This window comes from Crossiella sp. CA198, assembly GCF_052078295.1.
Taxonomy (GTDB): domain Bacteria; phylum Actinomycetota; class Actinomycetes; order Mycobacteriales; family Pseudonocardiaceae; genus Crossiella.
Genome location: NZ_JBQJIM010000006.1, coordinates 336,943 through 394,613, shown reverse-complemented (window position 1 = coordinate 394,613; position 57,671 = coordinate 336,943). Strand labels below are relative to the sequence as shown.

Sequence of the window (57,671 nt, the reverse complement as noted above, 5' to 3'; positions counted from 1 at the left end):
TCCATCGGCACCGGGAACCAGGGGGCGGAGGAACTGAGCATGAAACCGGGCACGTCCGCGCGTTGCTCGGCGAAGAGCACCGCGACGTCGTCCTTGGTGCAGGGCCGGAGCACGACCTTCTCGCCACGCAGCATTCGCCGAGGCTAACTCCGCAGGGGCGGACCGGCCTCCTATTTTCCGCCGCCCGGCACCTGGTGGAGCTTGCCCCTGGCCACCACCAGGATCCGGCCCTCGGTCAGGTCCGGTTTGGCCACCGCGTGCCAGCCGCCCCGTGCCTCGGGCACCCGCAGCGTGGTCAGCAGGTCCGGTCGCCCGATGCCGACCGCGCCGCCGCCGACGATCCGGCCGTCCCGGTCGGCCACCAGCACGCAGTCCGCGCGCCGCCCCTGGACCACCGCCCAGCCACTGATCACGGTGTCCCCGCGGATCGGCGTCTCCACGTTGCCTGCCGAACCACCGGCGCCCGGCGGGCCGGGCAGCACCGGGATCGTGGCCAGATCGACCGTGCTGCCCAGCTCGACCGGCAGGCCGCAGCCCAGGGTGAAGTCCGGGCTGAACGGGTAGGTGCCCAGCGCGGTCAGCCGGGGCAGCACCGCGCGCGGCACCGACTGGCTGGACTCGTAGGTCTGCACCGCGCCCACCCGCATCGCCACCGCCAGCACCGCCTGCTCGGTGTAGGAATCGCGGATCTGGGTGGCCTTGCCCGGTGCGACCGCGTAGGTCACCAGCGCCACGGTCAGGCACACCGCGGTCAGCGCGCCCGGCAGCAACCGGGGCAGCAGCACCGCGAGCAGCACGCAGATGGCCAGCGCGGAGATCCCGGCGTACCGCGGTGACAACCCGATCGTGTTACCCGCGCTGGTCCGGGTGTAGGCGATCATCACCGCGACCAGCAGGGTGAACAGGGCCAGCGCGGGCAGCGCCGGATCGGCGCCGGGTTCCCGGCGGGTGCGGATCGCGGTGACCAGCACCAGCACCAGCCCGGCCGCGGTGAGCGCGCCGGTGAGGTAGGCCAGCCCGTCCACGTGCGGGGACCAGAGCTGGCCGAGCAGGCTGGCGAACACCCCGACGTAGCTGTCAGGGCCGATCCGCGACGCGGCCGGCGGACTGGCGTCGGATTCGGCGGTGACCAGCCAGAACACCACCACCGCAACGCCGATGACCAGCGGCAGCACGGTGCGCCACCGGCGGTCCCCGCGCAGCCAGGCCACCAGCGCCAGCGCTGGCCAGAGCGCGAACGCGGTGCCGTGGCACAGGCAGGCCAGCAGGCCCAGCGCCAGCGCCACCCAGGTCCGTCCGGCCCGTGCGGCGACCAGCGCGAGCACTCCGGCCAGCAGCGCGGGCAGCCAGCTCACCCCGCTCATCCCGATGCCGTACAGGTCGAGCATGCTCGGCGCGAAGAACAGGAACGAGAACGCGGCCAGCAGCGCGGCCCGGCGGACCCGGCTCAGCCCGGCTGGCAGCAGCCGGTGCAGCACCAGCACGGTGATCGCCGAGAGCAGCACGGTGAGCAGGCCGAAGACCTGGTTGGAGCCGCCGAGGTACTTCGCGTCCAGCCAGAACAGCAGCCGAGGAATGATCATCGGGTGCCCGTTGTGGTAGGCGAGCAGCCCGCCGAGGTCCAGCGAGCCGTCCGGCTTGGCCGCCTGCACCAGGAAGGTCCAGTAGTCCAGGAAGTGCATCCGGGGCGCACGGGCCACCTCGATGAGCATTCCGATCAGCGGCAGCACCGCGAGCAGCCGCAACGCCCTGGCCTGCCACAGCTCCCGCTGCGTGTCCTCCGCCACCGGCCACTCCGCTTTCGTCCGTTCGGCCGACAGGCCGCGTGGCGGAGGCTACCGTGAGCGGGTGACCGCCCAGGGCCACCCACCGCATCGCACCCGGCTGCCCGCCGTGCACGAGTCGCTGCTCCCCCGGGAGCACGCCCTGCACCGGCCCCGGCACGGCAGCAAGCAGCTCGGCGCGCTGATCGCCGCCTGCGTCTTCTTCGTGACCCCGGTGCTGTCCTGGACGCTGGGCGCGCGGGTGGAGTCCTTCGAGAACCGGCCGCTGGCCGAGTTCCCCAGCCTCAGCCAGGGCTGGGGGTTCTTCACCGGGTTCTCCCAGTGGGCCACCGATCACCTGGTGTTCCGGCAGGACGCGGTGCGCGCGGCGGACGGGATCAGCAAGGGGCTCTTCGGCGAACCCGCCCCGCTGGACCGCGGTCAGCAGCAAGGCCCGGTCGGCGGCGTGCAGACCAGTACCCCGGATGTGCCCAAGCAGCAGGTGCCGGTGGACCAGCAGCAGGCGCTGCCCGGGTTCACCAGGGTGGTCGCGGGCAAGGACGACTGGCTGTTCTTCGGACTGGACTTCCAGGCCAAGTGCAAGCCGGACAAGACCATCGACGACACGCTCAGCCGCATCCGCAGGCTCAAGCAGGTGGTCGAGGCATCCGGCCGGGGCTTCCTGCTGCTGGTGCCGCCGGACAAGAGCACCGTGGAACCCGGCCAGCTCCCGGCGAGCTACGGCGGCAAGGAGTGCGCCGCCCCGGCGGCCACCGAGTTCTGGAACAAGTTCTCCGTCGAGCCCGGCGTGGTCGACGTGCGGCCGATTCTCGCCGAGACCAAGAAGCGGCTCGGCAAACCCGTCTACCACAAGCAGGACACGCACTGGGGCGACGAGGGCGCGGTGGCCGCCGTGCGCGAGCTGGCCGAACGCCTGCAGCCAGGGGTGACCGCGCCCTGGTCGGTCTCGCTCGGGGAGTCCTACAGCAGCCCGGCCGACCTGGCGGGCATGATCGGCCAGTCCGGGCAGAACGCCGGTTTCCACTACGAGGTCAAGCCCAACGGCACGGAGAACCGGGCCAAGGGCATGAACGCCACCTTCAGCACGCCGATCCCGGTGACCACCAGCCAGCTGCCGGGCATGCTGCCGGGCCAGGTGGTGGTCTTCGGCGACTCGTTCCTGGTGTCCATCAGCCGCTACCTGCCCGCGGCCATGTCCGGGTTCACCGTGCAGCACTACGGCTACGCGGTGGCCGATCCGGTGGCCTCCGGCAAGACCGCGGCCAACAACGACGTGGTTGTCTTCGAGGCCGTCGAGCGCAACCTCACCAGCGGCACCGCGGGCTTCCTCAGCAACGAGTTCATCGAGGCATTCGGCAAGGAACTGGCGGCGAAACCCCGGCCCAGGTAGGGGAAAGTCCCCACTTGGTTCGGGGGTCCAGACCTGGTGTGCGGGTTCGCGGGTCCCGGCAGGCTGGGCGCATGAAGATCACTGGGGTGAAGGCGGTCGCCGCGGTCAGCGCGGCGGTCGTGCTGGCCGGGCTGCCGGTTGTGGCGCAGGCAACGGAATCGGGGCGGGGCACGCTGTTGTCGGCGACCTCGGTCGGTGCGGTCGAGGCGGCGGAGATGCCGGGGTATCTCGCCAGGTTCAACCTGTCCTCGCCACTGGCCACGCGGGCGGTGGACGGGTTCCGGATCGAGTACAAAACCATTGACGCGCACGGGAAACCCACCACGGCGACCGGGCTGGTGGCGGTGCCGAGGGCGGCGGAGCGGGAGCTGAGCGCGGTCACCTGGTTGCACGGCACCCAGGTCTACCGGGGCGATCAGGCCTCGGTGCGGGCGGAGAGCGGGGACCGGGCGACCAGCTATCTCTTTGCCTCAGCGGGGAAACTGGTGGTCGCGCCGGACTATCTCGGGCTGGGGCAGGGGGCCGGTTTCCACCCGTACATGCACCACGACTCGCTGGTGACCGCCTCGGCGGACGCGGTGCGGGCGGCGCGGACCTTCGTCGCGCGGCAGGGGATCCGGGTGCAGCGGCGGTTGCTGGTGGCCGGGTTCTCCCAGGGCGGGTCCGGGGCGATGGCGCTGGGCAAGGCCCTGCAACAGGGGCGGGAACCGGGGCTGGGGGTGCGGGCGGTCTCGGCGATCAGCGCGCCGTACGACTTCTCCTCGGCGGTGGCGGACGCGGTGGCGGGCAAGGCCGGGAACGCGGTGCCCTACCTCGGGTTCATGGTGACCTCCTGGCAGCGGGTGCACCACCTCTACGACGATCCGGCCAAGGTGTTCCAGCGGCCGGAACTGGCGCCGCTCTTCGACGGGTTCACCCCCAACCAGGAGCTGTTCCCCCGGCTGCCGAAGCACCCGGCGGAGTTCTTCACGCCGGAGTTCCTGGACCGGCTGGCCAACCCGGACCCGGCGCTGCGGGCCGCGCTGAACCGGGAGAGCCAGAGCTGCGCGTGGCGGCCACTGGTGCCGGTGAAGTTGTTCGCGGCCACCGGGGACAAGGACATCGCGATCCGGCACAGCCAGGGCTGCGCCGAGCGGATCGGGGCGCCGTTGACCGACCTCGGCGCGGTCGACCACAACACCTCGGCGCGGCTGGCCGCGGTTCAGACCGTGGCGGACTTCGCCCGGTTCAGCCGGTAACCGCCGACTCCCCGGCAGATCAGGTAGATCAGGAAGCTCAGCGCGGTGATGAACGCGCTGACCGGGACGCCGGGGGCCAGTGACAACAGGATGCCGCCGATGGCCGCGACCTCGGCGAAGATCACCGAGAGCAGGATCGCCAGGCCGGGCCGGGCGGTGATCCGGGCGGCGGCCGCGCCGGGGGTGACCATCAGGGCCAGTACCAGCAACGCGCCCACGGTCTGCACGCCCAGCGCGGTCGCCACGCCGACGAGCACCGCGAACAGCGGGGTCAGCAGTCGCACCGGGACACCCCTGGCGGCCGCGACCTGCTCGTCGGCGCTGGCGAACAGCAGTGGCCGGTAGATCAGCGCGAAGACCAGCAGCACCACCGCGGCGGTGAGCGCGAACAGGGTGAGTTCGCCAGGGTCCACGGTCACGATCTGCCCGATCAGCAGGCTGAATTTGTTGTTCGTCCTGGTCGGATTCACCGCCAGCAGCAGCACCCCGAGGCCCAGTCCGAAGGACAGCACCGCGCCGATCACCGAATCCCGCTCGGTGTCCTTCTGTCCGAGCAGGCCCAGCATCAGCGCGGCCACCACCGAGCCGAGCAGCGCCCCGGTGCCCACGCTCAGGCCCAGCAGCAGGGCCGCGGCCGCGCCGGTGAAGGCCAGCTCGGCGGTGCCGTGCACGGCGAAGGACATCTTCCGCGCCACCACCATCGGCGCCAGCACCCCGGACACCAGACCCAGCACCAGGCCGGTGAGCAGCGCGTTCTGGACGAAGTCCTCGTTGAGCAGGTTCAGGGTGAGCTGGAGGTCGAACAGCTTGGCGAAGAAGGACTCCAGGCTCATCGCAGTTCCTCCGCGGGCTCGCGCACGTGCCTGCAGTCCTCGGCGGCGGTCTCGGCGTCCGCGCCGACCACCACGATCCGGTCCCGCAGCCGGAGCACCTCGACCCGGGTCCGGTACAGCTCGCTGAGCGTCTCGCTGGTCATCACCTCGGCAGGCGGACCGATCCGGAACCGGCCCTCCACCAGGTACAACACCCGGTCGACCTGGTCCAGCACCGGGTTGATCTCGTGCGTCACGAACAGCACCGCGGCCCCGCTCTGCCGGGCCCGCTCGCCGATCAGCGCGCTGACCACCCGCTGATGCGCCAGGTCCAGGGACAGCAGCGGTTCGTCGCAGAGCAGCACCGCGGGCTCGCCGACCAGGGCCTGGGCCACCCGCAGCCGCTGCTGCTCGCCACCGGAGAGCAGTCCGACCGGGGCCTTGGCGTACCCGGCCGCGCCCACCGAGGTCAGCGCGGCGTCGATCCGGTCCCGGCGGGCGGCCCGCCCGCGCAGCCCGAACGGGCCCCAGCGGTGGCCGTCCAGGCCGAGTCCGACCAGGTCCCGGCCGCGCAGGGCGAGCGAGGTGTCCACGGCACGCTGCTGCGGGATGTAGCCGATCTTGGTGCTGCCCCTGCGGACCGGCTCGCCACCCACCTCGGCGGTGCCGCCGGAGAGCGGGTGCATGCCCAGCAGCACCCGCAGCAGGCTGGTCTTGCCGGAGCCGTTGGGGCCGAGCACGGCCAGGAACTCACCCGGCGCCACGTCCAGGTCCAGCCCGTCCCACAGCACCCGGTCGCCGTAGGCGAGCCGGGCCTGCCGGAGGCGGACCGCGGCGGTCACTTCTTCAGCGCCGCGGCCAGTGCGTCGATCTGCGCGCCCATCCACTGGGTGTAGTCCTTGCCCTCCGGGAGCGTCTCGGTGAGTTCGACCACCGCGACGTTCGCCTTGACCGCGTTCTCCTTGACCTGCTTGGTGACCGGTGACTCGGTCTGCGGGTTGTACACCAGCACCCGGGCCGTCCGCTCGGTCACCAGCTTCTGGATCTCCGCGATGGCGGCTGCCGGCGGGTCATTCTCCTCCTCGACCGCCTTGCTGAACTGGGCCGGGGTGACATCGGCGAGTCCGGCCTCATCGAGCAGGTAGTGCGCGATCGGCTCGGTGGCGGTGACCTTCACACCGGTGTGCGCGGCCTTGATCGCGTCCACCTTCTGCTCCAGCGCGTCGATCTTGGCGGTGAACGCCTGCGCGTTGGCGGTGAACCTGTCCTTGGCGTCGGCCTTCAGCTCGCCCAGCTTGGCGGCGATGGCCTTGGCCACGTCCTCGACCACGTCCAGGTCGTACCAGAGGTGCTCGTTGGCGTGCTCGTGCCCGGCCTCGGCGGTCTCCGGCTTGGCGTGCTCGTCCTGGCTTGCGACCTTCATCGCCTCCACCACGGGCTTGCCGGTCTCGCCCTTGATGATCTGCGGCATGAAGTCGTCGTAGTGGCCGCCGTTGAACACCACCAGCGCGGCGCCGCGCACGGTGGCCGCGTCGGCCGCGGTGGATTCGTAGGAGTGCGGGTCCCCGGTCGCGCCCACGACGGCCTTGACCGACACCGCGTCCCCGCCGACCGCGCGGGCCACATCGGCCCAGACGTTGGTGGAGGCCACCACGGCCAGCTTGCCGTCCGGGGCAGGAGTGCCGCCGCTGCTCGCGGGCGTGCCGCCACAGGCGGTCAGGGTGAGCGCGGCCGCGGCGAGGGCGGCGACCGCAGCCGTCTGCCGGGTGTTACGCGGAGTCATCGGATCCTCCTCCGAACGGGGTGGCTGCACTCATAAGAATGGAAACCGTTGTCGAGTTCAGCGTAACCCGCCGGAGCAAGTGCCGGTGAGGTGGTGTGGCTCATAAGCGGAACGGCGTGGTCACGAATAGATCGCGACCACGCCGCTCGGCGGTAGAAGACCAGATCAGACGGTGGTCGCCGTGAGGCGGTCGCCGCTCTCCGGGTGGAACAGGTGGATCTCGCCCTGGTCGCGCAGGCCGACCTTCACGGTCTGGCCCAGCGCCGGGGGAGTACGGCCGTCGACACGCACGGTGAACCGCTCCGGGCGGTCGCCGATGCGCACGCTGCCGTAGAGGATCGCGTCCGCGCCCAGCTCCTCGACCAGCTCGACCACCATGGTCATGCCCTCGTCCTCGGACGGGACCAGCTTGAGCGACTCCGGCCGGACCCCGAAGGTGACCTCGGTCAGGCCTGCCGAGCCGACCTTGTCCAGCACGGTCCGCGGCAGCGGCACCTCGAAGCCGTCGATCTGGGCTCCACCGCTGGTCAGCGGCACCGTCTTGAGGTTCATCGCGGGCGAGCCGATGAAGCCGGCGACGAAGGCGTTGGCCGGGGTCTCATACAGCGCGCGCGGGGTGTCGCACTGCTGCAGCAGACCGTCCTTGAGCACCGCGACCCGGTGGCCCATGGTCATCGCCTCGACCTGGTCGTGGGTCACGTAAATAGTGGTGGTGCCCAGCCGCTGCTGGAGAGTGGCGATGTTCGCCCTGGTCTCCACCCGCAGCTTGGCGTCCAGGTTGGACAGCGGCTCGTCCATCAGGAAGACGCTGGGCTCGCGCACGATCGCCCGGCCCATCGCGACCCGCTGGCGCTGACCACCGGAAAGCGCTTTCGGCTTACGTTCGAGGTACTTCTCGAGGTCGAGCATCTTGGCCGCCTCAAGCACCTTCTCCTTGATCTGCGGCTTCGGCACGCCGCGGAGCTTGAGCGCGAAGCCCATGTTCTCCCCGACGGTCATGTGCGGGTAGAGCGCGTAGGACTGGAACACCATGGCGATGTCGCGGCCCTTCGGCGGCACGTTGGTGACGTCCTTGCCGCCGATCTGGATCGCGCCCTCATCGACGTCCTCCAGTCCGGCGAGCATGCGCAGCGCGGTGGACTTGCCGGAGCCGGAGGGGCCCACGAGCACGAGGAACTCGCCATCGGCAATGTCCAGCTGGAGCTGGTCCACAGCTCGCACCGGGGGAGTGCCCGCGTAGACCCGCGAGGCGTTGACGTAGGCGACCTCGGCCATGTGTGGTCCCTTTCGATGTGATGCAGGTGACGCCAAACTAGCTGGTGAGCGGTCTCACGTCAGCCCCCTGGGCGACACTAATTGGTAAAGACCACAGACAGTTGCAGGATGCGCTGCCCGTTTCACCCCTTTACCGCGCCCGCGGAGAGCCCGGTTACCAGGAACCGCTGCACGAGGTAGAACACGATCACCGCGGGGATCGCGACCAGGATCGATGCAGCGGCCAGATGGCCCCACTCGGTGCGGTTCTGCTGCACGAACACCTGCAGGCCGACCGCCAGCGTCTTGCTCTGATCGGCCGCGGAGAGGAACGCGGAGGCGAAGGCGACCTCGCCCCAGGCGGTGAGGAAGGCGTAGAAGGCGGTCACCGCCAGGCCCGGCCGGGCAAGCGGCATGACCAGTCGCCAGAACACGCCGAAGTGCGAAAGTCCGTCGATCCGCCCGGCCTCGTCGATATCGGCCGGGATGGTGTCGAAGTAGCTCTTGAGCATGTAGGCGCAGAACGGGATCGCGGTGGTGCAGTAGATCAGCACCAGGCCGAAGCTGCTGCCCTGCAGGCCCAGGCTGAGCATGATGTTGTAGAGCGGCACGATCAGCACCGCGAACGGGAACATCTGGATGAGCAGGAAGCTCAGCATGGTGGCCCGGTAGCCGGGGAAGCGGAACCGGCTGACCGCGTACCCGGTGGTCGCGGAGAGGAACACCGCGATCACCGTGGTCAGCGCGGCGATCAGCACCGAGTTGCCGAACCAGGACAGGAAGTCGCCCTTGGCCCCGGTGAGCACGTCGGTGTAGTTGCCGGTGGTGAACTCGTTGATCAGCTTCGGGGTGGGCTCCACCGCGCGCGAGTCCGGTTTGAACGAGGTGACCAGCACCCAGAACACCGGGAACACCGCGATCACCGAGGCGAGCACCAGGGTGGCGTGCAGTCCGAAACTGGCCAGGGGGGAGCGCGTTCCGCGCTTCAGTTTTGTCGACATCACCAGACCTCGCCTTGCTTGCGCAGCGCCCTGCGGTACGCCGAGGCGAACACCAGCAGCAGCGAGAGGATCAGCACGCCGTAGGTCGAGGCGATCGCGTAGTCCCGGGAGGCGCCCGAGAAGAACCGCTCGAAGGCGTAGATGACCAGGATGCGGGTGTTCGGGTTGATCCCGCCGGTGACCAGGTAGATCACCGCGAACATGTTGAAGGTCCAGATGGTGCCCAGCAGCACCACCGTGCTGGACACCGAGCGCAGGCCGGGCAAGGTGATGTTGCGGAAGCGCTGCCAGGCGGTGGCGCCGTCGATCTCGGCCGCCTCGTACAGCTCGCCGGGGATGGACTGCAACCCGCCGAGCAGGGCCACCATCATGAACGGCACACCCAGCCAGATGTTCACGATGATCACCGCGACCAGCGCCAGATCGGACTGGCCCAGCCACACCGGCTGCGGCAGCCCGACCGCGCCGAGCAGCTGGTTGATGATCCCGTACTGCGCGTTGAACATGTACTTCCAGGCGAACGCGCTGATGAAGGCGGGCACCGCCCAGGGCAGGATCAGCAGCACCCGGTACAGCCCGCGCCCGGCGATGCGCCGGTTGAGCAGCACCGCCAGGCCGAGGCCGATCACGTAATGGAAGAACACGCTGGCGAAGGTCCAGATCAGCGTGCGCACCAGCACGGCCCAGAAGTCCCCGTAGGAGGGGTCCCCGGAGAGCACGTTGAGGTAGTTGGTCAGCCCGACCCATTCATAGCTGGCGGGCCGGTCCAGGATCGGGTTGGCGATCGTGGCTTCGTTGATGTTGGTGAAGCTGTAGTAGACGCCCTGCACCAAGGGCAGCAGGACGAGCACCCCGATCACCACCACGACCGGCAGCACCATCGCGTAGGCGTACCAGTGCCTGGCGAAGAAGTTCCGCACGACTAACTCATCTCTCCGGGGACAGGGGGTGGTCGGGTCGGGGCCTGCGCCAGGTCTCGACCCGACCACCCGACTCAGGAGTAGTCCTTGACGACCTGGTCCTTATAGACCTTGGCGACCTCGTCCAGCGCCGCCTTGGCCGTCTTCTTGCCGGAGAGCACGTCCGCGTAGGCCACCTTGAGCGGGTCGAACAGCTCGCCGCCCTGCGGGATCCACGGCCGGGGGTGCGCCTTCTGCACCACCGGGGTGAAGCCCGCGATCACCGGCTGCGCCTTGACCTCGGCGGATTCGTAGGCCGACTTGCGGGTGGGCAGCAGGCCCAGCTCCTTGGCCACGGTCACCTGGGAGGCGGTGCTGGACATGCACTGCACCAGCTTGATCGCGTTGTCCTTGGCCTTGCTGCCCTGGCGCACCACGTAGTCGTGCCCGCCCACCGGGGAGCTGCTGCCTGCCGGACCGCCGGGGACCGGCGCGATGCCCAGGTTGGCCGCGTCCTTGAACGCATCGCCCTTGAGCAGGTCCACCGCGGCCCACGGGCCGTCGATGACCATGGCCACCCCGCCGGTGGAGAAGGCGGCCTTCATGTTGGTGTTGGAGTTGGTCGGGTCCAGCGCGGTCTGCGCGGCCTTGGCGTCGAGCAGGCCCTTGGCCGTTTCCAGGCCCCGCACCGACTCCGGCGAGTTGACCAGGATCTTCTTGCTCGCGGTGTCCACCAGGTCACCGCCCTGGCCGTAGATGAACGGCAGCGCGTAGTAGCCGTCGTTGTTGATGAACAACGCCTTCTCGCCGAGCTTGGCGCCCGCGGCCTTGACCTGATCCCAGGTGGTCGGCACCGCGACTCCGGCGTCGGCCAGCGCCTTCTTGTTGTAGTAGAGCGCCAGCGCGTCGGTGACCTGCGGGACGCCGTAGGTCTTGCCGTTGAACTTGGTCGAGCCCAGCGGCACTTCAAGGAAGTCCGCGGTGTCCTTGCCGAGCGCGGTGTCGGTCAGGTCGACCACCAGGCTGTTGCTGGCCAGCTCCGGCACCCAGGCCACCTCGGCCCGGAACACGTCGGCGCCCTGGCCGCCCTGCGCGCTGGTCTTGAAGTTGTTGCGGGCCTGGTCGAAGGCCACCGTCTCCACCGCGACCTGGTAGCCGTCCTTGCTGGCACAGCCCTCCGCGATCTTCTTGAACACGGGGGACTCGTTGGGACCGCTGGTGTCCCAGTAGACGACCTTGTTGGGATCGCCAGCCGCGCCGCCGCCACCGCAGGCGGTGAGGGCCAGCGCGCCGGCCAGGCCAAGGGTGGCGACCTGGACGAGCTTCGAAACCTGTCCTCGGGAAGTGCGTCGCATCGTTGCTGTCGTTCCCTCCGGTACCCGCTGCATCTTTGCAAGCTTTTGCGTTGAGGCTGACGCGGATTTCATACCCAATGCCCGGGTTTGGTCAAGGTCTGGCGCGTAACCAAGCCGTAACGGGGGTGTCTGACGGCTCCAGTTGGCCCAGTGATTGCAAAAACTTGCTGTACGGGGCAGGCTGTCGGCTCGTGACGGGACTTGCCGATATCGCGCGTGCGGCCGGGGTCAGCATCTCCACGGTCAGCCGGGTCCTGAACCGGCGGGCCGGGGTCAACGAGGCCACCAGGCAACGGGTGCTCGGCGTGCTCGCGGACCTGCCCTACACCCCGCGCGGACTCGGCGCGCTGCAACGCACCGGCGTCATCGGCCTGCTCGTGCCCGAGCTGTCCAACCCGGTCTTCCCCGCCTTCGCCGAGGCCCTCGAAACCAGGGCGGCGCGGGCCGGCTACGGCTCGCTGCTGTGCAACACCCGCTTGGCCAGCCTGCGCGCCGACGGCGCCGACCACAACGGCGAGAGCCGGGAGCTGGTCGAGGAGGAATATGTCCGGATGCTGCTCGCCCGCGGCGTCGAGGGCATGGTCTTCGTCTCCCCTGAGATCACCAACGCCGAGGACGGCGGCGCGGGCTACTACGGGAAACTGCTGGCCGACGGCGTGCAGATGGTCTTCGTCAACGGCGGCGCGCCCGCGCTGGACGTGCCCGATGTGACCGTGGACGAACAGGTCGCCGGCTACCTGGCCACCCGGCACCTGGTCGAACTCGGGCACCGGCGGATCGGCTTCGTCTGCGGCCCGGCCCGCTCGCTGCCCTCCCGGCTCAAGCGGGCGGGCTGGTCCGCGGCGCTGGAAGAGGCCGGGCTGCCCGCCGACCCCGGCCTGATCGCACACGCCCCCTACGGCGCGGCGGGCGGCGCCACCGCGATGAGCGCCCTGCTGGCCGGCCCTCGGCCGAGCGCGGTGATCTGCTCCTCCGACCACATGGCCCTGGGCGCCATGCGTGAGGCGCACCGGCGCGGACTCAGCGTGCCGGCGGAGCTGTCCATCGTCGGCTTCGACGACATCCCCCTGGCCGCCTACTGCTCACCCGCGCTGACCACGCTCGCCCAGCCGATCGAGGAGATGGCCAGGGCCGCGGTGGACGAATTGGTCCAGCGGCTCAATCCGGCCGCCCGGCGCGGCGGCGGCAGTTACAGCCGGGTGTTCCGGCCGAAGCTGGTGGTCAGGGAGTCGACCGCGCCGCCGTCCTGACCTCTGAGATGGTCTAAACCAATCTGATCAGGGGTCACTCGAATGAGCTGGTCTTTCCTGGCTCTGAACACAGCTTGGTCACCCAGGCTTCACTAGGTGGTTCTGAACCGTTACGGTCACTTCATGGCGCGGTCTTTGAACGCGCGGCGCCCCGCGACACTGGCGTCGCTGGCAGCAGAACTCGGGGTCTCCCGCACAACGGTCTCCAACGCCTACAACCGGCCGGACCAGCTCTCGCCGGAACTGCGGCGCAGAGTCCTGGAAACAGCCCGCAGGCTGGGCTATCCGGGGCCGGACCCGGTGGCGCGCTCACTGCGCACCCGCAAGGCGGGCGCGGTCGGGCTGCTGCTCACCGAGAACCTCTCCTACGCCTTCCGCGACCCAGCGGCCATCGCCTTCCTGGAAGGACTGGCGCTGGCCTGCGAGGACGCCGGGACCGGCCTGATGCTGGTGCCGGCCAGCCCCGAACGCGAGGACGTGGCCGCGGTGCACCGGGCCGGGGTGGACGGTTTTGTCGTCTACTCGGTGCCCGATGACGACCCGCACCTGGCCGCGGTGCTGGAGCGTCCGGTGCCCACCGTGGTCTGCGATCAGCCGGAGATCGGCACCGTGGACCGGGTCGGCATCGACGACCGCGGCGCGATGGGCCGGATGGCCCGGCACCTGATCGAACTGGGCCACCGCCGGATCGGCGTGATCTGCATGCGGCTGGCCAGGGACCGCAACGACAGCTTCGTGCCGGTGCACCGCCAGCACGAGGCGCACTTCCACGTGCAGCGGGCCCGGCTGGAGGCGCTGGCCACCGAGTTCACCTCGGCGGGCGTGGACTGGACCGGCGTGCCGGTGGTGGAGCGTTTCGACCACACCATCGCCTCCGGCTCCACCGCGGCGGCCCAGCTGCTCGACCGCGATCCGGAGATCACCGCGATCATCTGCACCTCCGACATCCTGGGCCTTGGCGCGATGGCCGAGGCCCAGCGGCGCGGGCTGCGGGTGCCGCAGGATCTGACCGTGACCGGTTTCGACGGCATCCCGGAGGCCGAGCGCCTCGGGCTGACCACGGTCCGCCAGCCGGTGCTGGAGAAGGGCCGGGCCGCGGGCCGGTTGCTGCTGGACACCGCGGACCCCGGCAGGCCGCGCACGGTCACCCTGGACACCGAACTGATCGTGGGCACCAGCTCGGGCGCGCCTAAGCCAGCCGCTCAGCAGTGGTACGGCCCCTGACCTCGAGCACCTTGCCTTTGCGGTCCAGCACCGCGCGCCAGCCCCTGGGCAGCCGAAGCCGGTCCTCGGGGTTGGTCAGCTCGACGTTCTGCATGCCCAGCACCTCGCCGATGTCGGCCAGGTCCAGGTTCAGCGTCTCGATGGTCGATTCGTCGAACAGGGCGGCGCGTTTGAACACCGCGCTTTCCAGGTTGACGTATTTGAACGCCTTGATGAAGCTGAAGATCGCGTCATCATGGAATTCCGTTTCCGCGGCCTGGACCTCGCCGTGGAACTCCGAAGTGCTGAAACTCGCCTTTCCGTAGAACAGGCTGCCGGTCAGCTCGACGGTGCCGGTGAAGGTGACCGCGTCCAGGGTGAATCCGGCGTACATCTCCGCGTCGGTGGCACTGAAGGTCTCCACCCGGCAGGTGGTCAGCGCGAAGTTCTCCAGCACCGCGCCGGTGAGGTCCAGGCTGCACACCACCTCGTCCGGGGCGTTGCGCAGGATCTCCGCGATCAGCCGCTGCGCGGCCAGCCGGACCTGGCGTTCCCGGTCATCCGCCCTGGTCTGCTCGTCCTCGGCGCCGGGCAGTTTCTTGGGCTCCTTGAGCGGCTGGATGTCATCGCCGGCGAGCTGGTCCCGCAGGGCCGCGTAGCGCTTGTGCTGGAACGGGCGGCGCAGATAGGAGCACAGCACGTCCACCACGGTCTGGGTGCGCTGCGGATGCGCCCGCGCCAGGCCCACCAGCGCGTGCAGCGCGCCCACCCGAACCTGGTCCGCCTCGTGCCCGAGCAGCTCCACCGAGCGGGCGAACCGCTCGTCGGCCACCCGCTCCCGGTCGTGCAAGGCGCGCACGCCTTCCAGTTCCTGGCGGGCGACCTCCACGGTCTGCCGGTCGCGCTCGATCTCCCGCCGTTCCTCCTCGGTCCGCCGCCGCCGGTCGTTGAGCCACAACGCGTACAGCGCGATCAGCGCACCCGAGGCCACCCCGCCGGTCTTGAGCGCCTCGGCCCGGCCCGCGCCGGGATCGGAGCCCAGCAGCCAGCCGACGGCCAGCCCGAGCACGCCGATCGCACCGGCGATGGTGGCGCCGAGCATGACGCTCTGCTTGTCCTTGTCCGCTCGCCGGGCGCGCACGATCAGCAGCACGACCGCGGTCACCAGACCCGCCGCGCCACCGCCGATCCACAGCCAGGGCTCCATGTCCAGATTGTCTCTCCGGATCTGCCGTTCCTCCTGGTGAAGGATGTTTTTCCACCCGGACGGCCGAGAGAATGAACTCACAATTCGGCCACGCTGTCGAATTGTCAACGTGCGCCTTCGTAAATCCCGCCGGTTATCCTTGCCACTATGACTCAGGCGCCGCGCACACGGGGCAGGCTGAACCGGTCGCTGGTGCTGACCAAGGCGATCGAGCTGATGGACGCCGAGGGTCTGGACGGGCTCACCATCCGCGCCCTGGCCACCGCGCTGGGCGCCAAGCCGATGGCGATCTACACCTACTTCGCCGGCAAGGACGAGCTGCTCACCGCGGCCTATGCCGAGCTGGTCGCGGCCATCCCGCTGCCGGTGATCGAGGACGGGATCGCCGGGCTCAAGCAGAACCTGCGGGCGCACCGGGCGGTCATGCTGGCCCACCCCTGTGTGCTGCCGCTGGTGGTGCGGCTGGACCGGCCGACCGAGTACAACCTGCGGCTGAACGAGGCCGCCTTCGGCGTGCTGCTGCACCTCGGGCTGGCTCCACGCGAGGCGTTGCTGCGTGCCTCGGCGGCGAGCTGGCTGACCCTGGGCAGTGTCACCAACAGCACCGCCAAGGCGGCCACCAACCCGGTGGTGCTGCCCAGCGCGGCGGAGTTCTCACCGGAGACGCATCCGGCCCTGCACGCGGTGCTGTCGGTGCTGCCCGGCCTCGACGACGAGGAGCTGTTCGAGGCCGGGCTGGACCTGGTGCTCGGCCCTACTTCCGACAGGTGAGGTCCTTGGCGGGCAGGGTGCCGCCGAGCAGGTAGCCGGTCACCGCGCTGTCCACGCAGGCGTTGCCGTAGCGGGCGTAGAGGCCGTGCATGCGGGCATCGGTCAGGGTCACCAGCCGGGTCTGCTCGCCGAGCATCCGGCGCATGCTGACCGCCCCGGTGTACGGGGTGGCCGAGTCCCCGGTGGCCCCGACCACCAGCGCGCTGTGCTGCGCGGCCTTGATCCGGGTGGCCGGCTCCAGCGGCCGGTGCGGCCAGTACGCGCACGGTCCGATCCCGGCCGCCGCCGCGCCGAAGAACGGGTACCGCTTGGCGTCCAGGGCCGACTCCGCGGCGTACCGGGCCGGGTTCCGGTCCCAGTCCGCGTCGGTGCACTGCACGGCGAGGAAGACCGAGACGAAGTTGTCCGCGGGGAAGGTGGCCAGCACCGCGTCCAGGAAACCGCGCACCGCCGGATCACTCAGCTGCCCGTCGGCCAGATCGGCGACCAGCCCGGCGAGCACCGGATCGCTGCGGTCGTTGTACAGCACCAGCCTGCTGACCTCGCGCAAGGTGTTGCCGTCCAGCCGCAGTTGCCCGTACTGGACCGGCCGCTTGTCCAGGGCCAGCCCCAGCTTCGCGTAGTGCGCGCGCACCGCCGCCGCGGTCGCGCCGAAGTGGTAGGTGGCGTCCTGGCCCGCCGCCCAGTCCACCCAGTCGCCGAACGCGGTCTCCGCGGCCGGACCCCAGCCCCGGTTCATCCCGTGCCAGACCTTGGCCGGGTCGATCGCCCCGTCCAGCACCATCCGGTCCACCCGGTCCGGGAACAGCTGGCCGTAGACCGCGCCGAGGTAGGTGCCGTAGGACCCGCCGTAGAAGCTGATCCGCCGCTCGCCGAGCCCGGCCCTGATGACGTCCAGGTCCCGGGCGGCGTTGCGGGTGGAGGCGAAGGGCAACAGGTCCCCGGCCGCGCGCTCGCACTGCCGCGCGACCTTCCTGGCCTCCCGCGCCTCGGCCGCGAACCCGCCCGGTCCCGGCAGCCGCGGCCACAGCGCGTCGAACACGGTCCCGGTGAACCCGCAGGACAACGGACTGCTCTTGCCGACGAACCGAGGGTCGAACCCGATCAGGTCGAACCGGTCGAGCACGTCCTTGGGGAAGGTCTGCGCCACCCCCAGCGGCATGTCCAGGCCACTGCCGCCCGGCCCACCCGGGTTGACCAGCAGCACCCCGTGCCGCTTGGCCGGATCCGCGGCCTTGATCCGGGAGATCGCCAGTTCCACGGTCTGCCCGCCCGGCGCCCGGTAGTCCAGCGGGGCACGCAGGGTGGCGCAGTCCAGCGGGGTGGCGGGGTTCCCGTCGCAGTCCGTCCACTGTGGACTCTGTGGCGCCGCGGTCAGCGGCGGGGACAGGGAAAGCGCCAGGAGCGCCGTCAGGGATGCCACGAACGCGGCACGGCTGGTACGCATGTGCCAGAAACTACGGGCCGTCGCGCACTTCGCGCGACGGCCCGTTCGTTGGTGCTTTCCGGCTCAGGCGTCGAGCAGCTGGGCGCAGCGGATCAGGCCCAGGTGCGAGTACGCCTGCGGGTGGTTGCCCAGCGAGCGCTCGGCCACCGGGTCGTACTCCTCCGGCAGCAGACCGGTCGGCCCGGCACAGTCCACCATCTGCTGGAACAGCTCCTCGGCCTCCGTCCGGCGGCCGGTGAGCAGGTAGGCCTCGATCATCCAGGCGGCGCACAGGTGCCAGCCGCCCTCGGTGCCGGGCAGGCCGTCGTCGCGGTGGTAGCGGTAGACGGTGACGCCGGAGCGCAGTTCGGCCTCGGTCGCGGTGACCGTGGCCTGGAAGCGCTCATCCGTCGGGTCGATCAGGCCGGACAACCCGATGTGCAGGGTGGCCGCGTCCAGGTCGGTGCCGTCGTAGGCCGTGGTGAAGGACTGGACCTCGTCGTTCCAGCCGTGTTCGAGCACGTCCGCGGCGATGGTCTCGCGCAGGGTGGCCCATTCCGGGTCGACCTCGCGGCCGAAGCTCTCGCCGAGGGCGAGCGCCCGGTCCAGGGTGACCCAGCACATGACCTTGGAGTAGACGCGGTGCCGTGGTGCGGCCCGCTCCTCCCAGATGCCGTGGTCGGGCTCGTGCCAGCGGCGGGTGACCGCCTCGGCCATCGCCCCCACCATGCGCCAGTCCTCGTCGGTGAGCTTGCCCCTGGCCTCGGTCAGCTTCTTGACCAGGTCGACCACCGGTCCGAACACGTCGAGCTGGACCTGCTGGTTGGCCAGGTTGCCCACCCGCACCGGGCGCGAGCCCGCGTAGCCGGGCAGGGTGTCCAGCACGGCTTCCGGGCCGAGGGTGGTGCCGTGCAGGGTGTAGAGCGGGTGCAGCCGTTCCGGGCTGGCCAGCGTGCCCAGCACGGTGTGCAGCCAGCCCAGGTAGGCCTCGGCCTCGGCCAGCGAGCCCACCGACACCAGCGCCTGCGCGGACAGCGCCGCGTCGCGCACCCAGCAGTAGCGGTAGTCCCAGTTGCGCACCCCGCCGATCTCCTCCGGCAGCGAGGAGGTGGCCGCGGCCAGGAACGCGCCGGTCTCGCCGTGCTGCAGACCGCGCAGCGTCAGGGCGGAGCGGGCGACCAGGTCGCGCTGGGTGCCGGGCAGGTCCAGTCCGGCCAGCCACTCGGTCCAGTAGGCGTCCGCGCGGCCGCGCCGCTCGGCCTCCGGGGTCGTCGCGGCCTCGAGGTCGTCGGTGCCGCAGCGGAGTTCGAGCACCACCGGCGAGCCGGGGTGCACCGCGACGATGGCCTGCGCGGTGTCGTGCTGGCCGTCGCTGGTGATCTGCCAGTGCACGCCGGGGGAACGCAGCACGATCGGGTCTGAGGTGCCCAGCACCCGCAGCCCGTCGTCCTCGGCCACCAGCGACACCGGGACCTGGCCGAACTCCGGCCGCGGCGCGAAGGTGACCAGCGCGGTGGTGTTGCCCGAGATCACCCGCACCAGGTCGGTGCGCTGGGCAGGCGCGTAGTGGTCCAGGTAGTCGGTGACCAGCAGCTTGGACCAGCGGGTTTCCACGGTCATGGTGCCGGGCACGTAACGCTGGCCCAGCGGCAGGCCGTTGCGCTCGGGCTTGATCGAGAAGTGGCCGGCGGACGGGCCGCCGAGCAGGTCGGCGAAGACCGCGGAGGAGTCCGGCTCGGGGTGGCACAGCCAGGTCAGCCGGGCGTCCGGGGTGACCAGGGCGACCGAGCGTTCGTTGGCCAGCATGGTCAGCCGCTCGATCGGCACCGCCTGCTCGCCGTAGAGCCAGTGCCTGCGCTCCTCCAGCAGGAAGGCCAGCACCAGGGCGACCTCGGCGGTGTCCGGGATCCGGTACTGAGCGGCGGTCTCCCCCTCACCCACCTTGATGCCCAGGTCGGGGCCGGTGAGCCGGACGAAGGCCTTCTCGTCGGTGACGTCGTCGCCGATGAAGAACGCGGCCGAGGCGGCGACCTGGTGCCGCAGCACGTCCAGGGCGTGGCCCTTGTCGGTCTGGATCACCGCCAGCTCGATCACCGCCTTGCCCTCGGTGACCTGGATGTCCGCCCAGGTGCACGGGCCCTGGCGGACCGCGGCGAACACGCGCTCGCCAACCTCGGGCTCGGCGCGCCGGGAGTGCACCGCCACCGAGGCGGGCTTGAACTCCAGGTGCACGCCGGGGGCGTCGGTGACGATCTCCTCGATCGCGCGGCGGACCCGGGTGAGCCGGTCCTTGGCCGCGGCGTCGAGTTCGTGCACGAAGCCGACGTCGAACTCGGAGCCGTGCGAGCCCACCAGGTGGACCTCGGCAGGCAGTCTGGACAGGGTGGCAAGGTCGCGCAGCGCGCGTCCGGAGATGACCGCGATCGTGGTGGCGGGCAGGGCGGCCAGCGATCGCAGCGCGTTCACCGATTCCGGCAACGGCCGGGCACGTTCGGGATCGGCGACGATCGGGGCCAGGGTCCCGTCGTAGTCGCAGGCGACCAGCAGCCTCGGAGTCCGAGCCAGCTGAATGATCGCGCGCCGCAACTCGATGGGGAGGGTCTCGGCGGTCAACGCCTTCCTCCTACGTGGCGTTCGGGGCGGTTGAGAACTATGTGGGCGCGCCCCGGGAGATGGGCGCCACCTATGTTGCGTTGCTCTGCGTGCCCAGGGCTTCCAGGAACGATCGAGCCCAGCGGTCGACGTCGTGGGTGAGGACCTGGCGGCGCAGCGCGCGCATCCTACGGCGGCCCTCGGCCGGATCAACGGTGAGGGCAGCCTGCAAAGCGTTCTTCACGCCGTCCAGATCGTGCGGATTGACGAGAAAAGCGCTTGTGAGTTCGGCGGCGGCTCCGGCGAACTCACTCAGGACAAGTGTTCCACCGAGGTCGTGTCGGCAGGCCACATACTCCTTGCAGACGAGGTTCATACCATCTCGAACCGGTGTCACCACCATCACATCAGCGGCACAGAAGAAGGCGGCCAGCTCCTTCCGGTCCACCGACTGGTGCAAATAGTGCACGGCCGGGTGACCCACCCTGGCGAACTCGCCGTTGATCCGCCCGACACCGCGTTCGATGTCCTCACGCATCTGCTGGTAGTGCTCGACCCGCTCCCGGCTGGGGGTGGCCAGCTGGATCATGGTCACGTCCTGTGAGTTGATCCGTTCCTCGGCCAGCAGCTCGTGCAGCGCGCGCAACCGGACGTCGATGCCCTTGGTGTAGTCCAGCCGGTCGACGCCGAGCAGGATCTTCTGCGGATTGCCCAGCTCACGGCGGATCTCCGCGGCCCGCGCCTGCACCTCTCTGGTGCGTGCGAGGGTGTCCAGCCCGGCGGAGTCGATGGAGATCGGGAACGCGCCCACCCGCACCAGCCGGTCACCCACCGGCACCAGGCCGGGCCGGGTGCGCACCCCCACCGCGCCCCTGGTCGGCTCCAGTCCGAGCAGCCTGCGGGCCAGCCAGAGGAAGTTCTGCGCGCCACCCGGTCGGTGGAATCCGACCAGGTCCGCGCCGAGCAGCCCGCGGATGATCTCCCCGCGCCAGGGCAGCTGCATGAACAGTTCCACCGGCGGGAACGGGATGTGCAGGAAGAACCCGATCCGGAGGTCGGGCCGCTGCTCCCGCAGCATCGCGGGCACCAGCTGCAGCTGGTAGTCCTGCACCCACACGGTCGCGCCCTCGGCGGCGATCTTCGCGGTGGCGTCGGCGAAACGCTGGTTGACCTTGACGTAGGCGTCCCACCACTTGCGGTGGTAGGCGGGCGGGGCGACCACATCGTGGTAGAGCGGCCACAACGTCCCGTTGGAGAAGCCCTCGTAGTAGTCGCGCACCTCCTGCGCGCTCAACTGCACCGGATGCAACTGCACCCCGGTCTCCTCGAACGGCTCGACCTGGGCGTCGGCCACCCCGGGCCAGCCGACCCAGGCGCCGCTGCGCGAGCGCAGGAAGGGTTCCAGGGAGGACACCAGTCCACCGGGACTGCGTTTCCAGCGCTCGGTACCGTCCTCCAGCCGCTCCAGGTCAACGGGTAGGCGGTTGGCGATCACGATGAAGTCAGCCGTCGAGTCCATCGTGGTACCCACCGGGTCCGCCTCCTCAAGTCGACAGGGATCCGTGACCCGAGGTTATCCACAACCTCCGAGAGCTACCTGTTGGCGTAACGGCTGTCACAGTGCGCAATCGGGCGGTTGTTATGCGGTTCACGCATCGCCGCTTACGATGTTCTCCGGCGCTCCGCAGAGCGCCACGCCGGTGTAGCTCAATTGGCAGAGCACCCGCCTTGTAAGCGGAAGGTTACGGGTTCAAGTCCCGTCACCGGCTCCCCGTTCTTCAGAACCCCAGCCAGGCCGTCAGCGCTCCCAATGGCGTGAGCAGGGCAGCGCCCGCGGTGGCCAGCGCGCCCGCGCGTTGCAGCAGCGTGGTCAGTCGGTTGGTCTGGGTGGCGATGCGGCTGCGATCCGGTTGCGGGGACTGGAGTTCCTGGGCCACCTCATCCAGCGCGCGGTCGGCCTCGCGGCGTTCGGCGCCGGTCAGCCGGAGGTCGTCCAGGGCCCGGCGCAGGGACTGGATCTCGGTCAGGAGTTCGTGACTGGGGCCGATGTGCTGGTCACGGCCTGCCACGTACTGCTGGCCGGGGCCGATGTTGACGTTGGTGCCGTGCACACCCCTGATGTCGTAGCTGTCGCGCATGGTCCCTCCGGATCAGTAGCGGTTGCGGCGGCGTTCGGCGCGATCCCGGCGGCGGCGGGCGGATTTGGCCATGGCGCCGCCGATGGAGGCGATGATGCCGCCGGCTGCGAAGGCGCCGAAGCCCAGCGGGACCGCGGGCAGGCCGTAGAACTTCATCCCGAACGGGTCGATCGGCCGCCCGCCGGAGATCCCGGACATGCCGGAGAAGATCGTCCAGGCGAACAGCGCGAAGCCGGCCAGCGCGATCAGCAGGCCCACCGCCATGATCAGCCTGCCCACGCCCGCGCCCTCGGTGAGCGCGGTCATCGGGTCGGTGTCGATGTTGATGTGCGCTTCCTCGTACCGGCGCTGGTCGTAGCGCCGGTGGTCGTAGGAGCGGTTGTCGTACTGGTCCCGCCCGGCCACGTGCTGCTCGCCGGGCCCGATGTTGATCGCCCCGCCGCGTACGTCCTGCACCCGGTAGCTGTCTTGTGGGTAGTACTGACTGGGGCCGCTGGGCGCGGAGTACCGCAGCTCCAGCCCGCCAAGGCGGAGCAGGTCGCCGTCGCGCAGCGGGCGCGGGCCGTGCAGCCGCTGGCCGTTGAGCCAGGTGCCGTTGGTGGAGCCGAGATCGCTGACGAACACCTCGTCCCCGGAGCGGTCCAGGCTGGCGTGCCTGCGGCTGATCGCGTCACTGGGCAGCGCGATGTCCCCGGTCCGGCCCACCGCGGACCGCCCTGGCGGCACCACGAAGACGAATCGGTGCATCGTGCCCCGGGAGACCACGGTGAACCGGGGTTCATGGGTGGCTGGATCGACCATGTGTCCTCCCCGAACAAGAGGTGCACACAGGGTCCGGATCCGGCTGACCAGGTGCTACCGCCATCCAGGTGCGCCGACTGCCCGAAGGGGACGAGCCGGGCCGTGGCCGGTGCGCGAATTGTCCAGACCAATAGGGGCCGCGGAATTGTTTTGCGCTGAACAACATTCCCGGCAGTGCTGCTCGCAAATATCGGTGCGGCGGCAATAGGTCAGGTTAGGCTGACCTGTTTCGATCCGGGGTCTCATTGGTCTGACAGTCGACCAATGGCGGTCCTGAGCTGCCGGAACTTCGTTCGGTGAAAGTTCCGGTTCGGAGTGTGAGCTAAATCGGCTTTGGTTGCCCCGTGGCGGTTTGGTGATCGATCCAGAGATGGGGGACTATCTGGATGAGCCGGTGGGCAGGCGTTCCGAGACTCCAGGGTTCCCCTCAAGCGGGAGTCCGGAACAGACCGGGCCACGACCATCAGGAGAAACCGCCCGATGGACAACTTCAAACGAGGAGCCTGGCGTCGTCTCGGCAGCTTCCTTGCCGAACTCGGGGACCGCATTCGGGTCCACCTGTTCGGCGAGGGCCGATCGGCGATCAGCGGCGATCTCGGGTGCCGAGCATGTGAGAAGCGCCTGAGCCGCTGGTTGGCGATCCAGACGCTTCTCACCGTGCTCCGGATCGGGCTGTGGCTGGTCGCTCTGCAAGCGGACCACAGTCACTGATCCATTCCCGTGCGGAGTCGGCCGGTGTTGCACCACTGGCCGGCTCCGCACACCTTTGTGACCGGAACAATTACCGTCACCGTTTGTGACCTGCAACACCCCAGTTGTAGGTGACACCAGTGTCTCTGATTTTCCGCGATGTAGTCAACCTGACGGGCGAGGGCTTCGACCTGTGCGGTCACTGTTTGTGTCCGGGCGCCGCCCGTTTACCTCGGAAGACTGGTGCGAGGCATTCACTGTAAGCAGTTGGACGTCCTGAAGTTTTAAGGTCTTATTGAGATAGGCAGCCCTGGATGGCCGGGAGCGGCCACCCGATTGACGGTGGCTGAGCTGCACTGACGGTGCCGACCCGGCAGTAGCTTGTGCTCCATCTGTGTCTCAAATGCGACCTCGCGGCCAGCTCAGGTTACCCACTGTGAGCATGCGGTCGGTAATCTCTGAGTGTGTCGTTACTCTCCGTCGAGTGCACCTGTGGTGCGTCTCCAGTCCACCTGCGGATTGGTATGCGTTGACCCTTGGTAATTTTCCGGTAAGTCAATGGCAGGGTGCCAGGTCGTTATGGAAAAAATTGGAGACGGGTCACTAAAGAGCGCCCGGACGGGCAGGTCCTCCGGTTCGGTCCGGGCCCGCCCGCACCCGAGGGGCTGCTCCGGATGGCTGAGCATGGTTTAGTTTGGCGTCCAACCTATCTCTGCGCGGGCCGTCGACCGCGTGGCAGCGACGCACACCACCGGGAGCAGCGTGTCCTACCTGGCCGACTCCGCGCGTTACGACCAGATCAGCTACCGGCGCTCCGGGCGCAGTGGCCTCCAGCTGCCCGCGGTCTCGCTGGGGCTGTGGCAGAACTTCGGCGGTGACCGCCCGTACGAGAGCGGGCGGGCCATCGTGCGCCGGGCCTTCGACCTCGGCGTGACCCACTTCGACCTGGCCAACAACTACGGCCCGCCCTACGGCGCGGCCGAGGAGAACTTCGGGCGGATGCTCGCCGACGACCTGCACCCCTACCGGGACGAGCTGGTCATCTCCACCAAGGCCGGGTACGACATGTGGCCGGGGCCCTACGGCAACTGGGGCTCGCGCAAGTACCTGCTCGCCTCGCTGGATCAGTCGCTGGACCGGATGGGCCTGGACTACGTCGACATCTTCTACTCCCACCGCGTCGACCCGGAGACCCCGCTGGAAGAGACCATGGGCGCGCTGGCGGCCGCGGTGAACAGCGGCCGGGCGCTCTACGCCGGCATCTCCTCCTACTCGGCCGAGCGCACCCGCGCCGCCGCCGCGCTGCTGCGTGAGATGGGGGTGCCGTTGCTGATCCACCAGCCCTCCTACTCGATGCTCAACCGGTGGATCGAGCCGGAACTGCTCGACGTGCTGGAAGAGGTCGGCGCGGGTTGCATCGCGTTCTCGCCGCTGGGGCAGGGCATGCTGACCGACCGGTACCTCGGCGGCGTGCCCGAGGGATCCAGGGCCAGCCGGGCAGGTTCGCTGTCCACCGACCTGCTCACCGAGGAGAACCTCGGCCGGGTGCGCTCGCTCAACGAGATCGCGCGGCGGCGCGGGCAGTCCCTGGCCCAGCTGGCGATCTCCTGGACGTTGCGGGACAGCCGGGTCACCTCGGCGCTGATCGGGGCCAGCTCGGTCCCGCAGCTGGAGCAGAACCTGGCCGCCACCCGGAACCTGGACTTCAGCGCGGACGAGCTGGTGGAGATCGACAAGTATGCGGTGGACTCCGGGATCAACCTGTGGGCCGGATCCTCCGACAGCTGACCATTGATCACGCCGGGGACATGATCGCCGACCATCGGCGGTCATTCTCCGGCGCGATCTCGCTCTGACGGCGGATTCTCCTGGCCGCCCGGCCCACTAGGTTCGGCCAAAAGCCGATCTGGGGTCGGGGGGAAAACGACATGGTGGTCACGCTTCCCGGAGTACAGGAATGGTCGGCGGGCGGTGACGCCTACAGCTTCCGGTCCGGTAGCCGGATCGTGGTGGATGCCGCGCACGCCGATCGCCTGCTGGCCGACGCGCGCACCCTCGCCGCTGATCTGACCGCGGCGCTGCTGGTGCCCGAGATCGGGGTGCACCAAGGGCCACCGCAGAACGCGGTGCCCGGCGACCTGCTGCTCACCCTGGGCGGCGGCGATCCCCGGCTGGGCGCGGAGGGCTACGAACTCACCGTCGGCGCGGTGCTGCGGATCAGCGCGCCGCAACCGGCCGGGGTGTACTGGGGCGGGCGGACCGCCGTGCAGCTGTTACGCGGATCCGCCAACCTGCCCGGTGGGCGGGTGCGGGACTGGCCGCGGTACCCGATGCGCGCGATGCTGATCAACAATGCCACCAAGCATTTCGGGTTGTCCTGGTGGGAGAACCAGATCCGCGATCTGTCCTACCAGAAGTTCAACGAGCTGCTGATCTACGTCGACGGCGTCGGCACCACCCGCGACGAGCTGATCAAGATCAATGAGCTGGGGCAGCGGTACCACGTCACGATCGTGCCGCAGCTCAACATGCCGGGGCACATGGACCAGGTGCTGCCCGCCCGCCCGGAGTTCCAGCTGCGCGAGCAGAACGGCAACCGGCGGCCCAACGCCCTCGACCTCAGCAACGACGCGGCCCGCGCCTGGGCGCTCGGCCTGATCGAGGACCACATCGGACTCTTCGACGGCCCGTGGTGGCACCTGGGCGCGGACGAATACCCGCACTGGGGCCCGATCGACGACTACCCGCAGCTGGCCGAGTACGGCCGCCGCAGGCACGGCCCGCAGGCCAACGGCTGGGACACCTTCACCGGGTTCGTCATGGACGCCTATGAGGTGATTCGTCGGCACGGCAAGAAGATGCGGGTCTGGAACGACATGCAGCGCACCTTCCCCAAGGTGGTCAAGCTGGACCCGGAGATCGTGGTGGAGCACTGGAACTCCACCCACACCGCCTCGGTCACGGTCAGCCAGTTCGCCGCGCGAGGGCACGGCCTGGTCAACTGCCACGACGACTTCCTGTACCACGTCGGCGGCCGCAACCCCGATGGCACGCAGCGGCCCAAGTCCGATGCCCGGCGGATCTACGAAACCCTGCGAGTGGGCGATTTCCAGGGCGCCGAGGACCTGCCGGATGACCACCCCAAGCTGCTCGGCATCCGGCTTTCCCAGTTCAACGACCCGCCCATCGAGCTGCACGAGAGCAACGAGGCCACCGCGGCCGGATTGTTCGAGACCTACCGCGCCGTGGGCCAGCTGGCCTGGGGCTCGCCAAGGCCGCAGGCGCGCTGGACCGATCTGCGCGGCGCCGTCTACGGCCTGGGCCGGGCGCCCGGCTACCGGCACGTGCCCGCCCTGCCCACCGGTCCCGGACCGGGCGTGGCCAGGGACGGCTACGAGAAGATGACCTTCTTCGCCACCAGGGTGGACGGGAAGATCGAGCACGGCTGGCAGTACACCCCCGGCAACGGGCCGTGGCGGCGGGACACCGTCGGCGGGGTCAAGGGCGGCGGGGTGGTCGGCAACCCGATCACCGTCCGGGACATCAACGGGCGGCTGCGCTACCTGGCCCGCACCCGCAACGGCACCCTGGAACACGGCCGCCAGTACAGCCCCGGCACCGGACCGTGGGAGTACGACGAACTCGGCAGCGGGCTCACCGGCTCGCCCGGCATGGTGCTGGACGCGGCCGGGCGGCTCTGCTTCCTGGCCCGGCGCAGCAACGGCGGCCTGCTCTTCGGCCGCGAACGCCTCGCGGGCTCCGGCGGGCCGTTCGAGCTGAGCGAGGTGGGCAACGCGGCGGTGGCCGGGGATGCCGCGCTCACCCTGGACGTGCAGGGCAGGCTGGTCTTCTTCGCCAGGCGCAGCAACGGAAAACTGCTGCACGGCTGGCGGACCGCGGCCCTGGTCGGCGGGTCCTGGGACTTCGCCGAGATGGGCAATGACGTGGCTGGCGATCCCGGCATCGCCTTGGACACCAGCGGAAAGCTCTGTTTCCTGGCCCGCCGCGCGGACGGTCAGCTGCTGCACGGCTGGCAGCGCACCCCTGGCAACGGACCGTGGGAGTTCACCCAGCTCGGCTCGGCGGTCGCGGGCGATCCGGCGGTGCTGCTGGACGTGGCGGGCAGGCTCACCTACTTCGTCCGCCGGGACAACGGCACGCTGCTGCACGGCTGGCAGACCCGGCCCGGCCTCGGCCCGTGGGACCAGGCCGAGCTGAGCGGGGACCTCACCGGCGATCCGGGTGTGCACCTGGACCACGTGGGCCGGTCGGTGTTCTTCGTGCGGGCCGACAACGGGCGCATCCGGCATGGCTGGCAGGGTTCACCCGGTCAGGGGCCGTGGGGTTACACCGAACTGGGCAACGACATTCTCGATCTATAACGATCAGATTTCCGAGGCAACTTTTTCCCGAGTTGTGGTTTCCCATTCATCAGTGGTGGTTAACCACAATGGTCCTGTAGTCTGGCCTGGACTTTCTTTGGGGGAAAGCTGTGTCCAGCCATACGGTCGAGCGACCGCTCGACGACCAGACCGTCACGCTCGAAAGCGCTCCGGTGACACCCAGTAATCGCACCACTTCCAGGTGGATAGCGCCGCTACTGGAGATTGTCGTCGCCTTTGTCGCGCTGACGATTTTCCTGGCCTGGAGCGGCACCATCGACGTCGATCCGCTGGATCGGCTCGGCCAGGTCAGCGGCCTGGCCGGACTCCAGTTCCGGTTCGTGCTGCTCGGCCTGGTGCTCATCGCCGTGGTGCTGCTGGCCGCGCGGATCCGCCAGGGCGCCGGGGTGGCCCTGGCCGGGCGGCTGGCCACGGCCGCCATCTCCGGCCTGGCCGGTGGACTGGTCGCGGGCGGGGTGCTGGTCGCGCTGCGCGGCACCTCCTGGGCCCTGCACGCCAACCACGGCGACTCCGGGGTGCTGATCCGCTGGGCCGAGGGCCTGCTTCGCGGCGAGTCGATGCCCAGCAACTACCCGCCGCTGTCGGTCTACGCCCTGGCCGCCTGGACCTGGCTGACCGGCGAGCCCGCCGGATTCGCGTTGCAGGACGTGCAGATCATCGGCGTCGCGCTGTTCGCGCCGCTGGCCTACCTGGCCTGGCGGCTGGTGCTGCGACCCGGCTGGGCACTGGGCATCGGCGTGGTCTCCACGCTGCCGCTGATCGACCCGCACAAGCCCTACGCCAACCTGGCGCTGGTCGTGTTCATCCCGGTGCTGGTCCGCTTCCTGCAGACGGTCCGCCGGGCCGACCGGGCGAACTACCGGACCCTGCTGCTCGGCGGCGCGGCCTTCGGCGTCGGATTCGGGCTGCTGTTCCTGCTCTACTCCGGCTGGTACGTCTGGTCCGCGCCGGGCGCGGTGCTCGCGCTGCTGCTGGTCTTTCCATGGAAGGCCGCCCCGCGCAAGGGCGTGGCCCTGGTCGCGGTCACCACCGCGGTGTTCGCGCTGGTCAGCATCAGGCACCTGTACGGGCTGCTGCGCGGCGCGGGCAGCACCAAGGACCAGTACTTCTACTTCGACGTCTTCACCGACCCGGCCTACTTCTCCATGTGGCGCACCGACCTGCCGGGCCCGGTCGGGGTCTGGCCGCCGCTTGGCGAACTCGGCGGCGTCGGCCTGTTCACCATCGTGCTGGTCATCGGCCTCGCGGTGGCGCTGGGCCTCGGGCTGCGCCGGACCGTGGTGATCGCGGTGGTGGCCTGCCTGGCAGGCACCTGGTTGCTGCGCTTCTACTTCGCCAGCCGGATGTACGCCGAGAACGCCGTCCAGCTCTACCCGCGCACGGTGGCCGAGATCCTGTACTGCCTGCTGGTGCTCACCGGATACGCGGTCTTCCTGGCCGTGGAGCGCTTCGGTGTGCCCCGGCCGCGGTTCGCCCTCTCCGGCAAGGTCGGCCTACCCGCCCGGATCGGCCTGCTGGCCGCGATGCTGCTGCTGCTCGGCTCGGCCGGATCGGCCATCGCGGACCGGCACATGCCGCGCAACGACGAATCGGTCGGCTTCCTGGCCTGGGTGGCCCAGGTCAACCGGATGCCGGACGGCCGCTGCTCGCCCTACGTGCCAGCCGATGCCTGCGTGACCCAGTACGACAAGCTGCGCGAGGTCAAGGTGCCGCCGCGGAAGAGGTGACTCACTCCGGTAAGAGGTAGTGCTCCTCGTCGAAGGGCAGCCCGGCACAGGAGGCGGCCAGATCGCGGCCGGTCTGCTCGATCACGTCGGACAGCTCCAGCATGCCCAGCCACTCCCTGGGCAGCACCGCGGTGCCGTGCAGCGCGCCCAGGATGTTGCCGGTGATCGCCGCGGTGGAATCGCTGTCGCCGGAGTGGTTGGCGGCCAGCCGCAGCGCGTCCGGGAACTGCTCGGCGCGGCGGTGGGTCAGCGCGGCGTAGACCGCGATGGCCAGCGCCTCCGGCCCCACCCAGCCCGCGCCCAGGCTCTCCACCGAGTTCGCCGACGGACCACCGGCGGGCACCGGCCTGCCGAAGGCGCGGGCCTCGCGCACCCGGCGGGCGGCGGAGGAGTCGGCGGCGGCCAGCGCGGCCGCGGCGGCCAGTGCCAGGCCGGTCTCCTGGTCATCGCGCAGCGCCCGGCCGGTGGCCTGATCCACCGCGTCCCCCAATGGGCGTTGACGCACCGCCACCAGGTGCACGATCAGGGCCAGCGCACCCGCGGGCGCCCAGCCCGAGGGGTGACCGTGGGTGAGCGCGGCGAACTCGCAGCCCAGCTGGTAGGCGGTCTGCGGGGTGGGCGCGAACCCGGCGGGCGCGGCCCGGGCCACGCCGCCGCAGCCGCGGGAGTCGCTGGTGGTGTTGGGCAGGGTGGCCGACTGCAGCACCCGCAGGCAGGTCACCCCCGGCGCCCGGCTGGCGTACATCCGCTTGTCCGCGAGCAGGCCGCGGGCCAGCGGGGCAGGACCGTCCAGCTGCTGGGTGGTCAGCCAGCGGCGATAGCTCTGCCACACCGTCTCGGTCGGCCCCCACACACCGCGGTGCTTGCCGCGCACCCAAGCGTGCAGGTAGCCCTCGGCGGTGAACAGGGTCAACTGGGTGTCGTCGGTGATCAGGGCCGGTCGCGGCGGGTCGGTGATGCCGGTGGGGCCGAACTCGCGGCGGATCTCCGGCCGGGCCAGGAACTCCACCGGAGCGCCGAGGGCGTCGCCGACCGCGCCGCCGAGCAGGCAGCCAGCACCCCGGTCCAGGAGCGCCGTCGGATCTGCGGGCACTTCGCCTCCGGCGTCCTCGGGTGGATGACTCTGGTGAATGTCTCTGTGGAAACCCTAACGAGCGATCCCCCGTCTGGGTCGTCCGTACTACTACGGAATGCGGTACCGCTACTTACCCAGGGGATGACGAAAGGTCGTAACGTGCCCACCGTGCGGCGCGAAGACAAGGTGGCGGAGACCTGGTTGCCAGGGTCGACGATCAACCGCGTCGGGTTCCGGCTGCTCGGGCCGGTGGAACTCGTGGTGGACGGGGAACCGGTTCCGGTGGGCGGCGCAGGCGTGCGCTGCCTGCTCGCGGCGCTGGTGACGGAACCGGGACAGGTGGTCAGCGCGGAACGAATCACCGAGGTGCTGTGGGCCGGACGGCCCCCGGCGACCGCGCGCACCATCGTCCAGGGCTACGTCTCCCGGCTCCGCAAACTCTTCACCGAGCTGGCGCTGCCTGTGTCCTTGGACACCCGGGCGCCCGGCTACCTGCTCCGGATGGATCCCGATCTCGTCGACGCGCACCGGGCGCGCCGGCTGGCCGCGGCCGCCCGCGACCTGCCGCCCGGCCCGCGCGCCGAACTGCTCGGCCAGGTGCTGGAGCTGTGGCGGGGCGAGCCGCTGAGCGGACTGGGCTCGCCGGTGCTGGAACGGGAGGTGCGGCCGGAGCTGACCGAGCTGCGACTCACTGTCACCGAGGAGTACTTCGCCGCCCAGCTCGCCCTCGGCAAGCACGAGGAGCTGCTGCCGCGGATCCAGCTGCTGCACGCCGACGAGCCGTTCCGGGAGCGGCTGGCCGAGTACGCGGTGCTCGCGCTCTACCGCTGCGGCCGCCGCACCGAGGCGCTGCGCACCTACGAGGACTACCGGGAACGCCTCTCCGCCAAGCTCGGCCTTGACCCTCGGCCGGAGCTGCGTGAACTCATCGACCGGGTGCGCACCGACGATCCGGCGCTGTGCGCAGGCCAGCCGGAGACCGAGGCCAGCGCGCCGCCCGCGCCCACCGAACTGCCTGCCCCCGCCGCCGGGTTCACCGGCCGGACCGCGGAACAGGCCTGGCTGGACGGGTTGCTGACCAGGGCCGAACAGGCAGGCGAGTCCGCGGTCGGGGTGCTGGCCGGGGCGGGCGGCATCGGCAAGAGCGCGCTCGCGCTGACCTGGGCCCGCCGCTCCGCCGGGCACTTCGCCGACGGGGTGCTCTTCGGCGCGCTGCGCGGCTTCGACCCCGAACACCCGCCAGCCGACCCGGCCGAGCTGCTCCGGCAGTTCCTGCTGGAGCTGGGGCTGGCCGCGGACGCGGTGCCGGTGCCCTTCGACGAACGGCTGGCGCTGTACCGCTCGATGCTGGCCGGACGGCGGGTGCTGGTGCTGCTGGACGACGCCCGCGACTCCGAACAGGTCCGCCCGCTGCTGCCGCCCGGCGGCGGCTCGCTGGCCCTGATCACCAGCAGGCGGCGGCTGGACGGCCTGGTGGTCAGCCACGGCGCGGGCATCCACACCCTGGGCACGCTGCCCCGCGCGGTCGGTGTCGCGCTGCTGGCCAGCGAGGCCCGCACGGCCGATCCCGCGGTGCTGGACGAGCTGGCCGCGCTGTGCGGGGACCTGCCACTGGCGCTGCGGGTGGTCGCCGCCCGGCTGGCCGCGGCTGGCAACCCCGGCAAGCTGGCCGCCGAACTGCGCGATGAGCAGCACCGGCTGGCCGGGCTGGAGGAGGACGGCTCCTCGGTGCGCGGCGCCTTCGACATCTCCTACCGGGACCTCGCGCCCGAACCCGCCGCGGTGTTCCGGCTGCTCGGCCTGCACCCCGGCCCCAGCCTCACCCCGGACCTGGTCGCCGCGCTGGCAGGCACCACCCCGGCCGCGGCCCGGCGGGCACTGCGCGGGCTCACCGCCGCGCACCTGCTGGCCGAACCACGCCGGGACCGCTTCGCCCTGCACGACCTGATCCGGCTGCACGCCCGCGAACTGGCCCGCACCGAACTGGGTGAAACCACCCGGCGGGCGGCCCAGCGCAGGCTCATTCACTACTACTGGCGCTGGTGCGCGCACGCCGCGGTGAAGTTCAGTCCTTCTACCCACGGTTTTGGCCTGCCACCGGGCGGCGAGGACGATCCCGTGCCGGACTGGAGCGCGGAGGAGGCCCTGCGCTGGTTCGAGACCGAGCGCGCCAACGCCGTCGCGGTCATCCGGCTGGCCAGGGAGGAAGACTTCCCCAGGGAGACCTGGCTGCTGGCCCGACCCGTTTCCATCTACCTGGCGGTGCGCAACCGCGTGGAGGACTGGATCAGCGTGAACGAGCTGGGCCTGGCCGCGGCCACCGCGGCGGGCGAGGGCGCCGGAGTGGCGATGATGCTCAACGGCCTCGGCGCGGCCACCCACCGGCTCGGCCGCCGGGAGGAGTCCCTGCGCTACTACCGGGATTCGCTGGCCGCGGCCACCCGGGCCGGGGACCGGCACGCCGCCGCCCGCGCCGCCACCAACGTGGCCGGTGCGCTGGCCTGGCTGCGCCGTGGCGCCGAGGCCGAGATCGCCGCCGCCGAGGCGATCCGGCACAACCAGGAGATCGGCGACCGGCACGCCGAGTCCGCGATCAACAACACCCTGGGCGTGCTGGCCCTGGACTCCGGCAGACCGGAACGGGCCGAGACCTACTTCCAGCGCGCGGTGGCCATCGACGAGGAGATCGGTGACGACAACTTCCTGGCCACCGCGCTGAACAACCTGGCGCGGGCGCTGCTGGCGCGTGGCGAGGTGGCGGGCGCGGCCGCGGCCAACCGGCGTGCGCTCGCGCTGGCCATCAGCCACGGCATGAACCGCACCGAAGCCTTCGCCCGGCGCGGCCTCGGCGATGTCGCCGGCGCCACCGGGGACGGCCCGGCCGCGGCCGCGCAGTGGCGGCGGGCACTGGAGATCCTGGACGCCTTCGACCGCGGTGAGGCCGAGACCGTGCGGGCCCGGCTGGCCGCGCTGGAGGCCGGCCCGTGATCCAGGAATCGTTGCCGCCGCTGGAGTTCCGCGTGCTCGGGCCGGTCGAACTGGTGGTTGGCGGCACCCCGCTGCCGATGGGCAGGGCCGGTGCGCGCTGTCTGCTGGCACTGCTCGCGCTGGAGGTCAACCAGGTCGTCGGGCACGACCGGATCCAAGCCACGCTGTGGGAGGACGAGCCGCCGCCGACCGCGCGCACCGTGGTGCACGGGCACGTCTCCCGGCTGCGCCGGGTGCTCACCGAGGCCGACCCCGGCGGTTCGGTCACCCTGATCACGCACGCCTCCGGCTACCTGCTGCGCGCCGATCCCCGGCTGGTGGACCTGCACCGGGCCCGCGCGCTGATCACCGCCGCCCGCGGCGAACCAGCCGCGCACCGGCGGGAACTGCTCAGCGAGGCGGTCCGGCTCTGGCGCGGACCGGTGCTCTCCGACGTGCCCTCCTCCCAGGTGCTGCGCGATGTCGCGCCCGAACTGGAAGAACTGCGGCTGGTCGCGGTGGAGGAGTGGATCCAGGCCGAACTCGACCTCGGCAGGCACGGCGAGGTCGTGGTGGAACTGCAACGCCTGGTCGCCGAACAGCCATTCCGGGAACGGCTGGTCGGTCAGCTGGTGCTCGCGCTCTACCGCAGCGGGCGGCGGGCCGACGCGCTCGGCGCCTACCAGTCCTTCCGGGTCCGGCTGGTCGACGAGCTGGGCATCGACCCCGGCCCGACCCTGCAGGAACTGCACCGCCAGGTGCTCACCGACGAACTCGCCCCCGACCCGGCCAGCCAGCAGCGCGCGCTCGCCCCGCCCTCCGCACTGCCCAGCGTGCCCGTGCAGCTGCCGCCGGCGCCCGCCGGATTCACCGGGCGCAACGCCGAACTGGCCTGGCTGAACCGCCTAGTCGGGATGGCCGACGGCCCACGCATCGCGGTGCTCGCGGGCACCGCGGGCGTCGGCAAGAGCGCGCTCGCGCTGACCTGGGCGCAGCGGGCCGCGGCCGAGTTCCCGGACGGCCAGCTCTACGCCTCGCTGCGCGGCTTCGACCCCGAACACGCCCCGGTGGACCCGGCCGAGGTGCTGCGGCACTTCCTGGTCGCCCTCGGCGTGCGGCCGGAATCGGTGCCTGCGGAGTTCGACGAGCGGCTGGCGCTGTACCGCTCCACCATCGCCGGACGGCGGATGCTGGTGCTGCTCGACGACGCGCACGACTCCGACCAGGTCCGCCCGCTGCTGCCGACCAGCGGCGCGTTCACCGTGGTCACCAGCAGACGGCGGCTGGACGGGCTGGTGGTGACCAACGGGGCCAGGGTGCTGCCGCTGGACACCCTGTCCATGGCCGACACCGTGCAACTGATCAACCGGGTGGCCGGCGAACGGCACTCCGAACACGACCTGGCCCAGGTGCGCAGGCTGGCCGAACTCTGCGGCAACCTGCCGCTGGCCCTGCGCATCGCCGCTGCCCGGCTCGCGGTCAACCCCGAACGCGAGGTCGGCGACCTGGTCGAGGAACTCGCCGACGAGCACGAACGGCTGGCCGCGCTGGACGTGGAGGAGACCGACACCTCGGTGCGCGGCGCCTTCGACCTGTCCTACCGGGACCTGCCGCCCCCGCACGCCACCGTGTTCCGGCTGCTCGGCGGACACCCCGGCCGGGACGTCTCGCCCTACCTGATGGCCACCATGGCCGAGGTCGGCGTGGCCCAGGCCCGCCGGTCGCTGCGCGCGCTGGCCGCCGCGCACCTGGTGATCGAACACGAGGTCGACCGGTTCTCCATGCACGACCTGATGCGCCTGTACGCGCGGGCCTTGTTCCGCAACGAGACCGAGGACAAGGAACGCGAGAGCGCGCTGCGCGGGCTGCTTGACTACTACCTGGTCGTGGCCGACCGGGCCCGGCGGCTGATGCGGCCCATCCTGGACGACCTGCGCCCCGGCCTGACCCGGCCGCACGTGCGTCAGCCCACGCTGAACGACCGCCAGCAGGCCCTGGGCTTCTTCGACGCCGAATGGGCCAACCTGACCTCGGTGATCGTGCTCGCCGACGAATCCGGCCAGCACGAGGCCGCCTGGCAGCTGCCCACCATGCTCAACCCGTACCTGGACGCGCGGTTCCCGTGGGAGGACGCGGTCAAGGTCAACCTGATCGGCCTGGAAGCCGCCCGGCTGCTCGGCAACCGGTGGGGCGAGGTGCGCATCCACACCGCGCTCGGCATGATCCACGGGCGGCGCGGACTGCCCGAACTGTCCCTGCACCACGACTCCACCGCGTACCGGATCGCCGAGGAGATCGGCGACCTGGCCTCGCTGGCGTTGTTGTCCAGCAACATGACCCAGTACCTCTACGAGACCGGGCGCAAGGACGAGGCGGTCGAATCCTGCCGCCGGGCCATCGAACTGAGCAGGCGGATCGGGAACTTCTTCGTGCTGCCGATCGCGCTGACCAACATGGCCGAGATCGCCATCCGGCACCAGGACCACGAACAGGCCCTGGTGCACCTGCGGGAAGCCCTGGACATCTACCGCGACTCCAACAACAACGACCGGATGGCCATCGTGCTCGGCGGCATGGGCGATGTCAGCCGCGACCTGGGTCGGCTGGACGAGGCCGAGCGGTACTACCGGGACGCGGTGGCCGCCGCCGAAGCCGCCGGATCCAAACCCCAGGAAGCCCGGATGCTGATGGAATTCGGCGAGGTGCTCATCTCCCGCGGCGACCCCACCGGCGCCAGAGTGGTCTGGCAGCGCTCGCTGGAGCTGTACGAGGTGCTCCGGCTGCCCGAACTGGAAGTGCTGCGGGACCGGCTCGCCCAGCTCGGCTGAGTCCTTTTGTCGCCATCTACGACAAAAGCCTGGTACACGGGCGTCTCAGAAGGCACACTGGAGGCTACCCGCCAAGCCCCGCTGATCTCGTTTAGTTCGCGGTTAGGCTCCGTCAAGCGGACCATGAAACCTTAGTCATGTCGGTGGTTGGTTCGCGCTGCACCACCGGCACGGCGGTACTGGGGGAGCCTTCTGGGGGAGGTTCACCGCCCACTCGTCACACCCGGCATCCGCGTCCCCGGATGCCGGGTGTGCTGTGTTTTATTGGCGTGCTCCGCACGCTGGATTTTTCGCTTCTAAGTCGCCTCGTCGTGGCCTCGCCGCACGCGAAGCAAGCTTCGGATGCGTCGAGACCACGACAAGGCAACGCGAAAAATCGGTACCCCGCCGCTGGTTAAGGGCCCGCCGTGTCGCTGCGCGCCACGCCTGTTTCGCAACAAGTTGTCGCTGGTTAGGGCTTCTCGCAGAGTTCTGCGAGCTGGGGGCGTTTTGGTTCTATGCCGTCTGCGGAGGACTTGCCGGTCAGGCGGCGGCCTAGCCAGGGGACGAAGTGTTGTTTGGCCCAGCGGAGGTCTGCTCGGCGGAGGGTTAGCCAGTCCGGGGGGTCGGTGATCGGCCAGGGTTCTGACCAGTCTGCGGTTACTGGGATGCCTAGCTCTACGCAGGCTCGTAGGGCTACTCGTTCGTGGCCCTCGGGGGAGAGGTGTAGGCGGTCTTCGCTCCAGGCTTGGGGGTGTTGGAGGACTGTCATGGACCAGAGGTCGACTACGTGGCAGTTGTGTTTGTCGGCGATTGCCCGCAGGTGGGCGTTGTAGGTGGCTACTTTGCCTCTTACGCGGCGCATTATGGGGACTTCTTTGGTGTCGAAGCCGGTGCAGATGACTACGTCGGCGCCGGTGGCGCGGAGTTCGGCGGTTGCCTGCTCGAACTGGGCGGCTAGGGCGTCTGGGTCGCTGCTGGGGCGGAGGATGTCGTTGCCGCCTGCACAGAACGTGACCAGGTCCGGACTGAGGTCTATCGCGGCGGGGAGTTGTTCGTCGATGATCTGGCCGAGCAGTTTGCCCCGGATCGCGAGGTTCGCGTAGCGGAGCTGGGGGCGGGCGCGGGCCAGGTGCGCGGCCAAACGGTCTGCCCAGCCACGGAAACTGCCGTCGGGCCATGGGTCGTCCATGCCCTCGGTGAAGCTGTCGCCCAAGGCGACGTAGGACCCCCAGAGGCGCGGTGCGGCCTCCCCTTCTCGCGGCGTGTGCATCCTGGCAGCATGACAAGCCGAGGCCGACCTACGCTACCGTCAGTTACGGTAGCGTCAGTTACCGGTTGGTAACATACCCGGTTTTGTGGGTGGTCGGGCTGAAGGGATGAACCTGGCGGGGCGGGGTCTGGTGAGACTTCGGCGCATGCGTCAGGTTGTGGTTGGGGCGTTGGCGGTTCTTGGGGTGCTCACGGCGGTTCCGGCCGCGCAGGCGGCGCCGGGCGATCCGTGGCAGCGGGTCGGGGCGGACATTCTGTCCGGGGTCAGCGGGGCGGTTGTCGTTGACCGCGAGGATGGCCGGATTGACTCGTTGATCGTGCGGGACAACAAGAAGCCGGGGCAGAACCGGATCGCCAGGGTGCGGCAGAGCGCGGGCAAGGCGCCCAGGGTGCAGCCGCTGGAGTGGCGGGGCGAGCTGCCCGTTGACCTGGAATCGATCGAGCCGGTGCCGGGTCGGCGTGGTGAGTTCCTGGTGCTGGGTAGTGCGGGCAAGGGCTTTCAGATCCGGGTCAGCGGTGGTGAAGCCGTGGTGCTGCGGACCTTCCAGGTGCCCACGGGGCTGGCTGGGGATGACTATGAGAGCTTCCAGCTCGCCTCGGTTGGCGGGCGGACTGTCGCGCTGTGGGCTGATCGTGGGCAGGACAGTCGGCCCGGCACGCTGTACGCGGCCGAGTTCAGCCTGGACAAGCTGACTTTCGGGCCCAAGCGCAGTGCCGAGATCCGGGTGCCCTATCCGAAGTCGAAGGTGCGGCACGTGTCGGATCTGGAGGTGCTCCCGAACGGGGAGCTGCTCATTTCCTCGGCGTCCGATCCCGGGGATGACGGGCCGTTCGACTCCGCGTTGTACTCGGCGGGGCGGGTTTCCGTTGGGGACAACGGAGTTCGGCTGGAGGTCAAGCAGCCGCGCGGGCTGGGGACCTATCCTGGGCACAAGATCGAGGCGGTGACCTGTGCGAACAGCTCGTGCGCCGAGCTGTTGCTGGGCACCGACGATGAGAACGCCGGCGGTTATGCGCGAGTCGTGCGGCGTTGATGGAACCGGGTGGTCCCGGCCAGGGCAGGACGGGACCACCCGGGGTCACACGGCGGCCGGTTCCCCGGCGTCGCCGTCGGCGATTGGAGCGCTCTCATCCGTGGCTGGGGCCAGGAAGGACTCGCGTAAGCGGATTTCCGCGGCGCGGTCGGCGCCCAGCGCGTCCAGGCCGGCCAGTGCCGCGCCGACCACCGGGATGACCTCGACCACGCTGACCGTGGCCAGTGGGGCCACCGCCTTGCAGCGGCGGGCCACCTCGTCGATCACGGTGGCGCCCACGCCGGTGAGCACCCCGCCGCCGAGCACCACGTCCACCGGTTCCCCGGTCAGGCCAAGGCTTTGCAGGCTGACCGTGGCCAGCAGGCTGACCTCCTCGGCGAGGCGGTCGACCACCTCCGCGGCCACCGCGTCACCCGCGGCGGCCACCCGGAACAGCAGCGGGCACAGCTCGTGCAGCACGTCCTCGGAGAGTTCGCCGAAGTGCAGCCGCTCGATCAGCTCCAGCATGCTGCCGACCGCGAAGTGCTGTAGCACCGCGGGCAGCAGTTCGGTCGGCTTGCCCCGGCCGTCCTCGGCCCGGACCGCCAGCCACAACGCCTCGCTGCCCAGGTGCGCGCCGCCGCCCCAGTCACCGGAGATGCGGCCCAGCGCCGGGAAGCGGTGCACCCGGCCGTCCGGGGCCACCCCGACGCCGTTGATGCCGGCGCCGCAGACCACCGCCACGCCCGCGCCGGTGGGGCTGCCCGCGCGCAGCAGCGCGAAGGTGTCGTTGGCCACCATGGTGGTGGCCGACCAGCCCCGCGCGGTGATCGCCTCCTGCAGGAACTGCTCTTCCTTGGGCAGGTCGGCGCCTGCCAGGTAGGCCGAGGTGTGCGCGGCGAAGGGCGCCTGGCCGCTGTAGCCCGCCTGCCGGGCGGCCTCCACGATCAGGCGCTCGAAGGTGTCCAGACCGCGTTGCATGCCCACGGTCTGCGGCGGTGAGCCGGGCCCGCGGACCCGGGACAGCACCTGGCCGTCCCGGGTCACCAGCATCACGTCGGTCTTGCTGTTGCCACCGTCGATGGCCAGGACGAGATCACTGATCTCGGGTCTGTCGCTCATGCCTTCGCCCACGGCAGCAGGTCCGCGTTCTCCGCGACGAGCTGGTCGGCCAGCTTCTCCGCGATGCTCCACTGCCCGATCAGCGGGTGTGCCAGCAGCGCGTTGGCCACCCGGTCCCGGCCACCGTGCAGCGCGGCCTCCAGTGCCAGGTACTCGTAGCCGGTGACGTGGCTGATCAGGCCGGCGAAGGCCGGTTCCACCGGGGCCACCGGCAGCGGGACCGCCCCATTGGTGTCCACAATGGACGGAACCTCGATCACCGCGTCGTCGGGCAGGAACGGCAGCGTGCCGTTGTTCTGCACGTTGACCACGTGCTCCTCGCCCTGCCCGCCGCCGGTGAGGGCGTGCACGAGCTGGACGGCGGCCTCGGAGTAGTAGGCGCCGCCGCGCTGGGCGAGCGCCTCGGGCTTGGTGACCACGGCCGGGTCGGCGTAGACACCCATGAGTTCCTTCTCCACCAGGCTCACCACCTCCGCCCGTGGCGGTTCGGTGCGCTGGGTCGCCACCACCTCGTCGTGGCTGTAGAAGTACTTCAGGTAGTACGAGGGCACCACGCCCAGCCTGCGCATCAGCTCGGCTGGCAGCCCGATGTGCTCGGCCACGTCCTCGCCGAACTCCGAGAGCAGCCGCGGCAGCACGTCCACGCCGTCCACCAGCACCTCGCGCTCCCAGGTCAGGTGGTTGAGGCCGACGTGGCCCAGCCGCACCTGCTCCGGGGCCGCGCCGAGCAGCTTGCCGACGTAGCGCTGGAAGCCGATGGCCACGTTGCACAGGCCCACCGCCCGGAAACCGGCCTGCACCAGTGCCCTGGTGACGATGCCGACCGGGTTGGTGAAGTTGACGATCCAGGTGTCCGGACCGGTCACCTTCCGCACCCGCTCGGCGATGTCGAGCACCACCGGCACCGTGCGCAGCGCCTTGGCCAGCCCACCGGCGCCGGTGGTCTCCTGACCGACGCAGCCGCATTCCAGCGGGAAGGTCTCATCCGAGCGGCGGGCCGCCTGCCCGCCGACGCGCAGCTGCAGCAGCACCGCCGCCGCGCCCTCGGCCCCGGACTCCAGGTCCGTGGTGGTGCGGACCCGGGCCGGGTGACCCGCGTGGTCGAGCAACCGCTGGCTGAACTCGCCGATGACCGAGAGCCGGTGCTCGTCCGGGTCGACCAGCACGATCTCGTCCACCGCCAGGCTCGTTCTGCGCCCGGCGATGCCGTCGATCAGCTCAGGGGTGTAGGTGGAGCCGCCTCCGACGACGGTGAGCTTCATCGTTAACCCTTAACTCCGGTGAAGGTGATCCCTCGGACGAAGGACTTCTGCGCGAACAGGAACAGCACGATGGCCGGGATCATGATCATCGCGGTGGCGGCCATCATCAGGTTCCACTCCACGGCGTGCTGGCCCCGGAACGAGGCGAGCGAGAGGGACAACGGCCAGTTGTCCTTGTTCTCGCCGGTGTAGATCAGCGGGCCGAAGAAGTCGTTCCAGGTGTAGAGGAAGCAGAACAGCCCGGTGGCCGCGATGCCCGGCCGGGACATGGGGATGAGCACCCGCCACACCGCGGTGAACTCGTTGCAGCCGTCGATCTTGGCCGCGTCGATGTAGTCCTGCGGGATGGTGAGGAAGAACTGGCGCAGCAGGAACACGCTGAAGGCGTCGAAGAGGAAGTACGGCACGATCAGCGGCCACAGCGTGCCGGTCAGCCCGGCCTTGACCCACATGTCGTACAGCGGCACCGCCACCACCTGCGGCGGCAGCATCATCGCGGCCACCACCAGCAGGAAGACCGCGTTGCGGCCCTTCCACTTCAGCCGGGCCAGCGCGTAGGCGGCCGGGATCGCCGAGATCAGCATGCCCGCGGTGGCCAGCAGCGAGTACATCAGGCTGTTGACCGTGTACTGCAGCAGCGGCACCTTGTCGAAGACCCGGAAGAAGTTCTCGAAATGCCAGGACTCCGGCCACAGGCTGGAGGACAGCGCCTGGCTGTCCGACATCACCGCGGTCAGGAAGACGAACAGGATCGGCATCGAGAAGGCCAGTGCCAGCGCGAGGCCGATGCTGTGCGTGGCGATCCAGTACAGCGTTTTCTGCCAGGACCCGGTGGGGTTCTTCCTGACTGGCCTGCGCCCCCTGCGGCGCGCCGGTCGGGTGGCGGTCGCGGTGGTCATGAGCCCTCCTCGACGTGCGAGGCTCGACGCATCTGCCGCACCAGCAGTGCGGTGAAGGCGAAGGAGACGATGAACAACAGGACCGCCATGGCCGCCGCGTAACCCATGTTGAAGTAGCGGAAGCCCTGGACGTAAAGCCAGACCGGGAAGGTCAGGGTGGAGTTCTGCGGGAAGCCGATGTCCTTGGCGTTGCCCGCGACCTCGGCCGAACCGGAGGCCACCGAACCGGCCACCACGGCCTGGGTGAAGAACTGCAGCGCGAAGATCACCGAGTTGACGATGCTGAACATCAGCACCGGCGCGATCGTCGGCAGCGTGATGTGCAGGAACTTGCGCACCGGCCCGGCGCCGTCGATCTCGGCCGCCTCGTACTGCTCCTGCGGCACGTCCAGCAGCGCGGCCAGCAGGATGATCATCAGCTCGCCGGAGCCCCACAGGGCCAGGATGGTCAGCGCGGGCTTGGCCATCTCCGGGTCGGAGAACCACAGTCCGCCGTCGATGCCCAGGAACCGCAGGAACTTGTTGACCGGCCCGAATTCCGGGTTGAACAGGAAGGCGAAGGTGATCGTGGCCGCCACCGGCGGGGCCAGCGAGGGCAGGTAGCAGAGCGTCCGGACCAGGCCGACCCCGCTCTTGAGCCGCGAGATCACCATGGCCACGCCGAGGGCGAACAACACCCGGCAGGTGGTCAGCACGACCACCAGCCACGCCGTGTTGTACATCGCGGTGAGCACCAGCGGCTCGCTGGTGAACATCCGGATGTAGTTGCCGAAACCCAGCCACTCCGGTGCGTTGATCAGGTCGTAGCTGGTGAAGGAGAAGTAGATGGTGGCGATCAGCGGGTAGCCGAAGAACACCGCGAACCCGATGATCGCCGGGGCCATGAAGCCCAGGACGGTCAGGAAGTTCCGGCGCCGCCGCGCGACCCGCCCCTGGCTGGGGGCGGGTCGCGCGGCGCTCGCGCGCTCAAGCGTGGCGGTCATGGAACTACTTACCGGCCTTCTGCGCCAGGGCGTCGTCCACCTGGGCGTCGACCTTCTTCAGCTCACCCGGCAGATCGGTGACCTTGCCCGCCTGCCACTTCTCCGCGAAGTCGTTGACCGCCTTGAGGTGCGCGTCACCGATCGGGGTGGCCGGGTTGGACCACAGCTTGCCGGAGCCGAAGATGTCGATGAAGGTCTTGAACTGCGGGGTCATCTCCAGCTTCGGGTCCTTCATGGATGCCTCGGTGGTGGGGATGTTCTTGATCGCGTTGGACAGCTGCACCAGGGTGTCGGTGTCCAGCGACATCTGCTTGACCAGCTCCCAGGAGGCGCCCGGGTTCTTCACGCCCTTGGGGATGCCGATGATGGTGCCGGTGGCGAAACCGCCGCCGTACAGCTCCGGCTTGCTCGGCGAGACCGGCGCGGGCGCGGTGCCGTAGCTGATCTCCTTGGCCTCGTTGGCCAGGAACGCGGTGCGGTACTCACCGTCGATCATCATGGCCAGCTTGCCCTTCTGGAAGGCGTGGTCGGCCGAGTACTCCTGGCCGAGCCCTGCCCGGAACTTCTCGATCTTGTCGTAGCCGTAGAAGTCGACCAGCTTCTTCTGGAACTCGAACAGTTCCTTCCACTCCGGGCTGGCCGCCAGGTTGGACTTGCCGTCCGTGCCCAGGTAGCGGGCGCCGAACATCGGCGTCCAGTTCTGCGCCTGGTTGCGGTAGTGCGGGATCAGCGGCATGAAGCCGGCGACCTTGATCGAGCCGTCCGGGTTGAACTCGGTCAGCTTCTTGGTCGCTTCCAGCAGCGCGTCGGTGGTCTTGGGCGGCTCGGTGATGCCCGCCTTGGCGAACATGTCCTTGTTGAAGTAGAAGCCGTAGATGTCGGTGAGCATCGGCATCGAGCACCGGTTGCCCTTGTACTCGGTGTAGTCCCGGACGGCCTTCGGGATGACGTTGAGGTCGGCCTTGTCCCGGTCGATGTAGGGCTGCAGGTTCTGGAAGCTGCCCGAGGAGCAGAACTGGCCCAGGTTGTCGGTGAAGAAGGAGATCGCCACGTCCGGCGGGTTGCCGCCGCGGATCGCGCCGGTGATCTTCTCGTCGTCCTGGGTGCCCTCGTGCTTGACCTCGAAGTTGGGGAACCGGGTCTTGATCCGGTTCAGCGCCTCGGTGACCGCCTTGTACTCGCGGCCCTCGAAGTTGCTGTAGACGGTGAGGGAGAGCTTGTCGTCCTTGCCGGGCGCGCCGCCGGGCGCGCCCTGGGTGCCGCCTCCGCCGGAACAGGCCGAGACGAGCAGCGCGGCTGCCGCGGCCGTGGCGCTGAGCAGGACCGCGCGAGAGGTCTTGCGCATGCGAACTCCTGGATTTTCAGTGTGCGGTCGGGGAAATGTGTCGAGCGCGCAGCGGAGGCCGTCGGGGGCCCGGAGCTGCACCGGCGGGCTTTTTCAGCCCGCGAAACGGATCGGCTGTGGCGGCGACGAGTCCGAATACCTCTTCCCGCGCCAGGGCGAGCGCCGCGTGCAGTGCGCCGGAGCGCACCGGTTTCCCGGTGACCAGCGAGGTGCGCACCGGAGTTCGTGGGGTGACCAGTTGATGCAGTTCGGTGGCGACCATGGCGCTGAACGCCTCGCCGCCCGCCTGCGCCGTCTCGCCGGCCAGCAGCACCAGCTGCGGGTCGACCACGCTCACCACCCCGGCCACCCCGGTGGCGATGCGGCGGGCCAGGTCGAGCAGGAACGCCTGGCCGTCCGGGCCCGCGTCCACCGCTTTGCGCAGCGCGATCGCGCCGCTGCGGGCGCTGAAACCGTGTGCCCTGGCCAGTTTGACCACCGAGCCGGTGGCCAGCAGGTCGCCGAGCCGGATGCCGCCGCGGTCCACACCGGTGTCCGCGGCGGCCCGGTCCGGCACCCGCATGGAGTCGATCTCACCGGCGCCACCGGTGGCCCCGCGCAGCAGGCGCCGGTTGATCACCACCGCGGAGCCGAGTCCGGCGCTGATCCAGATCAGCACGAAGTCCTGCACGTCCCCGGCCCGGCCGGAGGTCATCTCCTCCAGCGCCACCAGGTTCACGTCGTTCTCCACCGTCACCGGCACCGCGAGCAGCTCGGTGAGCGTGCCCGGCACGTCGAAGCCCTCCCAGGTGCGCAGGTGCGGCGCGAAGCCGAGGTGCCCGGTGACCGGGTTGACCCCGCCGGGCGCGCCGATGACCACCTGGCACAGCCCGTTCGGGTCCACCCCGGCCCGGTTCGCCGCGGCGGCCAGCGCGCGCTGGAAGGAGATCAGCACCGCCTCGTGACCGCCCCGCGGCAGCGCGGTGTGGTGCTCGGCCAGCAGCAGGCCGGTGATGTCGGCGATGGCGATGTCCACCCCGCGCGGGGTGAGGTCCACCGCGGCCACGCTGGCCAGCGTGCCGTTGACCGTCCACAGCTGGGCCCGTGGCCCCCGGCCGCCGCCGCGGAGTCCGGCGCGCACCACGGCGCCCTCGGTCTCCAGTCTTGTCAGCAGTGCCGCGGTAGCCGGTTTCGACAGCCGGATCTGGGCCTCCAGCTCGGACCGGGTGAGGGCGCCGTGCCGCAGCAACGCGTCAATGGCCGCGCGATCGTTGATCTCACGCAGCAGTCGCGGGCTACCGGCTCGCATGACCCTCCTGTCTGTTAACTTTCCAGACGATTTCGGGTCACCGTAGTGACCGCCCTCACCCCGGTCAACGGTTGGCATCCGTTTGTAACGTTCCTTACCGAAATCGGCAACATCCACTTCCACCTGCACCGGCTTAGGTTCGCCTCACTTCTTGGTGGGATCTGGGCGCGGGATGAGGCAGGCTGGTACCCGTGGAACCCTCCGCCGATTCCCGCCCGGTCGCAGGCCAGGAGTCCCTCGGCGCCCTGCTCGGCGGCCGGGGCGGCGCGGTCGACGCCACCCTGCCGCCACTGGCGTTCGTGGTGGGCTGGCTGCTCTCCGACGAATCGATCTGGATCGGCTCGGCGGTCGCGCTGGTCGTCGGGCTGGCCATCGCCGGCTACCGGCTGAGCAAGGGCGACCGGCCGCGCGCGGTGCTGCTGGGCATGCTCGGGGTGTGCGCGGCCGCGCTGGTCGCCCTCTACACCGGCCGGGCCGCGGACTTCTTCCTGGTCCAGCTGCTCTCCAACGTGGCGAGCGCGCTGGCCTGGCTGGTCAGCATCGTGATCGGCTGGCCGCTGCTGGGTGTGGTGGTCGGCACCGCGCTGGGCCAGCGCACCCGCTGGCGCCGCGACCCGGAGCTGCTGCGCGCCTACCGGCTGGCCAGCTGGGTCTGGGTCGGCCAGTACCTGGTGCGGATCGTGGTGTTCAGCTCGCTGTGGTGGATCGACGCGGTGATCGCGCTCGGGGTGTCCAGGGTGGCGCTGAGCTGGCCGCTGGTGGCGCTGTGCGTGGCGGTCAGCGGCTGGGTGCTGTTCCGGGTGCTGCCCGCGGGCCACCCCGGCATCCGGCACCCCCGGACGCCGGAGCAGCAGGTCACGCCTGGCTGAGCTTGTGGTGCAGGGCCTGCGCGGCCGCCGGGTCGGTGATCACCGCCAGTGCGGCCAGCCAGGCCGCGCCGATGGTGCCGTCCGCGGCCACGTGCACCGGACCGCCCGCGCGCCGGGTCAGCTCGGCCCGGACCCGGTCGCCGACCGGGGTGTCCGCGGTGACCAGGCTGCCGGTGAGCACCACCGGGCTGGTGTCCTCGGCGGTGCGGGTGGCCAGCGCGATCATGGTGAGGTGCTGGGCGCCGCGTTCCACGATGTCCGCGGCGGCCTGGTCATCCCTGGCGGTGCTGGTGACCGTCGGGGCGAACCCGGCCAGCCGGATCGGTGATTCCGCGTTCACCGCGGTGATCAGCGCCCGCCGGGCCCGCACCTGGTCCGGATCCGGGGTCAGCCCGGCGTGCGCGAACACCGCTTCGCCGAGCGGGCCGAGGTCCTCGTGCGCCTCCACCCGGCGCAGGGTGGCCCGCACCGCCTCCCGGCCCAGCCAGTAGGCCGAGCCCTCATCGCCGAGCAGCCAGCCGAACCCGCCCGCGGTGGCCACCATCTGATGGCCGGAGATCCGGGCCGCGATCGAACCGGTGCCCGCGACCAGCACGGTGCCCTCGCCGGTGCACGCGGCGGTGGCGAAGGCCGCCTCGCAGTCGGCCACCACGCGGATCTCGCAGGTCAGCCCGGTGGCGCGGAGTGCGGCGTCGAACAGCGCGCGGACCGCGGGGTCGGCCATCTTGGCCACCCCGGCGATGCCCACCACCAGGCCGCCCACCCCGGCCGGATCGCTGCCGCCGAGGGCTTGGCCGACGGCCTGGGCCACCCGGGCCGCGGCCACTCCCGGTGGGTGCGCGTTGGGGTTGCCGCCCTCGGCCCGCCCGGTGCCCAGGTGCGCGCCGGTGTCGGAGATCAGCAACGCCCGGGTGGTGGTCGCGCCGGTGTCCACGCCGAGGAAGTTCATCGTCACCCGCTCGATTCGATGGCTGGAGTTGTAGATAGTTTTCCGGTTGAGTGGCAAACTGGACAACAATTAACAGAAAATTTCCTGGGGAGGAACAGGGGGCGGCTGCCGTGTTCCACATGGATGTGCCACCGCTACTACCGGGGCACCGCTCGTTCGACGCAGTGGTCTTCGATCTGGACGGCACGCTGGTCGACTCGCACGCGGTGCACCGGGCCGCGTTGCGGGAGGTCTTCGCTCGGCACGGGTTGAGTGTGCCCGCCACCGCAGGGGAACCGGAGGGAATCGCGTTCACCGACTGGGCGGCCCGGCTGGTGCACCGGGGTGTGCTGCCCAGGGACCTGCCCATGCGCGAGCTGCAACAGGAGATCCAGCGCGCGGTGCTGGGCAGGCTGGCGCAGGTGCGTGAGGTGCCCAGGGTGGTCGCGATGGCCCGCTGGGCACAGGGCCGGGTGCCCACCGCGGTGACCACCAGCAGCAGCCGGGGCACCGCGCAGGCCATCCTGCTGGCCACCGGCCTGCGCGGGCTGTTCGACGTGCTGATCACCAGGGAGCAGGTCATGCGCGGCAAACCGGCTCCCGACCTGTTCCTGCTGGCCGCCACCGTGCTCGGCGCGGTGCCCGCCCGCTGCCTGGTGTTCGAGGACACCGAGAGCGGGCTGTACGCGGCCGGGCGGGCAGGCATGCGCGCGGTGGACATCCGACCGCACCGCTCAGGCTGACGGCAGCACCCGCGCCCGCGCGCCACTGCCGTTGTGGTGGTGCAGCACCAGCAGGTCCGGCCAGCCGACGCCGTGCTGTTGCAGGATCAGGCTGTTGCCCGGCTGGGCCGCGTAGACCAGCGAGGGCTGGCCGGAGCCCTTGGTGAACACCTTGGGCTGCAACGGGTCGAAGGCCATCGGGGTGCTGATCTCGCCGTCGCCCCACGGCCCCTGCACGCCCGCGACGTAGCTCAGCGGCGCGGAGTTGGCCTCGGGCGCGATGTTGAGGGCGAGCAGGGACACCGGCAGCACAATCACGTTGCTGTCGTAGAGGTTCGCGTCGGTGTCGCCGCCGAGTCCGTTCAGCGGTTGCACGTCCACGGTCAGCGGGCCCTCGGGCAGGGTCAGGTCGTCGGTGCGGGCGACCAGCAGGTCGGTGCCGGGCACCCGGGTGGCCAGGACCCGGAACTCGGGCCGGGCGTCACCGGTGGTGCTGATCTCCACGTACGGCGTGACCGTGCCGCCGAGCAGGGCCCAGTCCCGTTTGGCGGCCAGGCCGAAGCCGAGCATCCCGCGGGCGCCTTCCAGTGGCGCGGTGCTGGTGGCGCCGACGTGCCGCAGTTCGCCGTCGGAGCTGCCGTGCAGCTCGAACACGCTGGCCAGCGAGCGGTAGCCGAGGCTGCCCGCGCCCTGGTTCAGCCCGTCGCCGGTGAACCGCAGCAGCCGCCGGTCGCCGCTGCGCAGTAGTTCGAGGCCGTTGTGCGCCACCGGTTTCGGCGCGGCGTGCACCGGCACCCGCAGGGCGGGGCCGGTGTCCGGGGTGAGCAGCAGGCGGCCGGAGACATCGGGCAGGAACTGCCGGGGCAGGCCGTCCTCGGTGAGCGCGACGGTCGGGTCCGGGGTGCGCCGCAGCACCGAGGGCTCGACGTCCAGGGTGATCTTGACCTGCGCCGAGCCGCCCGCCGGGACGGTCACCGCGGCCGGTTCCACCCGGATCCGCGCGCCGGGCATGGTGGTGGCCGCGGCGTAGCCGGTGCGCACCGTGCGCGCACCGCCCTTGCTGCGGATGATCACGTTGCGGGACAACGAGACCGGCGCTTCCGCCTGCACCGCCCCGAAGGTGACGCTGACCGCCTCGGGTGCCTCGGCGGCGTAGGCGAGCAGGTCGGTCTCCAGTGCGGCCACGGCCTGCGCCCGGCCCGCGCCACTGCGCCGAGGGCCGGTCACCGCGGCCTGGTGCCGGATGTCCGCGCCCGCGGTGTTCATCAGCGCCGCCTTGACCTCCGCCGGGGTCCAGTCCGGCCGCCGCTGCCGCAGCAGCGCGGCCAGGCCGGCCACGTGCGGGGCGGCCATCGAGGTGCCGGTCTGCACCGAGACGCCGCTGCCGGTGCCACTGGCCGCCGAGGCGATGGTCTCGCCCGGCGCGGCCAGATCCGGTTTCACCGCGGGGAAGTGCACGCCGCGCGCGGAGGACGGGCTGATCGTGTCGGTCAGTTCGGGCTTGCTGGCCGGGACCGCGTTGCGGCCCTCGCCGGACAGCCGCACCCGCAGCGTTCCGGCCTTGGCCGCCTCGGCCAGTCCGGCGGCGCTGGTCGCGGTGAACTGGAACACCGGGATCTCCGGCACGCCGCTGATCCCGGCGGTGAAATCGTCCACCGTGGAGGACAGCAGCACCCCGGCCGCGCCCGCGGCGTGCGCCCAGGTGGCCCGCGGCGCGGAACCGCAGGCGCGGCGGGAGCCGTCCTCGTCCCAGTCCAGCCAGACCAGCTTGTCCCGCACCGCGGCGGTCTCCGCGGCGGAGTACTCGCGGCAGCCGTCCGGGTTCTCCGGCAGTGGCACCACCGGCCGGGTCAGGTCGAGCTGGGCGTAGCCGGGGTAGCTGATGCTGAACTGCCCTGCCCGCTGACCCGCGAGTGGTTGCGGGGCGAGCACGGTGGCCGCGTCGCGCAGCAGGTAGGCGTCCCGGCTGTTGGCCACGGTGAGCGCCTCGGGGGTGTTGCCGGGGGAGCCGCCCGCGCCGTAGAGGTCGCCGCCGTTGCCCGCCGAGGCCACCACCAGCGCGCCGTGCGCGGTGAGCTTGCGGGTGAACAGCGCCTCCGGGCTGTCCGGATCGCCGAAATCACTGCCAAGGGACAGGTTCACCACGTCGAGCCGGTCGGCCGGGTCGCCGTCGCCGTTGGGGTCCAGGGCCCGGTCCAGGGCCGCGGTGACCAGGTCGGTGCCGCCGGCGCAGCCGAACACCTTGATCGCGTACAGCTTCGCCAGCGGCGCCGCGCCCGGCCCGATCCGCAGGCCGCCGACGTCCAGGTCCCGGTAGCCGGTGACCGGTGTGCCGTCCTTGCGCACGCCGAATCCGGCCGCGCTGCCTGCCACGTGCGTGCCGTGGCCGCCGCAGGAGAGCGGATTGTCATCGGGCTTGGGCGGGACGCCGCGGACCGGGTCGTAGGCGTCCCCGGCCAGGTCAACGCCGCCGATCACCTTGGCGGTCGGGAAGAACCGGGGATCCGCCTTGGCCGGGTCCAGCGCGGCGAAGGAACCGGTGCCGCCGAAGTCGGCGTGGGTGTAGTCGATGCCGTCGTCCACGATGCCGATCCGCACCCCCTCGCCGAGCGCGCCCAGGCGCTGCCAGGCGGCCACCGCGCCGGTCAGCGGGCCCGCGCCCGCGTTGCTGCGGAAGTGCCGGGTGGCCGGGCGCACCGAGCGCACCTCGGGCGATCCGGCCAGCTCGCGCAGGGCCGCCGCCTCCGCCCGGACCAGCAACCCGGCCACCGCGGTGGTCCGGCGCAGCAGCCGGGACCGGGCGTCCCTGCTCCGCAACCGGTTCACCACCTGCTCTCCGGCGCGGGCCCCGCTCAGTTCCACGAAGGCGGTGACCGGACCGGACCGGCCGGCCAGCGTGCTCGCGCCCATTCGTGGCAGCGCTCCCACCCGGGGTGTGCCCAGGCCAGGCGCGAGTAGTGGCTCTTCCAGCGCCCCCGCTGGCACCGCGCCACCGGCGCAGAGCAGCGCGGCGAGGCTGAGCAGGGCAAGACTGCGCTTATTCATCCGAGGTGTTTACCGTTCATTCGACGTGAGGGTTGCCAGGGGCACTAGACACCCGGCTAAGTTGGCGATATACATCCGATGTCTGGGCATGACTCCGGAGAAGACGAGGAGTGACACCGTGCAGCTCTTGCGGCTTGGCGACCCTGGCAGCGAGGCGCCCGCGGTGCGTGCCGGCGACGGCACGCTCCACGACCTGCGCCCGCTGACCGCGGACATCACCGGCGCCTTCCTCGCCGCCGACGGGCTGGCCCGCACCGCCGCGGCGCTGGCCGCGGGCGAGCTGCCGGTGCTGGCCGATCCCGGCGACGGCTCCGGCCTGCGGGTCGGGCCGCCCATTGCGCAACCCGGCAAGATCGTCTGCATCGGCCTCAACTACCGCGACCACGCCGAGGAGACCGGGGCCGAGCTGCCGGCCGAGCCGGTGATGTTCATGAAGGCTCCGGACACCTTGGTCGGACCGTACGACGAGGTGCTGGTGCCGCGCCGCTCGGTCAAGACGGACTGGGAGGTCGAACTCGGTGTGATCATCGGCAAGACCGCCCGGTACCTGGAGGACCACGAGAGCGCACTCGATTGCGTTGCCGGGTACGCGGTCTCGCACGACGTCTCCGAACGCGAGTTCCAGCTGGAGCGCGGCGGCACCTGGGACAAGGGCAAATCCTGCGAGACCTTCAACCCGCTCGGCCCGTACCTGGTGCCCGCGAGCGAGGTCGGCGATGTGCAGTCGCTGGCGCTGAAGCTCTCGGTCAACGGCGTGTCCCGGCAGGACGGCAGCACCAAGAACATGATCTTCTCGGTGGCCGAGTGCATCCGCTACCTGAGCCAGTTCCTGGTGCTGCGGCCCGGCGACCTGATCAACACCGGCACCCCGGCGGGTGTGGCCCTCGGCCAGGCCGAGCCCAAGCCCTACCTGCGCGCGGGCGATGTGGTGGAGCTGGAGATCGAGGGCCTCGGCCGTCAGCGGCAGAGTTTCGGGCAGGCCTGAGATGCCCCTGATCACCGCGGTGGACGTGCTCGACGTCCGCTTCCCCACCTCGCGTGAGCTGGACGGCTCGGACGCGATGAACCCCGACCCCGACTACTCCGCGGCCTACGTGGTGCTGCGCACCGACGACGGCGCCGTCGGCCACGGCTTCGCCTTCACCATCGGCCGCGGCAACGACGTGCAGGCCGCCGCGATCCAGGCGCTGTCCCCGCACCTGGTCGGCGCGCCCGCGCCGACCACCGCGGCCGAACTGGGCGCGCTGTCCCGGCGGCTGATCGGCGACTCGCAGCTGCGCTGGCTGGGCCCGGAGAAGGGCGTGGTGCACATGGCGGTCGGCGCGGTGGTCAACGCCGCCTGGGACCTGGCCGCCCGCGCCGCCGGGTTACCGCTGTGGCGCTTCCTGGCCGGGCTGACCCCGGAGGAGATCGTCAGCCTGGTCGACTTCCGCTACCTCACCGACGTGCTCACCCCCGAGCAGGCGCTGGAGATCCTGCGAGCGGGCCAGGCGGGCAAGGCGGAGCGGATCGAGAAGCTGCTGGCCGAGGGCTACCCGGCCTACACCACCTCGCCCGGCTGGCTCGGCTACAGCGACGAGAAGCTCACCCGGCTCACCCGCGAGGCGGTCCAGGACGGCTTCGGGATGATCAAGCTCAAGGTCGGCGGCGACCTGGACGACGATGTGCGCCGGATGAAGCTGGCCCGCGAGGTGGTCGGCCCGGACTACCCGATCGCGGTGGACGCCAACCAGCGCTGGGACGTGGCCGACGCGGTGGCCTGGATGCAGGCGCTGGCCCCCTACCGGCCGTACTGGATCGAGGAGCCCACCTCCCCGGACGACGTGCTCGGCCACCAGGCCATCGCCGAGGCGGTGCACCCGATCAAGGTGGCCACCGGCGAGCACGTGCACAACCGGGTGATGTTCAAACAGCTGCTGTCGGCCGGGGCTATCGACGTGCTGCAACTGGACGCGGCCAGGGTCGGCGGGGTCAACGAGAACCTGGCCATCCTGCTGCTCGCGGCCAAGTTCGGCGTGCCGGTCTGCCCGCACGCAGGCGGGGTCGGACTGTGCGAACTGGTGCAGCACCTGGCGATGTTCGACTACGTTGCCGTCTCGGGAAGCCTGGACGGTCGGGTGATCGAATGGGTGGACCACCTGCACGAGCACTTCGCCGACCCGGCCATCGTGCGCGACGGCCGGTACCGCACACCCACCACCCCGGGTTTCTCCGCCGAGATGAAACCAGCCACCCTGCACGGATTCCGCTACCCGGATGGTCCTGAGTGGACGGAGTTGTCCCGATGAGCACCGAGTTCGACGGATTGGTCGCCGTGGTCACCGGCGGCGCCTCCGGCATCGGCCTGGCCACCGCGCGGACGCTGTCCGCACGGGGTGCCAGGGTCGCCTGCCTTGACCTCAACCCCGAGGTCCCGGAACCCCTCTTCGGCGTGCGCTGCGATGTCGCCGAGGACGCCACCGTGGTGGCCGCCATGGACGCGGTCTTCGCCGAGTTCGGCCGGATCGACATCCTGGTCAACAACGCCGGCATCGGCGCCCAGGGCGATGTGGGCGCCAACCCGGACGAGGAATGGGCCAGGGTGCTGGACATCAACGTGATCGGCATGGCCAGGGTCAGCCGGGCCGCGCTGCCCCACCTGCGCCGCTCCCCGGCCGCCGCGATCGTGAACACCTGCTCCATCGCCGCCTGGGCCGGACTGCCCCAGCGCGCGCTGTACTCGGCCAGCAAGGGCGCGGTCTACGGACTCACCCTGGCCATGGCCGCCGACCACGTGCGCGAGGGCATCCGGGTCAACTGCGTGGCGCCGGGCACCGTGGACACCCCCTGGGTGGGCCGCCTGCTCGACGCCGCGCCCGATCCGGCCGCCGAACGCGCCGCGCTCTCCGCGCGCCAGCCCACCGGCCGCCTGGTCTCCGCCGACGAGGTGGCCAATGCCATCGCCTACCTCGCCGGACCCGCCTCGGGTGCCACCGTCGGCACCGTGCTCGCCGTGGACGGCGGGATGCACGGGTTGCGGCTGCGGCCGCAACCCAGTTGAGATCATCTCCACCACCGAGTCAAGGAGGACCGTGGTGCGTTCCCACGTCCGCAACCTCGCGGCCGCCGCCGTCGTGCTCACCACCGTGCTTGCGGGCTGTGGCACCACGAACAGCCCCGGCGGGCAGCAGAACACCGGCGGGACCGGTCAGGTCGGCGCCACGGTGCCGCTGCTGACCTCGCCGTTCTGGCAGGCCTACAACAACTACGTGCCCAAGATGGCAGGCGAAGCCGGCGTGCAGGCGCTGCCCACGGTCAACGCCAACAGCGATCCGGCCAAGCTGATCACCGATATGACCAACCTGCTCAACCAGGGCGTCAAGGGCCTGGTGGTCACCCCGCTGGACTCCGCGGCGGTGGTCGCCGGACTGGCCCAGGCCGACCGCAAGGGCGTGCCGGTGGTCGCGGTGGACGTGGCCCCGGAAAGCGGCAAGGTGGCCATGGTGGTGCGCGCGGACAACCGCGCCTACGGCACCAAGGCCTGCGAGCACATCGGCGAGAAGGTCAAGCAGGGCAAGGTCGTGCAGATCCAGGGCGACCTCGCCTCGGTCAACGGCCGGGACCGCTCCGAGGCCTTCCGCGAGTGCATGACCGGCAAGTTCCCCGGCATCCAGATCCTGGACCTGCCCGCGGAGTGGAAGGCGGAGAAGGCATCCTCCGGCCTGGAGTCGCTGCTCACCGCCAACCCGGACGTCAAGGGCGTGTACATGCAGGCGGGCGGCGTGTACCTGGCGCCGACGTTGCAGGCCCTCAAGCGCAAGAACCTGCTGCACCCGGTCGGCGACCCCCGGCACGTGGTCGCGGTCAGCAACGACGGCATCCCGCAGGAGTTCGAGGCCATCCGCAAGGGCGAGATCGACGCCACCGTGTCCCAGCCCGCCGACGCCTACGCCAAGTACGGCATGTACTGGATCAAGAAGGCGATGGCCGGCGAGACCTTCAAGGCCGGTCCGACCGACCACGGCAGCACCATCGTCGAGGTCCGGCCCGGCATCCTGGAGGACCAGCTGCCCGCGCCGCTGGTGACCAAGGCGAACGTGGACGACAAGGCGCTGTGGGGCAACCAGCTGTGAGCGCACCCGCCGCGCCGGTGGTCGAAGCGCTGGGGATCACCCGGCGCTTCGGCCCCACCACCGCGCTCCACGACGTCGGTATCACCGTCCGCCCCGGTGAGTCGCACGCCCTGGTGGGCCGCAACGGGGCAGGCAAGTCCACCCTGGTGTCCGTCCTCACTGGACTGTCCAAACCGGACAGTGGCACGGTCGCCTTCAACGGCGAACCGGCCCCGCCGGTGGCCGACCGGGAAGCCTGGCGGCAGCGGGTGGCGTGTGTGTACCAGCACTCCACGGTCATCCCGGAACTCACCGTGGCGGAGAACCTCTTCCTCAACCGGCAGCCCAGCCGCCGCGGCGTGATCCGCTGGTCCGCGCTGCGCCGGGAAGCCGCCGACCTGCTCGCCGCCTGGGGCGTGGACGTCTCGGTGGACGCCCTCGCCGGTGAGCTGGACGTGGAGCAGCGGCAGCTGGTGGAGATCGCCCGCGCGCTCTCCTACGGCGCCCGGTTCATCATCCTGGACGAACCCACCGCGCAACTGGACAGCCACGCCATCGCCCGGCTCTTCGAGCGCATGCACCAGCTCCAGTCCGCCGGGGTCACCTTCCTGTTCATCTCCCACCACCTGCAAGAGGTGTATGAGGTGTGCCAGGCGGTGACCGTGCTGCGCGACGCCCGGCACATCGTCACCGCCCCGGTCGGCGACCTCACCCGGAGCCAGCTGGTGGACGCCATGACCGGCGAGTCCGGCGGTCTCGCGGTGGCTGACGGGGCCGAGCGGGAACCGTTGCCGGACAACGCCTCCGTCGCGCTGACAGTGCGTGGGCTGAGCGGCGCGGGCTTCGCCGACGTCTCCTTCCGGCTGCGCCGCGGCGAGGTGCTGGGCCTGGCGGGCAGCAACGCCTCCGGCAAGCACCAGGTCGCGGAAACCGTGTACGGGCTGCGGAAACCCGACGCGGGCGCGGTCGAGGTGGCCGGCGCTCCGCTCAAGCCAGGGGACGTGCTGGCCGCGCTGCACGCCGGGATCGGCTGTGTGCCAAGGTCCCGGCACGACCAGGGCCTGGTGCTGGGCATGTCCATCGGCGACAACGCCACCATGAGCGTGCTCGACCGGCTCGGCCCGGCCGGGTTCACCCCGCCGAAGGCCGTGCGCGGCAAGGGCGCCACCGCGATCGCCGAGTTCGGCGTGGTCGCCAAGGACGCCGATCAGCCGGTCAGCGACCTCTCCGGCGGCAACCAGCAGAAGGTCGTGATGGCCCGTGCGCTGGCCAACGACCCCGAGGTGCTCATCATGATCAACCCGACCGCCGGGGTGGACGTGAAGTCCAAACAGGCCCTGCTGGCCGTGGCCGACCGGGTCCGCGCCGAGGGCAAGGCGGTGCTGATCGTCAGCGACGAGCTGGACGACCTACGCCCGTGCGACCGGGTGCTGGTCATGCGCGCCGGAGTCCTGGCCGCCGAACACCCGGCGGGCTGGGCCGATGGCGAACTCGTGGCTTCCATCGAAGGAGTAGAACTCGATGGCGACTGAAACCGCCGCCCCCCAACGGATCCGCCTGGCAAGGCTGCGCGATCTGGCCCTGCTGCCCGCACTCGCGGTGGTGGTGCTGATCGGCGGACTGGTCAACGACCGGTTCCTCAGCACTGACAACCTGGTCGCCGTGCTCGGCGCCTCGGCCGCACTGGCCCTGGTCGTGCTCGGGGAGACCCTGGTGCTGCTGACCGGCAAGTTCGACCTGTCCCTGGAGTCCACCGTGGGCATCGCGCCCGCGATCGGCGCGCTGCTGGCCATCCCGGCGGCCAGCGGCATCGGCTGGTTCGACAGCCCGCTGCCGTCCTGGCTGGCCATCCTGGCCGTGCTGGTGGTGGGCGCGATCGTGGGGCTGTTCAACGGATTCCTGGTGGTCAAGCTCCAGCTCAACGCGTTCATCGTGACCCTGGCGATGCTGATCATCCTGCGCGGTCTGCTGGTCGGCTCCACCGAGGGCAAGACCCTCTTCCAGATGCCGGATGCCTTCTTCGCCCTGGCCACCAACACCTTCCTCGGCCTGCCGATCTCGGTGTGGCTGGCCGGGGTGGCCTACCTGGTGGCCGGTTTCCTGTTGCGCTACCACCGGATCGGCCGCGCGCTCTACGCCATCGGCGGCAACGCCCAGGCCGCTCGCGCCGCCGGTATCCGGGTGGACCGGATCGCCTGGTCGGTGTTCATCGTGGCCGGCGTGCTGGCCGCGATCGGCGGACTCATCCAGACCGGCTAC

The 57,671-nt window shown here is 70.6% G+C and carries 45 protein-coding genes and 1 tRNA gene (2 of these 46 only partly in view); 21 read left to right on the top strand and 25 right to left on the bottom strand.

Going from position 1 to position 57,671, the window contains the following annotated elements; genetic code table 11:
- Both ACTOWY_RS12955 and ACTOWY_RS12950 read right to left on the bottom strand, forming a co-directional pair.
- Positions 1-134 carry the 5' end (the start) of a GNAT family N-acetyltransferase gene (locus ACTOWY_RS12955; protein ID WP_441309835.1) on the bottom strand. Its footprint begins 430 nt before the window's first position, so 134 of the gene's 564 nt are visible here — the first part of the coding sequence; its start codon is at positions 132-134; its stop codon lies beyond the left edge, outside the window.
- 36 nt (positions 135-170) lie between these two features.
- Positions 171-1,787, bottom strand: a complete 1,617-nt coding sequence (locus tag ACTOWY_RS12950) for a hypothetical protein (protein WP_441309834.1) — start codon at positions 1,785-1,787, stop codon at positions 171-173.
- 61 nt (positions 1,788-1,848) lie between these two features.
- Here ACTOWY_RS12950 and ACTOWY_RS12945 point away from each other — a divergent pair, with 61 nt between their 5' ends.
- Both ACTOWY_RS12945 and ACTOWY_RS12940 read left to right on the top strand, forming a co-directional pair.
- Positions 1,849-3,174 carry an alginate O-acetyltransferase AlgX-related protein gene (locus tag ACTOWY_RS12945; protein ID WP_441309833.1) on the top strand — a complete coding sequence of 442 codons (1,326 nt, stop codon included), beginning with the start codon at positions 1,849-1,851 and terminating at the stop codon, positions 3,172-3,174.
- A gap of 71 nt (positions 3,175-3,245) precedes the next feature.
- A complete protein-coding gene (locus ACTOWY_RS12940; protein WP_441309832.1) occupies positions 3,246-4,412 on the top strand; it encodes an alpha/beta hydrolase in 1,167 nt (388 codons plus the stop codon).
- Here the strand turns inward: ACTOWY_RS12940 and ACTOWY_RS12935 are convergent.
- The 7 genes from ACTOWY_RS12935 to ACTOWY_RS12905 all read right to left on the bottom strand — a co-directional run bounded on the left by ACTOWY_RS12935 (position 4,376) and on the right by ACTOWY_RS12905 (position 11,516).
- Positions 4,376-5,245, bottom strand: a complete 870-nt coding sequence (locus ACTOWY_RS12935; RefSeq protein ID WP_441309831.1) for a metal ABC transporter permease — start codon at positions 5,243-5,245, stop codon at positions 4,376-4,378. The two genes, ACTOWY_RS12940 and ACTOWY_RS12935, sit on opposite strands and share 37 nt — an antisense overlap.
- The gene (locus tag ACTOWY_RS12930; RefSeq protein ID WP_441309830.1) at positions 5,242-6,066 is read right to left on the bottom strand and encodes a metal ABC transporter ATP-binding protein; all 825 of its coding nucleotides are present in this window, start codon (positions 6,064-6,066) and stop codon (positions 5,242-5,244) included. Before ACTOWY_RS12930 ends, ACTOWY_RS12935 begins: the two co-directional genes overlap by 4 nt.
- Entirely contained in the window at positions 6,063-7,007 is a 945-nt protein-coding gene (locus ACTOWY_RS12925) for a metal ABC transporter solute-binding protein, Zn/Mn family (RefSeq protein ID WP_441309829.1), read from the bottom strand. Before ACTOWY_RS12925 ends, ACTOWY_RS12930 begins: the two co-directional genes overlap by 4 nt.
- Positions 7,008-7,172: 165 nt before the next feature.
- Entirely contained in the window at positions 7,173-8,282 is a 1,110-nt protein-coding gene (locus ACTOWY_RS12920; protein WP_247761409.1) for an ABC transporter ATP-binding protein, read from the bottom strand.
- Between the two features lie 122 nt (positions 8,283-8,404).
- The gene (locus ACTOWY_RS12915; protein WP_441309828.1) at positions 8,405-9,262 is read right to left on the bottom strand and encodes a sugar ABC transporter permease; all 858 of its coding nucleotides are present in this window, start codon (positions 9,260-9,262) and stop codon (positions 8,405-8,407) included.
- Positions 9,262-10,182, bottom strand: coding sequence for a carbohydrate ABC transporter permease (locus ACTOWY_RS12910; protein ID WP_441309827.1), 921 nt, complete (start codon positions 10,180-10,182; stop codon positions 9,262-9,264). Before ACTOWY_RS12910 ends, ACTOWY_RS12915 begins: the two co-directional genes overlap by 1 nt.
- 74 nt (positions 10,183-10,256) lie before the next feature.
- A complete protein-coding gene (locus tag ACTOWY_RS12905; protein WP_441309826.1) occupies positions 10,257-11,516 on the bottom strand; it encodes an extracellular solute-binding protein in 1,260 nt (419 codons plus the stop codon).
- 191 nt (positions 11,517-11,707) lie between these two features.
- Between ACTOWY_RS12905 and ACTOWY_RS12900 the strand changes: the two genes are divergently transcribed.
- Entirely contained in the window at positions 11,708-12,766 is a 1,059-nt protein-coding gene (locus tag ACTOWY_RS12900; protein ID WP_441309825.1) for a LacI family DNA-binding transcriptional regulator, read from the top strand.
- 123 nt (positions 12,767-12,889) lie between these two features.
- On the top strand, positions 12,890-13,990 hold the full coding sequence (locus ACTOWY_RS12895) for a LacI family DNA-binding transcriptional regulator (RefSeq protein ID WP_441309824.1): 1,101 nt from the start codon (positions 12,890-12,892) through the stop codon (positions 13,988-13,990).
- Here the strand turns inward: ACTOWY_RS12895 and ACTOWY_RS12890 are convergent.
- Entirely contained in the window at positions 13,956-15,176 is a 1,221-nt protein-coding gene (locus tag ACTOWY_RS12890) for a pentapeptide repeat-containing protein (RefSeq protein ID WP_441309823.1), read from the bottom strand. The genes ACTOWY_RS12895 and ACTOWY_RS12890 overlap by 35 nt on opposite strands.
- 147 nt (positions 15,177-15,323) lie before the next feature.
- Here ACTOWY_RS12890 and ACTOWY_RS12885 point away from each other — a divergent pair, with 147 nt between their 5' ends.
- Positions 15,324-15,947 (top strand): TetR/AcrR family transcriptional regulator, encoded by a 624-nt coding sequence (locus ACTOWY_RS12885; protein ID WP_441309822.1) that lies wholly within the window; start codon positions 15,324-15,326, stop codon positions 15,945-15,947.
- Here the strand turns inward: ACTOWY_RS12885 and ACTOWY_RS12880 are convergent.
- The 3 genes from ACTOWY_RS12880 to ACTOWY_RS12870 form a co-directional block, all read right to left on the bottom strand.
- Entirely contained in the window at positions 15,931-17,394 is a 1,464-nt protein-coding gene (locus ACTOWY_RS12880; RefSeq protein ID WP_441309821.1) for an alpha/beta hydrolase, read from the bottom strand. The two genes, ACTOWY_RS12885 and ACTOWY_RS12880, sit on opposite strands and share 17 nt — an antisense overlap.
- A 63-nt stretch (positions 17,395-17,457) precedes the next feature.
- Positions 17,458-19,986, bottom strand: coding sequence for a trehalose-phosphatase (gene otsB, locus ACTOWY_RS12875; RefSeq protein WP_441309820.1), 2,529 nt, complete (start codon positions 19,984-19,986; stop codon positions 17,458-17,460).
- A 70-nt stretch (positions 19,987-20,056) separates the two neighbouring features.
- Positions 20,057-21,484, bottom strand: coding sequence for an alpha,alpha-trehalose-phosphate synthase (UDP-forming) (locus tag ACTOWY_RS12870; RefSeq protein ID WP_247761657.1), 1,428 nt, complete (start codon positions 21,482-21,484; stop codon positions 20,057-20,059).
- A gap of 177 nt (positions 21,485-21,661) precedes the next feature.
- Between ACTOWY_RS12870 and ACTOWY_RS12865 the strand changes: the two genes are divergently transcribed.
- A tRNA-Thr gene (locus ACTOWY_RS12865) sits at positions 21,662-21,734 on the top strand.
- A gap of 9 nt (positions 21,735-21,743) precedes the next feature.
- On the opposite strand, the gene ACTOWY_RS12860 is transcribed toward ACTOWY_RS12865, so the two are convergent.
- Positions 21,744-22,103, bottom strand: a complete 360-nt coding sequence (locus ACTOWY_RS12860) for a hypothetical protein (RefSeq protein ID WP_441309819.1) — start codon at positions 22,101-22,103, stop codon at positions 21,744-21,746.
- Between the two features lie 12 nt (positions 22,104-22,115).
- The gene (locus tag ACTOWY_RS12855) at positions 22,116-22,904 is read right to left on the bottom strand and encodes an FHA domain-containing protein (RefSeq protein WP_441309818.1); all 789 of its coding nucleotides are present in this window, start codon (positions 22,902-22,904) and stop codon (positions 22,116-22,118) included.
- A gap of 480 nt (positions 22,905-23,384) precedes the next feature.
- Here ACTOWY_RS12855 and ACTOWY_RS12850 point away from each other — a divergent pair, with 480 nt between their 5' ends.
- From ACTOWY_RS12850 to ACTOWY_RS12835, 4 genes are all read left to right on the top strand, one after another.
- The gene (locus ACTOWY_RS12850; protein ID WP_185001360.1) at positions 23,385-23,615 is read left to right on the top strand and encodes a hypothetical protein; all 231 of its coding nucleotides are present in this window, start codon (positions 23,385-23,387) and stop codon (positions 23,613-23,615) included.
- Between the two features lie 741 nt (positions 23,616-24,356).
- Positions 24,357-25,382, top strand: a complete 1,026-nt coding sequence (gene mgrA / locus ACTOWY_RS12845) for an L-glyceraldehyde 3-phosphate reductase (protein ID WP_441309864.1) — start codon at positions 24,357-24,359, stop codon at positions 25,380-25,382.
- A 140-nt stretch (positions 25,383-25,522) separates the two neighbouring features.
- Complete coding sequence (locus tag ACTOWY_RS12840) at positions 25,523-27,976, top strand: family 20 glycosylhydrolase (RefSeq protein WP_441309817.1); 2,454 nt, start codon at positions 25,523-25,525, stop codon at positions 27,974-27,976.
- 173 nt (positions 27,977-28,149) lie between these two features.
- Positions 28,150-29,724, top strand: coding sequence for a hypothetical protein (locus ACTOWY_RS12835; protein WP_441309816.1), 1,575 nt, complete (start codon positions 28,150-28,152; stop codon positions 29,722-29,724).
- A 1-nt stretch (position 29,725) separates the two neighbouring features.
- Here the strand turns inward: ACTOWY_RS12835 and ACTOWY_RS12830 are convergent, their stop codons facing one another.
- Positions 29,726-30,817, bottom strand: a complete 1,092-nt coding sequence (locus tag ACTOWY_RS12830) for an ADP-ribosylglycohydrolase family protein (protein ID WP_247761434.1) — start codon at positions 30,815-30,817, stop codon at positions 29,726-29,728.
- A gap of 150 nt (positions 30,818-30,967) precedes the next feature.
- Between ACTOWY_RS12830 and ACTOWY_RS12825 the strand changes: the two genes are divergently transcribed.
- Both ACTOWY_RS12825 and ACTOWY_RS12820 read left to right on the top strand, forming a co-directional pair.
- Positions 30,968-33,787 (top strand): BTAD domain-containing putative transcriptional regulator, encoded by a 2,820-nt coding sequence (locus tag ACTOWY_RS12825; protein ID WP_441309815.1) that lies wholly within the window; start codon positions 30,968-30,970, stop codon positions 33,785-33,787.
- Positions 33,784-36,594, top strand: coding sequence for a BTAD domain-containing putative transcriptional regulator (locus ACTOWY_RS12820; protein WP_441309814.1), 2,811 nt, complete (start codon positions 33,784-33,786; stop codon positions 36,592-36,594). Before ACTOWY_RS12825 ends, ACTOWY_RS12820 begins: the two co-directional genes overlap by 4 nt.
- Positions 36,595-37,045: 451 nt before the next feature.
- Here the strand turns inward: ACTOWY_RS12820 and ACTOWY_RS12815 are convergent, their stop codons facing one another.
- A complete protein-coding gene (locus ACTOWY_RS12815) occupies positions 37,046-37,846 on the bottom strand; it encodes an SGNH/GDSL hydrolase family protein (protein ID WP_441309813.1) in 801 nt (266 codons plus the stop codon).
- A 184-nt stretch (positions 37,847-38,030) separates the two neighbouring features.
- Between ACTOWY_RS12815 and ACTOWY_RS12810 the strand changes: the two genes are divergently transcribed.
- Positions 38,031-38,879, top strand: coding sequence for a hypothetical protein (locus tag ACTOWY_RS12810; RefSeq protein WP_441309812.1), 849 nt, complete (start codon positions 38,031-38,033; stop codon positions 38,877-38,879).
- Positions 38,880-38,924: 45 nt separating this feature from the next.
- On the opposite strand, the gene ACTOWY_RS12805 is transcribed toward ACTOWY_RS12810, so the two are convergent.
- From ACTOWY_RS12805 to ACTOWY_RS12780, 6 genes are read right to left on the bottom strand one after another with little or no spacing between them, the layout of a single operon-like run.
- A complete protein-coding gene (locus ACTOWY_RS12805) occupies positions 38,925-39,980 on the bottom strand; it encodes an N-acetylglucosamine kinase (protein ID WP_441309811.1) in 1,056 nt (351 codons plus the stop codon).
- Positions 39,977-41,242, bottom strand: coding sequence for a 6-phospho-beta-glucosidase (locus tag ACTOWY_RS12800; protein WP_441309810.1), 1,266 nt, complete (start codon positions 41,240-41,242; stop codon positions 39,977-39,979). The genes ACTOWY_RS12805 and ACTOWY_RS12800 overlap by 4 nt, the downstream gene beginning before the upstream one ends.
- 2 nt (positions 41,243-41,244) lie before the next feature.
- A complete protein-coding gene (locus ACTOWY_RS12795; RefSeq protein WP_441309809.1) occupies positions 41,245-42,141 on the bottom strand; it encodes a carbohydrate ABC transporter permease in 897 nt (298 codons plus the stop codon).
- The gene (locus tag ACTOWY_RS12790; protein WP_441309808.1) at positions 42,138-43,124 is read right to left on the bottom strand and encodes a carbohydrate ABC transporter permease; all 987 of its coding nucleotides are present in this window, start codon (positions 43,122-43,124) and stop codon (positions 42,138-42,140) included. The genes ACTOWY_RS12795 and ACTOWY_RS12790 overlap by 4 nt, the downstream gene beginning before the upstream one ends.
- A gap of 4 nt (positions 43,125-43,128) precedes the next feature.
- Entirely contained in the window at positions 43,129-44,469 is a 1,341-nt protein-coding gene (locus ACTOWY_RS12785) for an extracellular solute-binding protein (protein WP_441309807.1), read from the bottom strand.
- A gap of 16 nt (positions 44,470-44,485) precedes the next feature.
- The gene (locus tag ACTOWY_RS12780) at positions 44,486-45,757 is read right to left on the bottom strand and encodes an ROK family protein (protein ID WP_441309806.1); all 1,272 of its coding nucleotides are present in this window, start codon (positions 45,755-45,757) and stop codon (positions 44,486-44,488) included.
- Between the two features lie 191 nt (positions 45,758-45,948).
- Between ACTOWY_RS12780 and ACTOWY_RS12775 the strand changes: the two genes are divergently transcribed.
- Positions 45,949-46,626: a DUF3159 domain-containing protein gene (locus ACTOWY_RS12775; protein ID WP_441309805.1), complete on the top strand. Its 678-nt coding sequence runs from the start codon at positions 45,949-45,951 to the stop codon at positions 46,624-46,626.
- Here ACTOWY_RS12775 and ACTOWY_RS12770 read toward each other — a convergent pair.
- A complete protein-coding gene (locus tag ACTOWY_RS12770; protein WP_441309863.1) occupies positions 46,613-47,575 on the bottom strand; it encodes an N-acetylglucosamine kinase in 963 nt (320 codons plus the stop codon). The genes ACTOWY_RS12775 and ACTOWY_RS12770 overlap by 14 nt on opposite strands.
- A gap of 119 nt (positions 47,576-47,694) precedes the next feature.
- On the opposite strand from ACTOWY_RS12770, the gene ACTOWY_RS12765 reads away from it, so the two are divergent.
- Complete coding sequence (locus tag ACTOWY_RS12765) at positions 47,695-48,297, top strand: HAD family hydrolase (RefSeq protein WP_441309804.1); 603 nt, start codon at positions 47,695-47,697, stop codon at positions 48,295-48,297.
- Here the strand turns inward: ACTOWY_RS12765 and ACTOWY_RS12760 are convergent.
- A complete protein-coding gene (locus tag ACTOWY_RS12760; protein WP_441309803.1) occupies positions 48,289-51,321 on the bottom strand; it encodes a S8 family peptidase in 3,033 nt (1,010 codons plus the stop codon). The genes ACTOWY_RS12765 and ACTOWY_RS12760 overlap by 9 nt on opposite strands.
- Positions 51,322-51,439: 118 nt before the next feature.
- Here ACTOWY_RS12760 and ACTOWY_RS12755 point away from each other — a divergent pair, with 118 nt between their 5' ends.
- The 6 genes in view from ACTOWY_RS12755 to ACTOWY_RS12730 are tightly spaced (at most 34 nt apart) and all read left to right on the top strand, a layout consistent with a single transcriptional unit that may run on beyond the window.
- On the top strand, positions 51,440-52,306 hold the full coding sequence (locus tag ACTOWY_RS12755; RefSeq protein ID WP_441309802.1) for a fumarylacetoacetate hydrolase family protein: 867 nt from the start codon (positions 51,440-51,442) through the stop codon (positions 52,304-52,306).
- A gap of 1 nt (position 52,307) precedes the next feature.
- Positions 52,308-53,609 carry an enolase C-terminal domain-like protein gene (locus ACTOWY_RS12750; protein ID WP_441309801.1) on the top strand — a complete coding sequence of 434 codons (1,302 nt, stop codon included), beginning with the start codon at positions 52,308-52,310 and terminating at the stop codon, positions 53,607-53,609.
- Entirely contained in the window at positions 53,606-54,361 is a 756-nt protein-coding gene (locus tag ACTOWY_RS12745) for an SDR family NAD(P)-dependent oxidoreductase (RefSeq protein ID WP_441309800.1), read from the top strand. Before ACTOWY_RS12750 ends, ACTOWY_RS12745 begins: the two co-directional genes overlap by 4 nt.
- 34 nt (positions 54,362-54,395) lie before the next feature.
- Positions 54,396-55,433, top strand: coding sequence for a sugar ABC transporter substrate-binding protein (locus tag ACTOWY_RS12740; protein WP_441309799.1), 1,038 nt, complete (start codon positions 54,396-54,398; stop codon positions 55,431-55,433).
- Positions 55,430-56,944: a sugar ABC transporter ATP-binding protein gene (locus ACTOWY_RS12735; RefSeq protein WP_441309798.1), complete on the top strand. Its 1,515-nt coding sequence runs from the start codon at positions 55,430-55,432 to the stop codon at positions 56,942-56,944. Before ACTOWY_RS12740 ends, ACTOWY_RS12735 begins: the two co-directional genes overlap by 4 nt.
- Positions 56,934-57,671: the 5' portion of an ABC transporter permease gene (locus tag ACTOWY_RS12730; protein ID WP_185001382.1), read on the top strand. The gene runs 258 nt beyond the window's last position; only the first 738 of its 996 coding nucleotides appear in the window; it begins with the start codon at positions 56,934-56,936; its stop codon lies off the right edge, out of view. The genes ACTOWY_RS12735 and ACTOWY_RS12730 overlap by 11 nt, the downstream gene beginning before the upstream one ends.

Excerpts from the sequence above, each read along its gene's own strand:
- ACTOWY_RS12940 (WP_441309832.1), top strand. The coding sequence starts at position 3,246 with ATGAAGATCACTGGGGTGAAGGCGGTCGCCGCGGTCAGCGCGGCGGTC.
- ACTOWY_RS12935 (WP_441309831.1), bottom strand. The coding sequence starts at position 5,245 with ATGAGCCTGGAGTCCTTCTTCGCCAAGCTGTTCGACCTCCAGCTCACC.
- ACTOWY_RS12925 (WP_441309829.1), bottom strand. The coding sequence starts at position 7,007 with ATGACTCCGCGTAACACCCGGCAGACGGCTGCGGTCGCCGCCCTCGCC.
- ACTOWY_RS12920 (WP_247761409.1), bottom strand. The coding sequence starts at position 8,282 with ATGGCCGAGGTCGCCTACGTCAACGCCTCGCGGGTCTACGCGGGCACT.
- ACTOWY_RS12915 (WP_441309828.1), bottom strand. The coding sequence starts at position 9,262 with ATGTCGACAAAACTGAAGCGCGGAACGCGCTCCCCCCTGGCCAGTTTC.
- ACTOWY_RS12905 (WP_441309826.1), bottom strand. The coding sequence starts at position 11,516 with ATGCGACGCACTTCCCGAGGACAGGTTTCGAAGCTCGTCCAGGTCGCC.
- ACTOWY_RS12895 (WP_441309824.1), top strand. The coding sequence starts at position 12,890 with ATGGCGCGGTCTTTGAACGCGCGGCGCCCCGCGACACTGGCGTCGCTG.
- ACTOWY_RS12890 (WP_441309823.1), bottom strand. The coding sequence starts at position 15,176 with ATGGAGCCCTGGCTGTGGATCGGCGGTGGCGCGGCGGGTCTGGTGACC.
- ACTOWY_RS12885 (WP_441309822.1), top strand. The coding sequence starts at position 15,324 with ATGACTCAGGCGCCGCGCACACGGGGCAGGCTGAACCGGTCGCTGGTG.
- ACTOWY_RS12880 (WP_441309821.1), bottom strand. The coding sequence starts at position 17,394 with ATGCGTACCAGCCGTGCCGCGTTCGTGGCATCCCTGACGGCGCTCCTG.
- ACTOWY_RS12870 (WP_247761657.1), bottom strand. The coding sequence starts at position 21,484 with ATGGACTCGACGGCTGACTTCATCGTGATCGCCAACCGCCTACCCGTT.
- ACTOWY_RS12860 (WP_441309819.1), bottom strand. The coding sequence starts at position 22,103 with ATGCGCGACAGCTACGACATCAGGGGTGTGCACGGCACCAACGTCAAC.
- ACTOWY_RS12855 (WP_441309818.1), bottom strand. The coding sequence starts at position 22,904 with ATGGTCGATCCAGCCACCCATGAACCCCGGTTCACCGTGGTCTCCCGG.
- ACTOWY_RS12850 (WP_185001360.1), top strand. The coding sequence starts at position 23,385 with ATGGACAACTTCAAACGAGGAGCCTGGCGTCGTCTCGGCAGCTTCCTT.
- ACTOWY_RS12840 (WP_441309817.1), top strand. The coding sequence starts at position 25,523 with ATGGTGGTCACGCTTCCCGGAGTACAGGAATGGTCGGCGGGCGGTGAC.
- ACTOWY_RS12815 (WP_441309813.1), bottom strand. The coding sequence starts at position 37,846 with ATGCACACGCCGCGAGAAGGGGAGGCCGCACCGCGCCTCTGGGGGTCC.
- ACTOWY_RS12805 (WP_441309811.1), bottom strand. The coding sequence starts at position 39,980 with ATGAGCGACAGACCCGAGATCAGTGATCTCGTCCTGGCCATCGACGGT.
- ACTOWY_RS12800 (WP_441309810.1), bottom strand. The coding sequence starts at position 41,242 with ATGAAGCTCACCGTCGTCGGAGGCGGCTCCACCTACACCCCTGAGCTG.
- ACTOWY_RS12795 (WP_441309809.1), bottom strand. The coding sequence starts at position 42,141 with ATGACCACCGCGACCGCCACCCGACCGGCGCGCCGCAGGGGGCGCAGG.
- ACTOWY_RS12790 (WP_441309808.1), bottom strand. The coding sequence starts at position 43,124 with ATGACCGCCACGCTTGAGCGCGCGAGCGCCGCGCGACCCGCCCCCAGC.
- ACTOWY_RS12785 (WP_441309807.1), bottom strand. The coding sequence starts at position 44,469 with ATGCGCAAGACCTCTCGCGCGGTCCTGCTCAGCGCCACGGCCGCGGCA.
- ACTOWY_RS12780 (WP_441309806.1), bottom strand. The coding sequence starts at position 45,757 with ATGCGAGCCGGTAGCCCGCGACTGCTGCGTGAGATCAACGATCGCGCG.
- ACTOWY_RS12770 (WP_441309863.1), bottom strand. The coding sequence starts at position 47,575 with ATGAACTTCCTCGGCGTGGACACCGGCGCGACCACCACCCGGGCGTTG.
- ACTOWY_RS12765 (WP_441309804.1), top strand. The coding sequence starts at position 47,695 with ATGGATGTGCCACCGCTACTACCGGGGCACCGCTCGTTCGACGCAGTG.
- ACTOWY_RS12760 (WP_441309803.1), bottom strand. The coding sequence starts at position 51,321 with ATGAATAAGCGCAGTCTTGCCCTGCTCAGCCTCGCCGCGCTGCTCTGC.
- ACTOWY_RS12750 (WP_441309801.1), top strand. The coding sequence starts at position 52,308 with ATGCCCCTGATCACCGCGGTGGACGTGCTCGACGTCCGCTTCCCCACC.
- ACTOWY_RS12745 (WP_441309800.1), top strand. The coding sequence starts at position 53,606 with ATGAGCACCGAGTTCGACGGATTGGTCGCCGTGGTCACCGGCGGCGCC.